The sequence below is a fragment of the Methylobacterium sp. Gmos1 genome, from assembly GCF_053764715.1.
The window spans coordinates 113,890-171,560 of record NZ_JBSNCC010000010.1 but is presented as its reverse complement, the minus strand read 5'-3'; the positions used below and the strand labels follow the sequence as shown (position 1 = coordinate 171,560).

Below are 57,671 nucleotides of genomic sequence, written 5' to 3'. Positions count from 1 at the left end.
CGCCTTCCAGGCCTCGCTCGACAACACCCTGTTCCTGGTGCTCGCCGCGATCGTCACGGTCTACATCGTGCTCGGCGTGCTCTACGAGAGCTTCGTCCACCCGATCACGATCCTCTCCACCCTGCCGTCGGCCGGCATCGGGGCGCTTGCCGGCCTGATGCTGTTTTCGCACGACCTCGACATCATCGGCATCATCGGCATCGTGCTGCTGATCGGCATCGTGAAGAAGAACGCCATCATGATGATCGACTTCGCGCTTCAGGCCGAGCGCGAGGAGGGCATGACCCCGCGCGACGCGATCTACGAGGCCTGCATTCTGCGCTTCCGCCCGATCCTGATGACGACCTTCGCGGCGCTCTTCGCCGCGATCCCGCTGATCCTCGGGACGGGAACGGGATCGGAGCTGCGCCAGCCGCTCGGCATCTCGATCGCCGGCGGGCTGATCGTGAGCCAAGTGCTCACGCTCTACACCACGCCGGTGATCTACCTCGCCTTCGACCGTCTGGGCCGGTGGTTCTCCGGACGGCGGGGCAGCGGGCTGGCGCCCGGGGAGGCGGTACCGTGAGGGTCGCGACGGCAGCGCAGATTTTCACTTCCGATCGTGTGCATCCCCTATCCCCGCGGGCGGGGAGAGGGCTGCTGACCCCTTGTCGGGTCAGCAGCGAGGCGGCAGCCGATGGTGAGGGGGTGTTTCCGGATGAGACTCTTCCGGTACCACCCCCTCACGCTCGCTCCGGCTTCGCCTCCGCTTGTCACGACCCCGACAAGGGGGTCGTGACCCTCTCCCCGCCCGCGGGGAGAGGGGAAGGCCTGCGGCGCACCCGCGGGGCCCGCCCGTGAACCTCTCCGCCCCCTTCATCCTGCGCCCGGTCGCGACCACGCTCCTCACCCTCGGCGTGCTCCTCGCCGGCCTGTTCGCCTTCGTGCGGCTGCCGGTGGCGCCGCTGCCGCAGATCGATTTCCCCACCATCCTGGTCCAGGCGCAGATGCCCGGCGCCAGCCCCGACACCATGGCGACCACCGTCGCCGCCCCCCTGGAGCGGCGCCTCGGGCAGATCGCCGACGTCGACCAGATGACGTCGACGAGCTCGGTCGGGCAGACCCGGATCGTGCTGCAATTCGGGCTCGACCGCGACATCAACGGTGCCGCCCGCGACGTGCAGGCGGCGATCAACGCCGCACGCGCCGACCTGCCGACGGCTCTGCGCACCAACCCCACCTACCGCAAGTTCAACCCGGCCGACGCGCCGATCCTGATCCTCGGCCTGACCTCGAAGACGCTGAGCCCCGGCGCGCTCTACGATTCCGCCGCGACCGTGCTCGCCCAGAAGCTGTCGCAGCTCGAAGGCATCGGCAACGTCGACATCGGCGGCTCGTCGCTGCCGGCGGTGCGGGTCGAGCTCGATCCCCACGCCCTCTTCAACTACGGCATCGGGCTCGAGGGCATCCGCGCCGCGCTGGCGAGCGCCAACGCCAACTCGCCGAAAGGCGCGATCGAGGCCGGCGAGCGGCGCTACCAGCTCTACGCCAACGACCAGGGCCGCAAGGCCGCCGACTACCAGGACATCGTGGTGGCCTACCGCAACGGCGCCGGCGTGCGGCTTCGCGACGTCGGCCAGGTGGTCGACGGCGTCGAGGACCGGCGCAACCTCGGCCTCGTCAACGGCCAGCGGGGCGTACTCCTGATCGTCTACAAGCAGCCCGGCGGCAACGTCGTCGAGACCATCGACCGCCTGAAGGAGGCGCTGCCGCAGCTCAAGGCGGCGCTCCCGGGCGACACCGAACTGATCGTCACCGGCGACCGCTCGCTCACCATCCGGGCGTCGCTGGCGGAGGCCGAGCGCACGCTCATCATCTCGGTCGGGCTCGTGATCCTGGTGGTGTTCGGCTTCCTGCGCTCGGCCCGCGCGACGCTGATCCCGGCCGTCGCGGTGCCGATCTCGCTGGTGGGCACCTTCGCGGCGATGTGGCTGTGCGACTACAGCCTCGACAACATCTCGCTGATGGCCCTCATCATCGCGGCCGGGTTCGTCGTCGACGACGCGATCGTGGTCCTGGAGAACATCCAGCGCCACATCGAGGACGGTCGCTCGCGGGTCGAGGCAGCGTTGCTCGGCGCCCGCGAGGTCGGGTTCACGGTCCTGTCGATGAGCCTGTCACTGATCGCGGTGTTCCTGCCGATCCTGCTCGCCGGCGGCATCATCGGGCGGTTCTTCCAGGAATTCGCCGTCGTCCTGTCGCTGGCGATCCTGATCTCGCTCGTGGTCTCGCTCACCACCACGCCGATGATGTGCGCCCGGTTCCTGAAACCCGAGGCGCACGGCGCGCGCCCCGGCCCCGTGGCGCGGGTGCTGGAGGGGGCGTTCGACGGGCTCCTGTCGGGCTACCGGGTCACCCTCGACTGGGCCTTGCGCCACGGCGTCATCGTGATGCTGGTGCTGCTCGCGGCGGTGGTGCTCAACGTCTACCTCTACGTCATCGTGCCGAAGGGGTTCTTTCCCCAGCAGGATACCGGCCAGATGATCGGCGGCATCCAGGCCGACCAGCGCATCTCGTTCCAGGCGATGAGCGCCAAGCTCCGGCGCGCCACCGCCATCGTCCAGGCCGATCCGGCGGTGGAGAGCGTGGTCGGCTTCACCGGCGGGCGCGGCACCAACTCGGCCAACGTCTTCGTCGGCTTGAAGCCCCTCGGCCAGCGCGACCCGATCAGCGACGTGATGACCCGCCTGCGGCCGAAGCTCGCCGCCATCCCGGGTGCCCGGCTCTACCTGTTTCCGCGCCAGGACTTCTCGATGGGCGGGCGCCAGAGCTTCTCGCAGTACCAGTACACCCTGCAGGGCGACACCAGCGAGGAACTCTACACCTGGACCCCGAAGCTGCTGGAGGCGATGCAGAAGGACCCGATCTTCACCGACGTCACCTCCGACCAGCAGCAGGGGGGCCTCGAGACGCGCCTTGTCATCGACCGGCCGACCGCCTTCCGCTACGGCCTGACCCCGGACCAGATCGACAACACCCTCTACGACGCCTTCGGCCAGCGCCAAGTCTCGACGATCTACAACCCGCTGAACCAGTACCACGTCGTGATGGAGATCGCGCCGCGCTACCTCGACAACCCCGAGACGCTGAAGATGATCTACGTCTCGACGTCCGGCGCGCGGGCCCGCGGCTCGGCCACCACCAACGCGGTCGCCGGCACGGTGGCGAGCGCCGCAACCGCCCCCACCGACGCGACGAGCGCGGCCGCCGCGGTCGCGACCGATTCGGCCCGCAACGCCGCCACCAACTCGATCGCGGCCGCCGGCCGCTCCAGCGCCTCGTCGAGCGCGGCGGTGAGCAGCAGCAAAGAGACGATGGTGCCGCTCTCGGCCTTCGCCAGCTTCGAGACCGGCTCGACCCCCGTCCAGGTCAGCCACCAGGGCCTGTTCGTCGCCACCACGCTGTCGTTCAACCTCGCGCCGGGCATGAGCCTGAGCGACGCCACCGCGGCGATCGACGGCCACATGCGCGACCTGCGGATGCCCGCCACCATCCACGGCGAGTTCGCCGGGGCCGCCAAGAGCTTCCAGTCCTCGTCCTCGCGCCAGCCGCTGCTGATCCTGGCGGCCCTGCTCGCGGTCTACGCCGTGCTCGGCATCCTGTACGAGAGCTGGGTCCACCCGCTCACGATCCTGTCGACCCTGCCGTCCGCCGGCATCGGGGCGATCCTCGCCCTGATGCTGGCGGGCGAGGAGTTCGGGGTGATCGCGCTCATCGCCGTGATCCTGCTCATCGGCATCGTGAAGAAGAACGCCATCATGATGATCGACTTCGCGCTCGACGCCGAGCGCACCCGGTCCTTGAACCCGCGGGAGTCGATCCGCGAGGCCTGCCTCTTGCGCTTCCGCCCGATCATGATGACAACCCTGGCCGCACTGCTCGGCGCGCTGCCGCTGATCCTCGACGGCGGCGAGGGCTCGGAGCTGCGCCGTCCCCTCGGCATCGCCATCGTCGGCGGCCTCATCGTGAGCCAGGTCCTGACCCTCTACACCACCCCCGTCGTCTACCTGTACCTCGACCGGTTCCGGCTCTGGGTCGGACGCCGCCGGCGCGGGGATTCCGCCACGCGGGCGCTGCCGGCCGAATGACCGCTTTCTCCGACGATCGAATGATGCTGGACGGCGACGCGCGCCCGAACCCCACCTCCATGGGTCATTGGTTTCACGCGACGGACCATGCGCATCCCCTCTCCCCGCGGGCGGGGAGAGGGTTTCGCCCCCCTCGTCGGGGGCGAAACGAGGCGGTAGCCGAAGGTGAGGGGGTGTTCCCGGATGTGGCTCCTTCGGCAATACCCCCTCACCCTCGCTCCGGCTTCGCCTCCGCTTGTCACGCCCCCGACAAGGGGGGCGTGACCCTCTCCCCGCCCGCGGGGAGAGGAGAAATCCCGCGCCGTGTCCGGCAGCGTAGAGCCGTGCCATTGCACCTCGCCGCCGCGGCCATCCTGCCCCTTCTCCTCGCCGGCTGCCTCGTCGGCCCCGACTATTCCCGCCCCACCGTCGAGGCGCCCCCGGCCTTCAAGGAGGGCGGCGCCCGGCCAATGCCGCCGCGCAACTGGCGGCCGGTGCGGCCCCTCGACGAGGCGGACCGCGGCGACTGGTGGCGGGTGTTTCGCGATCCCACCCTCGACCGGCTGATCCGCCTGATCGACGTCGACAACCAGAACCTGCGTGCCCAGGTCGCCGCCTACCGCCAGGCCCGCGCCCTGGTGCAGGAGGCCCGCGCCCAGCTCTTCCCCACGGCGCTCGGCGCCCCCTCGATCAGCCGGTCCAGCACCGGGGGCGTCGAGCGCACCACCCTGACGCTGCAAGGCTCGGCGACCTGGGAGCTCGACCTGTTCGGGCGCATCCGCCGCCTGATCGAGAGCGACGTCGCCGCCGCCCAGGCGAGTGCTGCCGATATCGCCTCGGTGCGCCTGGCGTTGCAGACGCAGCTCGCGACCGCCTACTACCAGCTGCGCTACCAGGAATCGCTCCAGAGCCTGCTGGAGCGCACCGCCCGGGCCTACCAGCGCTCCCTCGACATCACCCAGAACCAGTACAATGCCGGCGTCGCCGCCCGCTCCGACGTCATCACCGCCCAGACCCAGCTCCAGACCACCCAGGCCAACGCCATCGCGGTCGGGTTGCAGCGTGCGAACCTCGAGCACGCCATCGCGACGCTGATCGGCCGGCCGCCCTCCGAGGTGTCGCTCGCCCGCGGCAGCCTGCCGTCGCGCCCGCCCGCCGTGCCGGTGAGCCTGCCCTCCGACCTCCTGGAGCGCCGGCCCGACATCGCGCTGGCCGAGCGCACCGTGCAATCGCAGAGCGCCCAGATCGGCGTCGCCGTGGCGGCGTTCTTCCCGACCGTGACGCTGTCGGCGAGCGGCGGCATCGCGGGCGATCCGGCCCGCAACTTCTTTGCCGCCGCGAACTCGTTCTGGTCGGTGGCGGCCTCCGGCAGCCAGGTGCTGTTCGACGGCGGCGCCCGCACCGCGGCGCTGCAAGCCGTCGAGGCCGCCTACGACGCGGCCGTCGCCAATTACCGCCAGACGGTGCTGACCGCCTTCCAGCAGGTCGAGAACGGCCTTGCCGGCCAGCGCATCCTCGCCCGCCAGCAGGCGGCGCAGGAACTGGCGGTGCAGTCGTCGCGCCGGGCGGTCGAGATCGCGCTGAACGAGTACCGGGCCGGCACCCAGAACTACACCACCGTCGTCACCGCCCAGGCGCTGGAACTCAACAACGAGGTGACCGAGTTGCAGGTCCGGCTCAACCGCTTCACCAACGCGGTGTCGCTGATCGGTGCGATCGGCGGCGGCTGGGACACGCGCAGCCTGCCGAGCGGCGAGGAGCTGAAGCAGTTCCGGCCGCTGCCGATCGACAGCGGCCAGGCGCCGCGGGTGGACGAGTGAGGGGGGACGGAGCAGGGCGGTAATGCATCCTATCCCACCCTTCACCTCATCCTGAGGTGCCGGAGCGCAGCGGAGGCCTCGAAGGAGGGCTCCAGAAGTCTGTGCGATCTCTGGAGCCCTCCTTCGAGGCTCCCTACGGTCGCACCTCAGGATGAGGCGGAGGGTGAGAAGGTTCTCCCGGATCCGCACCCAGTGTCCCCCGCGACGCGGCGCCGGTTCCCGGCCGCCGGGGAATGGCCTACATCGGGTCTCCGGCTCCACGCCGCCCGACCCATGAGCCGATGACCGACCCGCTCCTCTCCGTCCAGGACCTCTCTGTCGCCTTCCGCCAGGGCGGGCGCGAGACCCGCGCCGTCGATCGCGTCTCCTTCGCCATCGCGCCGGGGGAGACCGTGGCCCTCGTCGGCGAGTCGGGCTCGGGCAAGTCGGTGACGGCGCTCTCGATCCTGCGTCTCGTCGACGGCGCGACGCCGGAGGGGCGCATCCTGTTCAAGGGCCGCGACCTGCTGACGCTCTCCGAGCCGCAGATGCGCGCGGTGCGCGGCGCCGACATCACCATGGTGTTCCAGGAGCCGATGACCTCGTTGAACCCGCTGCACCGCATCGCCGACCAGGTCGGCGAGGTGCTGCGGCTGCACAAAGGAATGAGCGGCGAGGCGGCGCGCGCCCGCACGCTCGAACTCCTGAACCTCGTCGGCATCCGCGACGCCGAGCGGCGGCTGGGCGCCTATCCGCACGAATTGTCCGGCGGGCAGCGCCAGCGGGTGATGATCGCGATGGCGCTCGCCTGCGAGCCCGACCTGCTCGTGGCCGACGAGCCGACGACGGCGCTCGACGTCACCGTCCAGGCCCAGATCCTCTCGCTGCTGGCCGACCTGAAATCGCGCCTCGGCATGGCGATGCTGTTCATCACCCACGACCTCGGCATCGTGCGCCGCGTCGCCGACCGGGTCTGCGTGATGCTGCAAGGCCGCATCGTCGAGACCGGTCCGGTGGCCGAGGTGTTCTCGAAGCCCCAGCACGACTACACGAAGCGCCTGCTCGCCGCCGAGCCGCGGGGGCGCGGCAACCCGGTCCCGGACGGCGCCCCGATCCTGGTCGAGGCCGGGCCGATCCGGGTCCACTTCCCGATCAAGTCGGGCCTGCTCCGGCGCACCACCGGCCACGTCAAGGCGGTGGACGGGGTGGCGCTCACCGTGCGCGAGGGTGAGACCGTCGGGGTGGTGGGCGAATCGGGCTCCGGCAAGACCACGCTGGGCCTCGCCATCCTGCGGCTGACCGCGTCCGAGGGACCGGTGGTCTATCTCGGCCGCCGCATCGACGGGCTGTCGGCCCGCGCCATGCGCCCGTTGCGGCGCGAGATGCAGGTGGTGTTCCAGGATCCCTACGGCTCGCTCTCGCCGCGGATGTCGGTGGCCGAGATCGTCGCCGAGGGGCTGGAGGTGCAAGGGAGCGGCCGCAGCGACGCCGAGCGCCGGCAGATCGTCGCTCGCGCCCTCGACGATGTCGGGCTCGATCCCGCCGCCATGGACCGCTACCCGCACGAATTTTCCGGCGGCCAGCGCCAGCGCATCGCCATCGCCCGGGCCATGGCTCTCGATCCGCGCTTCGTCGTCCTCGACGAGCCGACCTCGGCCCTCGACATGTCGGTCCAGGCCCAGATCGTCGAGTTGCTGCGCGAACTCCAGCGCCGTCGCGGTCTCGGCTACCTGTTCATCAGTCACGACCTCAAGGTGGTCCGCGCGCTCGCCAACCGGGTGATGGTGATGCAGGGCGGCCAGGTGGTGGAGGAGGGCGCGGCCGAGGAGATCTTCGCCGCGCCGCGCACCGAATACACCCGCGCCCTGTTCGCCGCCGCCTTCGACATGGCGGCGGCCCCCGCCGGGGCGGTGAGCGAATGAGCCGGGCGCTCCTCATCGTCCTCGATTCGGTCGGCATCGGCGGCGCCCCGGACGCGGCCGAGTTCGGCGATGCCGGCGCCGACACGCTCGGCCACATCGCCGAGGCCTGCGCCGCCGGTCGCGGGGACCGGGCGGGCCTCCGCGCCGGTCCTTTACGCCTGCCGCACCTCGCCGGCCTGGGCCTGGGCCTTGCCGCCCAAGGTGCGAGCGGCCGGTTGCCGCCCGGCCTCGGCCCCTCCGGTCCGGTCGAGGGCGCGTGGGGCCACGCGGTCGAGCGGGCGCGGGGCAAGGACACGGTGTCGGGCCACTGGGAGATCGCCGGGGTGCCGGTGGATTTCGCCTGGGGCCACTTCCCGGCGACCCGGCCGGCCTTCCCGCCGGACCTCACCCGGGCCCTGATTGCGGAGGCGGGCCTGCCGGGCATCCTCGGCGATTGCCACGCCTCCGGCACCGCGATCATCGAGGATCTGGGGGCCGAGCACGTCCGGACGGGCCGGCCGATCTGCTACACCTCCGTCGACAGCGTTTTCCAGATCGCCGCCCACGAGGAGGCGTTCGGGCTCGACCGGCTCTACGACCTCTGCACCATCGCCCGCCGGCTCTGCGATCCGTACCGGATCGGCCGGGTCATCGCCCGGCCGTTCACGGGCGACGAGGCGTCGGGCTTCACCCGCACCGCGAACCGGCGCGACTACGCCGTGCCGCCGCCCGCCGCCACGCTCCTCGACCGGCTGACCGCCGCCAGCCGGCCGGTGGTGAGCGTCGGCAAGATCGGCGACATCTTCGCCCACCGGGCGACCGGCCGCGAGATCAAGCCCGGCGGCAACGACGCCTGCCTGACCGCCGCCCTCGACGCGCTGGCCGAGCTTTCCGACGGCGGCCTCGTCTTCGCCAACCTCGTCGAGTTCGACACCGAGTACGGCCACCGCCGCGACGTGCCGGGCTACGCCGCGGCGCTGGAGCGCTTCGACGCGCGGGTGCCGGAGATCCGGGCGATCCTGCGACCCGGCGACCTCTGCCTCGTCACCGCCGACCACGGCAACGACCCGACCTGGAGCGGCACCGACCACACCCGCGAGCAGGTGCCGGTGATCGCCTTCGGGCCGGGCATCGCCTCCGGCCCCCTCGGGCCGCTCGGCTTCCCCGAGATCGGCCGGATGGTGGCGCGTCATCTCGGCGTGGCGGAAGCGGAGCGGGTCGCGTAAACCTCGCAGGCCCGTCCGTCGAGCGCCACCGGAGAGCCGCCCCTTGTCCGATGCCCTCTCGTCCCTGACGGTTCCCGGCTACGTGCCGCCGGTGCCGCCGCTCGCCGAGCGGGTCGGCTGGCTCAAGCTCCTCGGCGCGTTCCGGCGCAACACCCTGGAGGCGTTTCCTCGCGCCTGCCTCGACGCGCCGGCGGTGACGATCCCGCTGCCCGGGGGTGGGCGGATGGTGCTGCTCTCGACCCCGGCGGGCGCCCGCCAGGTGCTGCTCACCGCCACCGACGACTTCGCGCGCCTGCCCGCCGGCCGGCGGGTGATCGGCCCCATTGCCGGACGCGGCCTGGTGCTCGCCGACGGCGAGGCCTGGCGCCACCAGCGAAAGGTTCTCGCCCCCGCCTTCACGCCCCGCACCCTGCCGCTGATGCTGCGCTTCGTCGCCCGCAGCGCCGAGGAATCCTGCCGCCGGCTGGAAGCCGGCCTTGATACTCCGGCGGATCTGCGCGGCGAGATGCAGCGCGTCGCCCTCGACATCGCCACCACCTCGATGTTCTCGCTGGAGACCGGGGCGCTCGGTGCCGAGATCCGCTCCCTCGTCTCCGGCTACCTCGACCGGCTCGGCCGCCCGACCGTCGCCGATTTCCTGCTGCCGCCGGGCTGGCCGACCCCGTCGAGCCCGCGCCGGGCGCTGTTTCGCCGCCGCTGGCTCCGGCTGGTCCGGGCGGTGCTGGAGGCGCGCCGCGGGCAGGGCACGCAGGGCGCGCCGCGCGACCTGTTCGACCTGCTGATCGAGGCCCATGGCGACGCGCCGGGCGGGCTCCTCGCCGACGAGGTCGGCACCTTGATCGTCGCCGGCCACGAGACCACCGCCTCGACCCTGTTCTGGGCCTGCATGCTCCTCGCCCGCGAGCCGGCGATGCAGGACGCGCTCGCGGCGGAGGCCGCCGGGCTCGACCTCGCCGAGGCGGGCGCCGCCGCGGCGCTGCCGTCCTTGCGGCTGGCGAAGGCGGTGGCACAGGAGACCTTGCGGCTCTATCCCCCGGTCTACGTCATCGCGCGCCGTGCCGCGCGGGCGAGCGTAGTCGAGGGCGCCGAGATCCCGGCGGGCAGCATCGTGATGATCCCGACCTGGGTGCTCCACCGCAACCCGCGCTGGTGGGACCGGCCGGAGGCCTTCGATCCGGGGCGCTTCCTCGACCGCCCGGAGCCCGACCGCTTCGTCTACCTGCCCTTCGGCGCAGGACCCCGGATCTGCATCGGGGCGCAACTCGCCTTGTCCGAGGCGACCCTGGTACTGGCCCGTCTCACTCGCGAGTTCCGCCTCTCTCTCGCCGACGACCGTCCGGTCCTGCCCGTGGCGACCACCACGGTGCGGCCGGACCACGTGCCGCGCTTCCACCTCGCGCGCCGCGCCGGTTGAGCCTGCCGCCGGCGCGAAAATGCTCTATGGGGGCTTGTGCAGGCGGCCGGCCCCCGGCCCCGCGACATGAGACAGTGATACGGTGCGACCCTGGCGCAGCGGCCCGTCCGACCGGCGCGGCTACCATCACGGCAACCTCAAGGAGGCCCTGATCGAGGCCGCGCGCCGCTTCATCGCGGAGCGCGGGATCGGCGGCTTCACCCTGGTCGACGCGGCGCGCCTCGTCGGCGTCTCGCCGGCGGCGCTCTACCGCCACTTCCGCGGCCGCGAGGCGCTCTTGGAGGAGGTGGCCGAGCGCGGCTTCACCGAGCTCGCCGCCCGCCTCGCCCGGGCGCTGCGCGGCCCCGGCACGCCGCTGGAGCGCTTCACCCGCATGGGTGAGGCCTACCTGACCTTCGCCGAGGAGGAGCCGGGCTACTACGCGGCGATCTTCGAGGCCCGGCCCCCGGGCCCCGACGGATGCCCGCCCGCCCAGGCGCCGCGCGACCGCGACGCGTTCGGGCTCCTGGTAGATGCCCTGCGCAGCACGTTCCCGGACGGTTTCTCCGCAGGCGTCGATCCGCGCTTCGTCGCACTCGAGGTCTGGGCGCTGTCCCACGGTATCGCGACGCTCTCCGCCGCCGGCCGGCTGCCGACCGGCCCAGGCCTGCCGACGAAGTACGACCTGCTGCGCGCCGGCGTGCTCGCGATGGTGCACGGGGCGACGGCGCGGGCGGGGTAGGGCGACGGGGCGGTGCCCCGCCGCGCAAGCCTCAATGCCCCGAGGCCACGGCAGTCCCCGGCTTATCGTGGGTCCCGAGCGTGTCGACCAGCGTGGCCGAGGCCGCGTTCAGCCCGGCGACCTCCACCGGAACCCCGTGGTGGCGGAACTTCAGCACCACCCGGTCGAGAGCGTTGACGGCGGTGAGGTCCCAGAAATGGGCGTCCGTCAGGTCGATCACGACGCGCTCCAGATCGTCCTCGCGGAAGTCGAAGCCGGCATGGAAGGCCTCCGCCGTGGCAAAGAAGATCTGGCCGCCGACCCGGTAGGTGCGGATGCCGCCCTCGCGCGCGGATGCCACGGCGAAGAACCGGGTGACCTTGTGCGCGAAGAACAGCCCGCTCAACACCACGCCGAACAGCACGCCCTTGGCGAGGTCGTGGGTGACGAGCACGACCGCGACGGTGCTGAGCATCACGATGCTCGACGTGGTCGGGTGGGTGCGGAGCGTGCGGATCGAGCGCCACTGGAAGGTGTTGACCGACACTACGATCATCACGGCGACGAGAGCCGCCATCGGGATCTGCGCGACGTAGCGCCCGAGCACCACGATCAGGAACAGCAGGAAGGCGCCGGACCACAGGGTCGAGAGCCGGCCGCGTCCCCCCGACGAGACGTTGATCATCGACTGGCCGATCATCGCGCAGCCGGCCATGCCGCCGAACAGGCCGGCGGTGACGTTGGCCAGCCCCTGGCCGGTGCACTCTCGGTTCTTGTTCGAGGTGGTGTCGGTGTGCTCATCGATGATCGCCGCGGTCATCAGGCTCTCGAGCAGGCCCACCATGGCGATTGTCAGTGAATAGGGCAGGATGATCCGGAGGGTCTCGAAGGTAAGCGGCACCTGCGGCAGGGCAAAGATCGGCAGCTCGCTCGGCAACATCCCCATGTCGCCGACGGTGCGGATGTCGAGGCCCAGGCTCATCGACAGGGCGGTGCACAGCACGATCGCCACCAGCGCCGGGGGCACGGCCTTCGTCAGGTACGGCAGGCCGTAGATCAAGGCGATGCCGGCAGCCGTCATCGCGTAGACCACCGGCCCGCGGCCGATCAGCTCCGGCATCTGGGCGAGGAAGATCAGGATCGCGAGCGCATTGACGAAGCCGGTGACGACCGAGCGCGAGACGAAGCGCATCAGGTCGCCGAGCCTGAACGCACCGGCGGCGATCTGGATCAGACCGGTGAGGATCGTGGCGGCGAGTAGGTGGCCGAGGCCGTGATCCTTGACCAGCGACGTCATCAGCAGGGCCGTCGCGCCGGTGGCCGCGGAGATCATCGCCGGGCGCCCGCCCGCGATGGCGGTGACGACCGCGATGCAGAACGAGGCATAGAGCGCGACCTTCGGGTCGACTCCGGCGATGACCGAGAACGCGAGCGACTCGGGGATGAGGGCGAGGGCCACGACGGTTCCGGCCAGGATTTCGCGCGTGACGTCGGGCGCCCATTCGCGCCGCAGGCGGACGAGTTTCATGGATGTTGAGCTTTCGAGGCGAGGCGCGACGGCGCGCGCGAGGACAATCCACCGCGCTGGGCGGAGGGGCACGAAGGACAGGCGTGGGGAAGGGACGCGGGAGAGCGGGGCGCTACGGCGGCGTGGGCCGCGAGACCAGTCTGGCTCGATCCTGCATCATGGGTCGTGCCCTAGCACGGAGTTTTGCTGCGCCGCAACTGGAGGACGTGAAGAAAGTCTCGACCGTCAAGCGCAGCCTTTTCCGTCGAGCCAGTCAAAAAACGAGACGAGCGGGAATTCTCTCCTCTCCCCGCGGGCGGGAAGAGGGCTGCGTCTCCGTTCAGGAGAGGCAGCAAGCCCGCAGAACGAGGGTGAGGGGGTTTCTCCGGATGAGCCTTCTTCGGCACCACCCCCTCACCCTCGCGGCGAACCTGCGGTTCGCTGCTCCCTGAGCCCCTTCGGAGCTCAGGCCTCTCCCCGCCCGCGGGGAGAGGAGCATGTCCGCGCCATTCATGAAAAAAGCCCGCCCCTCGTGAGAGGGACGAGCTTTTCTCGTGACAGCCCGGCTCCCGGCCTCAGGCCGGGATCAAAGGATCGCGCCGCGCCGCATTCTCCGGCACCCCGTCCTTCGCCTTCTGCTTCGGCGGCGGTCCGAGGAAGGCCGGGACGATGAAGAACGCGGCCACCAGGGTGAAGAACAGCGACAGCGCGAGCAGCTTGCCCATGCTGGCGGTGCCCGGGTGGCTCGACAGGACCAGCGAGCCGAAGGCGGTGCCGGTGGTGAGCGCCGAGAAGAAGATCGCCCGGGTCAGGCTCGAGGCCAGCATGTCGGCGACGCCGGCCCGCCAGGCGATCACGTAGTAGATATGGAAGGCCACGCCCACCGCCAGCATCAGCGGCAGCGCGATGATGTTGGCGAAGTTGAGCGGCATGCCGATGAGGTAGAGCGCCTCCAGCGTCCACAGCGTGGCGAGCACCAGGGGCCCGAGCGCCATGGCGACGTCCCAGGGCCGCCGCAGGGCGACCGACAGGATGATGAAGATCGACAGGAGCGCCAGCAGCCCCGCCTCGATGAAGGCGCCGAGGATGGTGTGGCTCGACCGCGTGGTGGCGACCGGCGCGCCGGTGGCGTGAGGAGCGACGCTCAGGACTTCCTTCGAGAAGTGCCGCAGCACCTCGTTGTCGTTCGAGTTGCCCTTCGGCTGGACCTCGATCCGGGCCTTGCCGTCGGCGGCGATCCAGTCCTGGCGGATCTGCGCCGGCAGGTTCTCCAGGGTGATCTTTGTCGGCGCGAGCAGGCTGCGCAGGCGGGTGAGCAGCGCCTTGAGGTTCGGCACCACCGCGTTGGCGGCGGCCTCGCGTACCGACGGCTCGGCGCCGGCGAGGCGGTCGAGGGTGTCGGTGAAGCCCTGGATCGTCGCGAGCGGCCCGGAGGCGTTCGCCGCGCCGCCCTGCGCCCCTTGCGAGATGCCGCGCAGGGCCGTGACCGCGTTGCGGATCGCCGTCACCACGTCGCGGTCATTCGGCGCCGGCGCCACGCGCGGCGGGTTGAGCACCGGCCCCAGGACCTGCGCGGCATCCTCGATGGTCGCGAGTTTCTGGTCCTGGTCGGCGGGCACGAAGGTGTCGATGTCGATCACCCCGGCGACGCTCGGCAGTGCGGTCAGCCTCTTGACCATCGGGGCGATGGCGTCGCGGTTGGGCACGATCACGTCGATCGTGTTGGGGCTGGTCTTCGGGTCCTTGGTCAGGTCGAGATAGGTCGCGACCGACTCCACCTTCGCGCTGCGCAGGTGCATCGGGTTCGAATCGAACGGCAGCCAGTAGAGCAGCGGCAGGCCCGCCACGGTGACGAGGCCGGTGAGAACCAGGACCAGCTTGCGGTTGGCGAGGATCCAGTGGTCGACCGAAGCCATGCTGGCGGTGCCGACCTCCTGCTTCTCGCCCGGCGGCCGCAGCACGGCGATCAGCGCCGGCAGCATGGTGAGGGAGGCGAGATAAGCGACGATCATGCCGACGCCGGCGATCAGGCCGAGCTCGGACACGCCGCGGAAGTCGGTCGGCAGGAACGAGAAGAAGCCGGCGAGCAGCGATACCGCCGCGAGCGTCAGCGACCAGCCGACCCCGCGGGCCGCCGAGCGGATCGCCCCGACGAGATCGGCCTGCGTGAAGCGGTCGGCGCGGTAGCGCACGGCGAACTGGATGCCGAAATCGATGCCGAGGCCGACGAACAGGGCCGCGAACGCGACCGAGATCGGGTTGAGCTCGCCGACCATCAGGAGGCCGAGGGCGGCGGTGACGATCAGGCCGGCGAAGGTGGTGATGAGCACCGCCACGACGAGGCTGCCCGAGCGCAGGGCCAGCCACAGGAACAGCACGATGGCGCCGCCGGTGACCGAGTAGTTCAGCGCCGCGTCGTCGGCGAGCGTCGCGAACTCGTCGTCCGCGACCGCGACCTGGCCGGTGAGCCGCACCCGCACGCCGTTGGCCTCGGTCAGGCCGAGGTTGCGGGCGGTCTCGCGGATGAGCTGCGTCGCCTTCTCGCCGGGCTGGAGCGCGTCGTAGTCGAGCACCGGCTGGGCGATGACGAAGCGGCGCAGGTCGCTCGGCTCCGCCTTGCCGCCGGCGAGCAGCAACTGCCACGAGAGCTGGGCCGGCTCGCCCTTCAGAACCTTGTCGAAGACGTCCTTCATCTGGCCCATCGGGCCGACGAGGTCGTCGGGCTTGGCCTGGCCGGCCTTCACCCCTTGGGCCCCCATCACCATCGCCTGCATGATGCCGCGCAAGGACGGGTCGGCGGCGAGCGGCCCGAGCAGGCCCTGCTGCTGGATCAGCCGCTCGGTGGTCTGCTCCAGCTCCTTCTGGGGCATCAGCAGCAGGCCGTTCTTGTCGAAGAACGGGCCGCCGTCGGGCCGGTAGACCACCGGCAGCAGGTCCTTGCGCGACGACAGGGCCTGGGTCAGGCGGTTCGCCGCCTCCTCGGCCTGCTCCGGCGTCTGCCCGTCGATGACGGCGACGAGCAGGTTGCTGCGCTGCGGGAACGTCTTCTCGAACTGGATCTCGTCCTGGCGCCAGGGCACGTCCGGCGTGATCAGGCGCTCGACGTCGGTGTTGATCCGGAAGAGGTGCGCCGCCGTGACGGCGCTCGCGACGGTGAGCAGCAGCGCCGCCACGAGGACGAGCCAGCGCCGGTGTACGGAAAACGCCACGAGCCGTTCGATCACGATGCCAAGCCTGCCTCTAGCTCGCGGGCCGCGCGGCGGGCCCGGTGAAATCCTGATGATCGGCCCGACGGCCCCGCCGGGACGGCGAGGTGCTTGCCAGGACGCGCACCAGCCGGGACCAAGGTAGCGCGCGGGACGGCGCCGCCCATGGTCGCGGGGTGCAACGGCGTCACGGCGACGCTCGAAGAAGCGCATCCGTGGCGCGCTAGGTAATGACCCGCAGGCCCGATTGCAACGCATTGACCCGCAACGCATCCCCGATCCGGCGCGCCCGCGCCGCCCACAGGTGCCGCACGAGCTCGGCTTTACGCTGCCGCCGCGGGCGCCCTACACCTCCGGGAAGAGGGCTCTGGCCGGGAAGGGCCGAGCCCGGACCGGGATTGCGGCGAGGGGGACGGAGGAGAGGTGGCCGGAACGGGTGAGAACGGGCTCGACCTCGTGCTGGCCCAGCCGAGGGGCTTCTGCGCCGGGGTGGTGCGGGCGGTCGATATCGTCGAGCGGGTGCTCGCCCGAGGCGATGGCGCGGTCTATGTCCGCCACGAGATCGTCCATAACGGCCGCGTCGTCGCCGACCTGAAGGCCAAGGGCGCCCGCTTCGTCGAGAGCCTCGACGAGGTGCCGGATGGGGCCACCACCATCTTCTCGGCCCACGGCGTGTCGCGCGCGGTCGAGGCCGAGGCCGCGCGACGGAGGCTGCCCGTCGTCGACGCGACCTGCCCGCTCGTCGCCAAGGTCCACAGGCAAGGGCAGCTCTACGCCGCCCAAGGCCGAACGGTGGTCCTGGTGGGGCATGCCGGCCACGCCGAGGTCGAGGGCACGCTCGGGCGGATCGACGGTGCAGTCCGCCTCGTCGGCAGCGTCGCCGAGGCCGAAGCCCTCGACCTGCCCCGGGACACGCGCCTCGCCTACGTGACCCAGACGACGCTGAGCGTCGACGACACGCGGGCGATCATCGCGGTGCTGGCCCGGCGCTTCCCGGACCTCGTCGGGCCGGAGACCCGCGACATCTGCTACGCGACCCAGAACCGCCAGGTCGCCGTGCGGGCGCTCGCCGCGGTCGCCGACGTGATCCTGGTGGCCGGGGCGCGCAACTCATCGAACTGCAACCGCCTGCGCGAGATCGCCGCCGAGGCCGGCCGGCCGAGCCACCTCGTCGAGGGGGCGGAGGACGTCGACCGAATCGATCTCGGCGGCGTCCGCACGCTCGGCCTCACCGCCGGCGCCTCGACGCCGGAGGTGGTCATCGCCGAGGTGATTGCTGCGCTGCAGCGTCGCACCCCCCTGCGGATCTCCAGCCTTCCGGGCGTTACCGAGAGCGTGAGCTTCCCGCTCCCGTCGAGTTTGGGCCACAGTTAGGCGCTTCCTCGCCCAGACTGGACCCTTTCGAACCTAGCTCGCTGGAAATCCGCCACTTTTCGGGCTAATCAGCCCGCTTGGCACAGCACCCGACACGAACCACGACACAAGGAGCCTTGGTCTTGGGCATTCCTCTCCGGTACGTCGCGAAGATCGGCGGCTACATTCTCAAGCAGCACATCACCGGCCGCAAGCGCTACCCGCTGGTCATGATGATGGAGCCCCTGTTCCGGTGCAATCTCGCCTGCGCGGGTTGCGGCAAGATCGACTATCCGGACGAGATCCTCAACAAGCGCCTGCCGGTCGACGAGGCCCTCGAGTCGGTCCGCGAGTGCGGTGCACCCGTGGTCGTCATCGCCGGCGGCGAGCCGCTGCTGCACAAGGACCTGCCGCAGATCGTCGAGGGCATCATCGCCCAGAAGAAGTTCGCGATCGTCTGCACCAACGCGCTTCTCCTCGAAAAGAAGATCGCGCAGTACAAGCCGAGCCCGTACTTCACCTGGTCGATCCATCTCGATGGCGACAAGGAGATGCACGACCAGTCGGTGTGCCAGCGCGGCGTCTACGACAAGGCGGTGGCGGCGATCCAGAAGGCCAAGGAGATGGGCTTCCGGGTCACGATCAACTGCACCTTCTTCAACAACTCCTCGGCCGACAAGATCGCGGACTTCTTCGACAGCGTGACCCGGATGGGCATCGACGGCATCACCGTCTCCCCCGGCTACGCCTACGAGCGCGCCCCCGATCAGCAGCACTTCCTCAACCGCCGGGCGACCAAGGACCTGTTCCGCGGCGTGTTCCGCCTCGGCAAGGAGAAGGGCCGCGAGAAGTGGACCTTCCAGCAGTCGGGCCTGTTCCTCGACTTCCTGGCCGGCAACCAGACCTACCACTGCACGCCGTGGGGCAACCCGACCCGGACGGTCTTCGGCTGGCAGAAGCCGTGCTACCTGCTCGGCGAGGGCTACGCCAAGACCTTCAAGGAGCTGATGGAAACCACGGACTGGGATTCCTACGGCACCGGCAACTACGAGAAGTGCGCCGACTGCATGGTGCATTCGGGCTACGAGGCCTCGTCGGTGGTCGATTCGGTGAAGAAGCCGTGGAAGCCGCTGGTCTACGCCATGCGCGGCATCAAGACCGAGGGCGAGATGGCTCCCGAGATCTCCCTCGAGAACCAGCGCCCGGCCGAGTTCGTGTTCTCACGCAACGTCGCGCAGAAGCTCTCCGAGATCCGGGACGCCAAGGCCGACGCCAAGAAGCGCGCGACAGCGGCCTAGGGAGTCGAAGGCCGCCGACGAGTCGCGGGCGAGGCGAACCAGCCCGCCCAACGTGGCCGAGCGGCGCGCCAGAGCCGACAGGACGGCGAGGATATCGGGCTCGCCGTCCGGCTTGATGGCCTTGGCGATCGCCGCCGGCAGGGCGCGGTCGGCGGGGTCGCACACCACCCTGACGGCACAGAACGGCAGGCCGTGCGCCTCCGCGAAGGCGGCCGCGACGTGGGATTCCATGTCGACGGCCGCAGCGCCGGTCTCGGCGCGGAGCCCCGCCTTGGCGTGCGGCGACAGCACCGCCGCCTCCACCCCGACGACATCGGCGAGCACCACCCGCACCGGCGCGTCCGCCAGCCGGCGTGCGAGCGCCGCGACGATTTGCGGATGCGCCGGATGCCGCATCCCGCCCGCGCTCACCCCCGTCGCCACCACGACGTCGCCCGGCGCGAGCGCGGGATCGAGCCCGCCGGCGATGCCGAGGCTCATTACCGCCCGGCAGCCCGGCGCCGCACGACCCTTCAGCACGTGTCGCAGCCGCTCCGGATCGCCCCCGGCCCCCACCGTCGCCACGCCCGGCCCGGCGGCCAGCCGCGCCTCGCGGGCAAGGCCGGTGACAGCGAGCACGGGATGGGGCCCGGTCGGACCGGTCGTATCCTCGATGACGATCATGCGGGGGCTCGAAAGCTCTCGGAGTGGGGAATGCGGTAGTTCGCCATCCCTCATACCAGAGCCCGTGGGGCGGTCCTGTGGCGTTGGCGACACGGGCGGGATCGTGGGGCCGGGCGGCCTCGCAGAACGAGACCCCGTCCCTGCGGCCGCAGCGGCTGCAGGCCGTCAACGTCGATCGGGAGCCGGCAGCACCTCGGGATGATGCCGGATGCGGTCGCGCTTACGGCTTCGGCGCCTGGGCCGCCGAGGCTGCGGCCTCCGCCTTCAGCTTGGCCTCGACCTCGGCGCGGATCCGCGCCTCCATCTCGGCCTTCGCCTGCGCGTCCGCCTCGGCCTTGCGCTTCGTCTCGGCCTCGGCCCGCATCTGCGCCTCGATCCTCGCGCGCATCTCGGCCTCGACCTTGGCGGTCTCGGCGGCGGCCTTGCGGTCAGCGCCGCGCTTGGCGGCCGAGGCGGCGTAGTCTTCGGGGCTCTGGGTGAGATAGGCGCTCAGCTCGGTCTCGAACTGCCCCGTCTCCACTCCCGCCTTCGGGCAGCCCGGCACGTCCGGGCCCTTCATCTTCTCCTGCGCTAACGCCTCGATCGGCGCCATCTCCGGCCGCAGCGCGGCGATCTTCGCATCGAGGGCGGTCCGCTGCATGCCGGTGGTGCTCACGTCGCAAGCCGCGACGGTACGCTGGAGCAGAAGGCCGAACAGATACGCCTCGATCCGGTTCTGGGGCGGAACTGGCGCGGCCGGCGCCGCGGCGGGAGCGGGCGTTGCCGCCGATGCTGCGGGCGCCGCCGCGGCAGCGTCGCAGCGCTTGAGGCCGTCGAACGCGTCGGCGAAGCCCTGGATGCGGAAATCGGCCTCGCCGTCGTCGAACTTGAGGACGATCTGCTTGCCCTTCAGCAGCTTCGAGATCACGGCCTCCGGCAGCTCGGTGGTGAGCAGCTTGCCGTCGCCGGTCCAGCCCTGCTTGGCGTAGACGACCTGCTTGTCGATCGAGAGCGCCGCCTGGACGGTCTCGTCCTTGTCCCATTCCCAGTTCTGATAACCGAGGATCAGGACCAGCTTGTCGCCGTTCAAGGTGACGACGATGGCGTTCTCGGCATCCTTGTCGTCCTTGTCCTTGTACGAATAGGCCATCTGGCAGGGATGGGGGCCCTTCGCGCCGACGTTGCGCTCGACCTCCCACCCGCGGACGTTCTCGAACAGCTTGCGCTCACCGGCCCGGGCCGCGGGCGCGAGGGCGGTGCACAGGAGCGCGAGCGTGATCACCGCCGACGCGGATCGTATCGTCATGGGGGTTGGGCTCCACGGAGTCTCGTCCGCGCCATGTCACCCGGAACGGCAGGGTCGCCCGGAACGGTCGAACGCGGCGGTCAATCGTCCGACCGTCATTGGCATACGATTGATCGCGATCCCAGTCGATCGCCCCCGGCACGGTCGGTGAACGAAGTGTTCCGCCCGAGCGTCCGCAGCGTCGGGCCGCGGCCGTCGGCCGGAGACACTGGCTCTCGACAGGCCCAGGCGGCCGATCCGGCCACGGCCCGACTGCGCGTTCGCGACACCAGAGAGGCTGCCTACGCCTCCGGATCGGCCCGCGTCGAGAAGCGGTCGCGGGCGGTGAAGCGGTCGGCCGGCAGGCCGGAGGGCAGGGTGCCGCGGTAGATCTCGCGCGAGAGGAACGAGCGCTCGATCTCGATCTGCTCCTCGTCGAGGTCGACGTACCAGCAGCGGCGCCGGGGCGACCAGCGGTAGTTCCGGTCCTTGAGCCGGTCCTTGAGGGCGATCGGAGCGTCGGAGGCCCAGAGCCGCACGGTCGGCCGGCGCGCCGCCTCGAGGAGAGCGGCGAGCGCCAGGCGTCCCGAGCTGCGCAACGGCCGGGCAAGGATCGCCAGCAGCGCCTCGCAATCGTCGATCGCCCGGTGGCCGTTGTGGAAATGGCCGTGGTCGGCGAGCAGGTGGCCGAGCCGCATGCCCTCGTGGCCCTCCGTCCGCCATGGGATCTGGTGGCAGGAGCAGGCCCAGTTGCGCGAGACGAAGATCGGCCAGCGCCGCTCGCACATCTGCCGGTCGAAGCGGGCGTTGTGGGCGATGACGACCCGGGCCTCGGCGGCAAGCGCCGCCACCGCCGCGTCGTCAATGCGCTGGCCGGCCACGTCGGCATCGGTGATGCCGGTAAGGCGAACCACCGCCTCGAGGATCGGCCCGGAGGGCTGGTGGAGCTGGTTGAACCGCTCGAGCACCCGGTAGATCCGGCCGCTGGCGCCGTACTCGAACGAGATGATGCCGAGCTCGATCACCTCGTCCGTCGTCACGTCGATGCCGGTGGTCTCGGTGTCGAGGATCAGCCCGACGAAGGTCGGCTCGTCCGGCGTCTCGGCCGGGGGCACGAAGGGGCCGAGGCGGCGCAGCACCCGGTAGTCGCCGGTGCGCTCCAGGATGGCGGCGATGTCGTCGAGCGCGTCGGTCAAGCGGCGATCACCCCGGGCAAGCGGCCGCCGGCGGCGGCGCGTGTCGTTGCTGCGTGTCGTTCCTTGGAGCCGGGATAAACCCGGGTCCGCCGCCGGGCCAAGAGCCCCGCCGCCACGCTCCACCGTATTTGCATCCGGCAAACGAACCGTCGCCACGGCGGCGAGGAGGGTACCTCACGACGAAAAATCCCCGCTGCCGGGCGGCAGCGGGGAAGTCGAGGAGATCCGAGAGACGAGCGCCGGCCGGGGAGGAGAAGGCCGGCGGTGCGACGGGCCGGCTCCTGCCGCCCGACTGTGACCCCAACCTCCCGCCGCTAGCCCGGTTTCCGGGGGGAGGCGCCGGAAAGGCGTCTGGAGTAAACCTGTGGCAAGCCGCGACCGGAATCTTCCGGGGAATTCGGTAGCAAGCGCCGGGATGCGCGGGCGGGCCATGCGGGGCGAGGCTGGCGCCGGCGCCAGACCAAGGAGGCAGGCCTCATGCGCAACCCGGATTCCGACATCGCGGTGATCGGCGGGCCTCCGCCGCTCGACGACGCCGCGCGCTTTGCCGCCATCGCCCGCCGCGACCGGACCATGGACGGCCTCTTCGTCTACGCGGTGCGCAGCACCGGCGTCTATTGCCGGCCGAGCTGCGCCGCCCGGCCGGCGAGACCGGAGAATGTCAGCTTCCACGCGACCTGCGCGGCGGCGGAAGGTGCGGGCTTCCGGGCCTGCCGGCGCTGCCGCCCGAACGAGGCGAGCTTCCACGAGCGCCAGGCGGCGGCGGTGGCCCGGGCCTGCCGGATGATCGAGGCGGCGGAGGCGCCGCCGGCGCTGGCCGACCTCGCGGCGGCGGCGTCCCTGAGCCCCTACCACTTCCACCGGGTGTTCAAGCAGGTCACCGGTGTGACGCCGCGGGCCTACGGCGCGGCGCGGCGCGCGGCGCGGGCGGCGGAAGGGCTGCGGCAGGGCGAGACGGTGACGGCGGCGCTGTACGACGCCGGCTACGGCGCGGCGAGCCGGTTCTACGCCGCGGCGCCGGCCCGCCTCGGCATGACGCCCACGGCCTATCGCCGGGGCGGGGAGGGCGCGGCGATCCGCTTCGCGGTCGGCGCCTGCTCTCTCGGCCACGTGCTCGTGGCGGCGACGGAGACGGGGATCTGCGCGATCCTCCTCGGCGACGATCCCGACGCCCTGCTGCGCGACCTCCAGGACCGCTTCCCGAAGGCGGTCCTGACTGGGGGCGACGGCGCGTTCGAGGCGGTGGTGGCGCAGGTCGTCGGCCTCGTCGAGGCGCCGGGGCAAGGCACGACCCTGCCCCTCGACATCGGCGGCACCGCCTTCCAGCAGCGGGTGTGGCAGGCCCTGCGGGCGATCCCGCCGGGGCGCACCGCGAGCTACGCGGAGATCGCCCGGGCGATCGGCGCGCCCGCTTCGTCCCGGGCGGTGGCGCTCGCCTGCGGTGCCAACGCGCTCGCGGTGGCGATCCCCTGCCACCGGGTGGTGCGCCAGGACGGCAGCCTCTCGGGCTACCGCTGGGGCGTCGAGCGCAAGCGGACCCTCCTCGACCGCGAGAGGACCTAACGGAGCGTCCCTTTCCTTCCGGAACTTTCACCGAGGAGGCAGGTTGTGGGGCCGAAGGGGCGTTAGGCCTCGCGCAGCGCATCACCCGGCGCGGCGAGGCTATACACGATGGATCTCAAATAATGTCTCGTACTGCTCTTCTGGCCGTACTCGGCTTGACGCTCGCCGGCAGCCTGCCGGCTTCGGCCCAGAACCTGGTGATCTTCCCGAGCGACCGCCCGGCGGCCGAATCGACGGAAGGCTTCCGCGCCGAGGCCCTGCGCAGCGACGCCTACAACATCGAGGCGAGCCGCCTCGCGCTGCAGAAGTCGAACAACCGCGCGGTGCGCGGTTACGCCGAGCAGACGATCGTCAACCGCCAGGCGACCACCGACGCGCTCCTGCCGCGCGGCACCTCGCTCAGCCCCGCCGGCACGGTGGTGGGCGATGCCGGCACCAGCAACATCCTGACCGCGCCGCTGGCGATCGCCACCGCGCCGATCGCCGTGGTCGGCAACGTCCTCCAGGGCCGCCCGATCACCGACGTGAAGATCGTCGACACCGACCCGGCCACCCCGGGCCGTCGCGTCGCCCTCGATCCGGTGCGCCAGCAGCGCCTGGCGCGGCTCCAGGCCGCCCCGGGCGGCAAGCGCTTCGACGCGCTCTACACCGCTGACCAGGCGCGGGCGCAGGGCGACACGGTGCAGCTATACGAGACCTACTCGCGCTTCGGCGACAGCAACGCCGGCCGCACCTTCGCCAACGAGGCCACGCCCATGCTGCGCGACGACGCCGGTGCGGCCGACCGCCTCGCGGACCGTTACTCGGACGGCGATTCGCTGTTCTGACCGGCCGGGGCCGGGCGGGATCGTCCCGTCCGGCCCGGTGCACCCGTGCTGCGGGACGGCTCGGGCGATGGGCCGAGCCTTCCTTTGAGGAATACGCAACGGAATTTGCGCCGGCGACGGATCGACAGGCCGAGCCCGGCGTTCTGCTACCGATCCCTGCCGCAAAGGTCGCGGCGGGGATCGAGGGGACCATCCACCGCGCGAGCCTCCCCCTGGAGTGCCAACCCATGTCGTGCCGCCACAACGCCGTCGCCCCCCTGCCGCACATGATCGCGACGGCGCCGTCCCACCTGCGCAAGTGGCGCCGCTTCCCGCGGGCGATGCCGCCGGCGGCCAACGACAACGTGCGCCCGGGCAGCGTCGCCGAGGTCGGCCTGTGGGCCGCGGCACTCGGCGCCACCGCCACGATGGTGGCGGTGCTGCTCGTCGGGATGATGGTCTGACCAGAGCATGTTCCGACGAACCGGGTACCGGTTCGTCGACGGTATGCGGCAAGACAAGGACGAGGCAGCGACGCGATCGTGAAGCTGCCCGGCCCAGCTCAGCGGCCGGTCTTCCGCCGCCAGGCCGCAAAGTCAGTCTTGGCCTGCTCGTCGATCAACGGATAGAGGCCGATCACGCCGCGGCCGTTCTGGACTTCCTCCAGCACGAAATCCTCGAACACCGTCATCTCGGCCGCCTCCGCCGCGACCTCGTCGGCGATGTCGGCCGGGATCACGATCACGCCCTCGGCGTCGCCCACCACCACGTCGCCGGGCCAGACCGCGACGTCGCCGCAGCCGATCGGCACGTTGATGTCCAGCGCCTGGTGCAAGGTGAGGTTGGTCGGGGCGGAGGGGCGGTTATGGTAGGCCGGGAAGGGCAGGGCGCCGATCTCGGGCGAATCGCGAAAGCCGCCATCGGTGACGACACCCGCCGCGCCGCGCTTCATCAGCCGCGTCACCAGGATCGCGCCGGCGGAGGCCGCGCGCGGGTTCTTGCGGCTGTCCATCACCAGTACCGCGCCCTCGGGGCACTGGTCGACGGCGACGCGCTGCGGGTGCGCGGGATCGCGGAACACCGCGAGCGTGTTCAGGTCCTCCCGCGCCGGGATGTAGCGCAGGGTGTAGGCCTCGCCGACCATCGTCCCGGCCTGCGGGTTGAGGGGGTGAACGTCCTGGATGAACTGGTTGCGCAGGCCGCGCTTGAACAGGGCGGTGGCCAGGGTCGCGGTGCTGACGGTCTTCAGCGTCGCGCGGGTCTCGGGGCTCAGGGGCATCGGGGCTCTCCGGTCGGGGGCGCGGCCGGGGGCGATGGGAGCGGCCAGGTGCTCGCACCCAGATCCTCCCCACCCGCACCGGACGGCTTCGCCGCTCCGCGGCCACCCGGGGGCAGCCTGTTGACGGGCGTATTGAAGCACTAATGTTTTAGTGCATCAACCGGGATGGCGCGGAACGGTGCGTGTCAGAACCCTCCCCCCTCTGCGGGGGAGGGTGGCGAGCGGAGCGAGCCGGGAGAGGGGCGGCGCGACGCTGATCCAGCTGGCGCCCTTCAACACGGTCGCGACCTCTCCGGAGGCGGCGTCCCCTCTCCCGACCCCCTTTCGGGGGCCACCCTCCCCCGCAGAGGGGGGAGGGGGAAACCCACGCCATTTCTTTTCCCCGGACGGCCCTGCGCAGAAGGGGGGGGAACCTGCGCCTTACTTCTTGCGTGGGGCCGTCGGCGGGGGCGGGGCCGGCGGCTCGTCGCCGCCCTCGTCGGCCTCGCCGCCGCCGATGGTGGTCTTGAGGGCGAAGGCGACAAGCGGGCTCGCGACGTCGACCACCTCGGCCTTGGTCAGGCCGTCCTTCGGGTCGAAGCTGCCGACGAGCATCACGGTGCGGTTCTCGTTCTTGGCGAGGTCGAGCCCGTCGCCCGTGACCGCCATCGGCTTGCCGGCGATCTCGTCGGCCTTGCGGTCGTTGGTGAACAGCACCGTGACCTTGCCGTCCTTGACGACGCCGACGTAGCAGGTCTCCTCCGGCGTGCGGCACGGAAACAGCATCGCGGCGACCGGATCGGGCTGGGGCGCCTCCTTCGGCGGCGGCGGCGCCTTCGCGGGCGGGGCCTTCGGGGCCGGCTGGGCGGCGGCCGGGACCGCGGCGGTGAGCGCGAGCAGCGTGAGGGCGAGCGCAGGGCGCATCTTTCTCGTTCTCCAGGAAATGCCCTATCGGAAGGCGCGAAGTGGCGCGGCGTTCCCGGGCTTCAAGGCGCGGGACGGCTCACGCCTGCGCGAGATCGGCCGCGGCGACGAGGTCCCGCGTGTAGGCCTCGCGCGGGCGCTCCAGCACGGCCGGGGTTGGACCGCGCTCGACCTCGCGGCCGTGGCGCAGGACCAGCACCGTGTCGGCGAGCGCGCGCACCACCGCGAGGTCGTGGGAGATGAACAGGTAGGCCAGCCTATGCGCCGCCTGGAGGTCGCGCAGCAAGGCGACGATGTCGCGCTGCACCGTGCGGTCGAGGGCCGAGGTCGGCTCGTCGAGGACGACGAGGCGCGGGCGCAAGGTCAGCGCCCGGGCGATGGCGATGCGCTGGCGCTGCCCGCCCGAGAAGGCGTGCGGAAAGCGGTGGCGCCAGGCGGGATCGAGCTGCACCTCCGCGAACGCCGCCGCCGCCCGGGCGTCGCGCTCGGCGGCGGTCAGGTGCGGCTCGTGGACCCGCAGTCCCTCCGTGACGATCTCGCCGGCGGTGAGGCGGGGCGAGAGCGAGCCCATCGGGTCCTGGAACACCGGCTGGAAGCCGCGGCGCAGGGGCCGCAGCTGCGCCCGCCCGAGCGCCGTCAGGTCGCGGTCCTCGAACCGCACCAGGCCGTGGGCGGCGGGTTCGAGGCGGATCAGCGCCCGGCCGAGGCTCGACTTGCCCGAGCCCGATTCGCCGACGACGCCGAGGGTCTGGCCGGCCCGCAGGGTCAGGTCGATGCCGGCGACCGCGAGCCGCGGTGGTGCGGCCCGCAGGAAGAGCCGCCTGCCCGGATAGGCGACCGACACGCCGCGGGCCTCCAGCACCACCGGCGCCGTCTCGGGCGCCGGCTCCTTGCGGCCGGCGGGCTCGGCGGAGAGGAGGTCGCGGGTCTCGGGCGCACGGGGGCTGCGAAACAGCGCCCCGGTCGGCCCGGCCTCGACGAGGCGGCCGGCGCGCAGGACCGCGGTGCGCTCGGCGATGCGGCGCACCAGCCGCAGGTCGTGGGTGATGAACAGGAGCGCCAGCCCCAGCCGCTGCTTCAGGTCGGCGAGCAGCGCCAGGATCTGCGCCTGGACCGTGACGTCGAGGGCCGTGGTCGGCTCGTCGGCGATGAGGAGGTCGGGCTCGCAGGCGAGCGCCATCGCGATCATCACCCGCTGGCGCTCGCCGCCGGAGAGCTCGTGCGGGTAGGCCTGGAGGCGGGACCCTGCGTCGCGCAGGCCGACGAGGCCGAGGAGGTCGCGCGCCCGCGCCGCGGCCTGGCGCCGGCTCATGGAACGATGGGCGCGCAGCGGCAGGGCGATCTGGTGGCCGATCGTGAAGAGCGGGTCGAGGGCGGTCATCGGTTCCTGAAACACCAGGCCGATGCGGGCGCCGCGGATCCGGTCGAGGGCGGGGCGGGGCAGCGCCGTCAGCTCGGTCCCGTCGAAGCGCACGCTCCCCGAGACCTGTCCTTGAGCCGGCAGCAGGCCCATCACGGCGAGCGCGACCTGGCTCTTGCCCGAGCCCGATTCGCCGACGAGGGCCAGGGTCTCGCCGCGGGCGAGGTCGAGGTCGAGGCGGTCGAGCGCCGTGACGCCGGCTTCCGGATAGCGGACGGTCAGGCCGCGCAGCGACAGGAGGCTCGTGCGTCCCGGGTTCATCCTCTCCGGGTTCATGCGGCGTCCCGCGGGTCGAGGGCGTCGCGCAGGCGCTCCCCCAGCAGCGTCAGGGCGACGAGGGTGACGACCAGGAAGCCCGCCGGCACCACCAGCATCCACGGCGCGGTCTCGAGGCTGCGGGCGCCGTCGGCGATCAGCACGCCCCAGCTCGTCGCCGGCTCCTGCACGCCGAGGCCGAGGAAGGAGAGGAAGCTCTCGAGCAGGATGACGCGCGGCACCATCAGCGCCGCGAAGGCGACGACCGGCCCGAGGAGGTTCGGCACCACGTGCCGGCGCAGGATCGCCGCCGTCGAGAGGCCGAGCGCCTCCGCCGCCCGGACGTAGTCGCGCCGGCGTATGGCCTGGGCCTCCGACCGGACGATGCGGGCCATGTCGAGCCACTCGACGGCACCGACCGCGACGAAGATCAGCGCCACCGAGCGGCCGAAGAACACCACCAGCATGATGACGAAGAACACGAAGGGCAGCGAGTACAGGATGTCGACGAGGCGCATCATCGCCGCGTCGGCCCGCCCGCCGAGCGTGCCGGCGAGTGCGCCGTAGCCGACGCCGATGCCGAGCGCCACCGCGGTCGCCATCAGGCCGAGCGCCAGGGACAGGCGCCCGGCGACGAGGGTGCGGGTGAGGAGGTCGCGCCCGAGCGCGTCGGTGCCGGCAAGGAAGCGAAGGCGGCGCAGCGGCGCCTCGACGGTGAGCCGCCGCCCGTCCTCCGAGCGCGAGAGGATGCGGGCCTCCCCGAAGGTGTCGGAGCGCGAGAAGAAGGTCAGCACCCGCGGGTCCACCGGCTTGTCGGAGGCGAGCGTCAGGCGGACCGCCTCGGGGGTTGCGGTCACGTCCTCGGCCCGCACCCGCATGCGGAAGGCGAGCCGGTCGAGGGCCGGGCGCACGGAATCCGGCTTCGGGTAGAGCGCGAGCGAGGGCGGGGTGCCGGGATAGTCATAGTAGAGCCGGTCGAACGGGTGGCCGGAGAGGAACGGGCCGACGATACAGGCGAGCGCGACGAGGAACAGCACGGCCGCGCTCGCCCGCGCCAGGCGATCGCCGACGAGCCGCCTTCGGGCGCGGGCGAGGAGCGAGGCCTCGGCGAAGGCGAGGGAGTGGCTTGCCGCGGACTGGCTCACCCGAAATCCCTCAGCCGCGGGTCGATGAGGGCGCAGGCGAGATCGGACAGGAGGTTGAGCACGAGGACGAACACCGCGATCAGCACCACCGTGCCGAGCACCAGCGTGTAGTCGCGGTTGATCGCCCCGTCGACGAAGTAGCGCCCGACGCCGGGCAGGCCGAACACCGTCTCGACCACCACCGAGCCGGTGAGCAGGCCCGCGGCGGCCGGCCCGAGATAGGACACCACCGGCAGGGCCGCGCCGCGCAGGGCGTGCAGCGCCAGGATTCGCGGCGGCAGCCCTAAACCTCGCAGGGTGCGCCAGTGCGGCCGGTCGAACACCTCGACGAGGCCGGCCCGGGCGAGGCGGGCCACCACCGCGACCTGCGGCAGCGCCAGGGTGACGACCGGCAGGACGAGGTTTTTCGGGTTACCGTCGTCCCAGCCGCCAACGGGAAGCCAGCGCAAGCTCAGCCCGAAGGCGATCTGGAGGAGAGGCGCCACGACGAAACCCGGGACGGTCAGCGCGAAGGTGCCGAGCGTCGTGACCGCGTGATCGAGCCACGAGCCTCGCCTGAGTGCCGCGAGGCCGCCCAGCAGCGTGCCGAGGACGAGCGAGGCGACGAGGGCGAGGCTGCCCAGAGTCATCGAGATCGGCAGGCCGCGGGCGAACAGCTCGGCCACCGAGAGGTCGCGCACCGAGAACGAGGGCCCGAGATCGCCCCGCGCGAGCGCCGCGAGATAGCGCCCGTACTGGACCAGCAGCGGCTGGTCGAGGCCGTAGACCCGGCGCAGGTTCTCCATCGCGGCGGCCGGCAGCGGCCGCTCAAGGTCGAACGGGCCGCCGGGCGCCAGCCGCACCAGGAAGAACGACAGGGTGACGACGAGGAACAGCGTCGGCACGGCCTGGGCGAGGCGGCGCAGGACGTAAGCGATCATGCCAGCGACAGCCAGCGGGTCGGCGAGACGCCGCGCAGGTTCGGAACGAAGCCGCGCAGGCGCGGCCCGATCAGGTGCTTGTGCCGGTAATGCAGCAGCGGGATCCAGGGCAGGTCGGCGAGGAAGAGCTCTTCCGTACGGTACAGGATCCGGGCCCGGGCTTCGAGGTCGGTCTGGCGGGCGGCCTCGCGCATCAGCGCGTCGTAAGCCGGGTTGGCGTAGCGGCCGGAATTGAAGCCGTTGTTGTCGCTTTCGACCAGGAACAGGAAGTTCTGCGGGTCGGCGTAGTCGGCAAGCCAGCTCATCCGGGCGATGTCGAACGGGCCGCCGTCGCGCAAGTAAGCGAAATGGGTTTTGGCGTCGGTGGCGGCAAACGAGGTCGCGACGTTGAGCGGGCGCCACATGTCGGCGATCGCCACCATGGTGTTGCGGTTGTTGTCGGTGATGTTGTAGCGCAGCTCGACCGCGAGCGGCTTGGCGCCCGGGCCGTAGCCGGCCTCGCGTAGGAGCGCCACCGCCGCGTCCTCGCGCTCCAGCGGCGACAGGTCCCGGCCCGGCATGACGGGCGGCGGCAGCGCGTTGTCGAGCCCGGCCGGGGTCAGCGAATAGGCCGGCAGCATCGTGTCGCCCCACACCGCCTCGGCCAGGAACTCGCGGTCGAGGGAGAGCGACAGGGCACGGCGCACCCGCGCGTCGTCGAGGGGGCGCTTCCTCACGTTCACCATCAGCGCCAGCACGCCGAGGGCGGGGTTGAGCACCACCGCATCGCCGAAGCGGGATTTCAGCGACTTCACCTGGTCGGCGGGCAGGTCCTCGAGCGAATCGATCTCGCCGGCGGCGAAGCGGCGCACCGCGGCGGCGAGGTCCGGGGTCGGGATGTACTCGACCTGCGGGATCGCGACCTTGGCGGCCTCGCGGTAATGCGGGTTGCGGATCGCGGTGATGCGATCGTTCGGCGAGAAGTCCTTCAGGAGGTAGGCGCCGTTCGACACCAGGTTGCCGGGCCGGGTGAAGGCCTCGCCGAAGCGGGCGAGCGAGGGCCGGTGCACCGGCATGCTCGCCTGGTGGGTCATCAGCTCGACGAAGTAGGGCGTCGGCTGCGCGAGCCCGATCACCACCGTGCCGGGATCGGGCGCGGAGACGCCGACCGCCTCAACCGGCATCGCCCCGCGATTGACCGCTTCGGCGTTGCGGATCGGCGCCAGCACGCTGGCGTACTTCGCCCCTGTCGCCGGGTCGAGCATGCGGCGAAAGCCGTGGACGAAGTCGTCGGCGACGACCGGATCGCCGTTCGACCAGCGCCCGTCGGGGCGCAGGTGGAAGGTCCAGGTCAGGCCGTCGGCGGAGGTGGTCCAGCTCGCGGCGGCTCCCGGCACCAGGGAGCCGTCCGGGCCGTAGGTGCTCAGGCCCTCGTAGAGGTCGAGGAGGATCGTCGCCTCGGCGACCGTCGAGGTCTTGTGCGGGTCGAGGGTCTCGGGATCGGCGCCGTTGCCCCGCCGGTAGGAGGCGGGGCCGGCGGCTTGAGGAGTGGCGGCTTGGGCCGGGCGCGCCAGGCTCGCGGCGCCGAGACCCGCGAGGAGATCGCGGCGCCGCATCATCCGGCTCAGGCGCCGGTCTCGGCCTGGAGGCCGGCGGCCGCGATGCCGGCGAGCGCCGCCTTCTCGTCATTGTCCGAGGTGTCGCCCGAGATGCCGACGGCGCCGAGAAGCTTGCCGTCGCGCTTCACCAGGACGCCGCCCGGGACCGGGATCAGGCCGGCCGGGCCCGCCACATGGGTGACGGCGGCGACGAAATAGGCCTGCTCCTCGGCCCGCTTGGCGATGGCGCGCGAGCCGATGCCGAGCGCGAGCGCCCCGTTGGCCTTGCCGGCGGCGATCTCGGCCCGCTTCAGGCTGGTGCCGTCCTCGACGCCCGCCGCCTTGAGGGCGCCGCGGGCGTCGAGCACCACGACGGCCAGGGGCTTCAGCCCGAGCTCGCGGCCGGCCTTGAGGGCGGCTCTCACGATGGTCGAGGCGGCATCGAGGGTGAGGTCGGACATCGTCAAGCTCCGGGTCGTCGCGCGGGCGGGTCCCCGCCCAGGTGGAACCGGCTTACCCGGCGGGACGGACGGCGCCAAGGCGTTCGGCCGAGGACGCCGGCCGTCGCCCTCAATCGGTGAACACCACCGTCTTGCGGCCGTTGGCGATCACCCGGTCCTCCAGGACGTAGCGGACGGCGCGGGCGAGCACCCGGCGCTCGATGTCGCGGCCCTTACGCACGAGGTCCTCGGGGGTGTCGCGGTGCGAGATGCGCTCGACGTCCTGCTCGATGATCGGCCCCTCGTCGAGGTCGCCGGTGACGAGGTGCGAGGTCGCGCCGATCAGCTTCACGCCGCGCTCGTGCGCCTGGTGGTAGGGCTTGGCGCCCTTGAAGCCGGGCAGGAACGAGTGGTGGATGTTGATGCAGCGGCCCGAGAGCTTCCGGGCGAGATCGTCCGACAGGATCTGCATGTAGCGCGCGAGCACGACGAGCTCGGCCCCAGTCTCCTCGACGAGGCGCCACAGGGCTGCCTCCTGCTGCGGCTTGGTGTCGGGGGTGATCGGCAGGTGGTGGAACGGGACGCCGGCGAGGTCGGCGGCGCCGTAGATCTCGCGCGGGTAGTTCGAAACGACCGCGCAGACCTCCATCGGCAATTCGCCGATGCGCCAGCGGTAGAGCAGGTCGTTGAGGCAGTGGTCGAAGCGCGAGACGAGCAGCATCACGCGCCGCCGCTCGGCCCGGTCGCGCAGGGTCCAGTCCATGCCGAAGCGCTGCGCAACCGCCTCGAAGCCCGCCGCCAGCGCGTCCCGCCCCGGCTCGCCCTGCACCGGGTTGAACACGATGCGCATGAAGAAGCGGCCGGTCTCGACGTCGTCGAATTGCTGCGCGTCGAGGATGTTGCAGCCGGCCTCGAACAGGTAGGCCGAGACGCCGGCCACGATCCCCGGGACGTTGGTGCAGGAGAGGGAGAGGACGTAGGAGGGGGTGGTCATGGGTGCTCGGGCCGGAAACGAGGATCGGCCCACGCCCTAGGCGATCGTCTCCGGCGCGTGAAGCCCCCGGACCGTCGTGCCTCGCGAGACGCGACCCGATCTGCCGTCATCCCGGGCTGGCGAAACCGGGGGGCTTGCCGGCCCGGATGTCCAGGAAGGCGGCGCCTTCGCGACGCGGGACCAGCGCCTCCGCCCCTGCCACATCGCCGGCCGTGATGCGGGATGCGCTTTCGAAGCGGGAGCGGTGAAGATCGGAAACTCGCCGACGATCGATCTTCGTGCATTCCCCAAAGGCTCGGCAATCTCCGAGTGGCGGAGCAGTCCGAAACCGTGATAATTTTCTTCCTCGGATGACCGGAGGCGACCGTGAGAATTGGGGTCTTGGCCGACGCGCATGGAAATCTCGCGGCCCTGGACGCCGTCATGGCCGACTTGCGGAACGCCGCACTCGACATGATCGTCAACCTGGGCGACCTCGTCTCGGGTCCGTTCGACCCGGCCGGCAGTGCCGAGGCGGAGATGCGAGCCGGTTACCTGACGATCGCCGGGAATCATGAGCGCCAGATCCTGGACGGTGGCGAGGGAGCTTTCGACGTCCTGGCGAGGTCGCTTCTGTCGCACCAGCATCTGGATTGGATCCGCAGCCTGCCGACGACCGTGACATTGGCGGCAGGCGAGGTTTTCGCCTGCCACGGTAGTCCGGCTGGAGGCGATCTGGAGTACCTTCTCGAAGACGTCAGCTCCGGGCAGCCCGTGCTGGAATCGGAGGCTGCGATCCTGCCGCGGCTGCGAGGGATCGGCGACGCCCGCCTCGTGCTGTGCGGCCACACGCACACGCCGCGCATGGTCAGCGTCGGAGACGTCCTGATCGTCAATCCGGGCAGCGTGGGAATGCCCTGCTACCGGGATCGCGGTGCCGTTCCCCACGTCGTGGAGGCGGGCAGCTCGTCGGCCCGCTACGCGATCGTCGAGCGCCGGGAATCCGGATGGTCGGCCGAACTCCGCAGCATACCGTACGATTACGAACGGGCGGCGCGGCAAGCGGAAGCGTTCGGATTTCCAAGCTTCGCCTTTTCCGCGCGAACGGGTCGAGTTCCGTCTCCGCGAATCAGCACGGCGGTCCGTGACGAAGAGGCGGGATTATGACGTCCGTCACCCCTCCGCCTCCAGCTCCCCGCTGACCATCAGCCACTCCTCCTCGGCGGTCCCCAGGGCCGAGGCGGCCTCGGCCCGCATCCGGGCGAGGTCGCCGGCCTTGGCGGCGTCGGTGCGGAAGGCGGTGCCGTCGGCGAGCGCGGCGTCGATCTTGGCGATGGCGGCCGAGAGCTTCGCCATCCGCGCCTCCACCGCCTCGAGCTTGCGGCGCAAGGGCGCGAGCGCCGCCCGGCGCTCGGCGTTGGAGCGGCGCTCCACCGCCTTGGCGCCGCCGGCGGATTCCGGCGTCTTCGCGGTCTCCGTCTCAGGGCCCGCGAGCACCAGGCGGCGGTAATCGTCCATGTCGCCGTCGAAGGGCTTCACGGTGCCGTTGCGCACGAGCCAGAGCCGGTCGGCGCAGGCCTCGACCAGGAAGCGGTCGTGGCTCACCAGGATCACCGCGCCCTCGTAGTCGTTGATCGCCTCGACGAGGGCCTGGCGGCTCTCGATGTCGAGGTGGTTGGTCGGCTCGTCGAGGATGAGGAGATGCGGGCCGTTGAAGGCGGCGAGCCCCATGAGCAGCCGTGCCTTCTCGCCGCCCGACAGCTGCGAGACCGGGGTGTCGGCCTTGTGGCCGGGGAATCCGAGGCGGGCGGCGGCGGCTCGGGCCTTCGCCTCCGGCACGTCCGGCATCAGGTCGCGGACATGGGCGTAGGCGCTCTCGGCCGGGCGCAACTCGTCGAGCTGGTGCTGGGCGAAGTAGGCGACGTTCATCTTGCCCCAGCGCCGCACCTCGCCCGACAGCGGGTCGAGCCGCCCGCCGATGAGCTTGCAGAAGGTCGACTTGCCGTTGCCGTTGGCACCCAGCAGCGCCACCCGGTCGTCGGGGGCGAGGGTGAGGTTGAGGCCCGTCAGCACCGTGCGGTCGGGGTAGCCCGCCTGGACCCGCTCCATCGCGACGAGGGGCGGGGAGAGGGCGCGCTCCGGGCTCGGCAGGTGGATCACCGGCACGTCGTCCTCGATGAGCGCCGCGATCGGCTCCATCTTGGCGAGCCGCTTCATCCGCGATTGGGCCTGGCGCGCCTTGGTCGCCTTGGCCTTGAAGCGGTCGACGAAGCTCTGGAGGTGGGCGCGCTCGGCCTCCTGCTTGACGCGGGCCTTCGCCAGGAGCGTGCGCTTCTCGGCGAGCTGGCGGGCGAACGAGGTGTAGCCGCCGCGATAGAGCGTGAGCTTGCCGCGATCGAGGTGGAGGATGTGGTCGACCGAGGTGTCGAGGAGGTCGCGGTCGTGGCTGATGATCAGCGCGGTGCGGGGGTAGCGCTCGAGGTAGTCGTAGAGCCAGAGCGTGCCCTCGATGTCGAGGTAGTTGGTCGGCTCGTCGAGGAGCAGCAGGTCCGGCTCGGAGAACAGCACCGCGGCGAGCGCCACGCGCATGCGCCAGCCGCCGGAGAAGTCGGAGCACGGCCGCGCTTGCGCCTCGGCGTCGAAGCCGAGGCCGTGCAGGATCGCGGCGGCGCGGGCGGGCGCCGAGTGGGCGTCGATGTCGACGAGCCGCGTCTCGATCTCGGCCCGGCGCAGGCCGTCGGCGGTCTCGGCCTCCGCCATCAGCCGGGTGCGCTCGGTATCGGCGGCGAGCACCACCGCGTGCAGGGTCTCGGGGCCGGCCGGCGCCTCTTGCGCGACGCCGCCGATCCGGGTGCCCTTCGGCAGGCCGATCGTGCCGCCCTCCGTGGGGATCTCGCCCTGGATGATGCGGAACAGGGTGGTCTTGCCGGCGCCGTTGCGGCCGACGATCCCGACCCGCGTCCGCTCGGGCAGCGCGAAGCTGGCTTGGTCGAGGATCAGGCGGTCGCCGATCCGGTAGGTGAGGTAGTTCACGCGGAGCATGGCGGCGTTGTGGGGGCGGCGCGCAACGGAGGCAAGGGGCGGCGCGTCGCGCCGCCGGCTTCAGGCGCTGCCGCCGACCGACCGCGCCAGGATCTCCGCCGGATCGCCGCTCTCCCCGACCCCCGCGAAGGCCACGAACTGGTCGGGCCGCACCAGGACCAAGTCCGCCTCGTAGCGCGCGAGATCGTCCGAGCCCGGATCCTCGACCACGCCGAGCTGCACGCCGAGATCGGCGGCGGCCCGCGCGAAGGCGCCGGCCCGCCGCCGGCCCTCGCCGATCGCCAGGAGGGTGAAGCCGGGCCCGAGCGCGTCGTAGGTGCTGCGCCCGTCGGACAGCGTCAGGGGCGTGAGGTGACGGCCGGCCCGGGCGGCAAAGGCGTGCGTGCCGACGGCGCTCGGGGCGGCACCGGGCTCGGCCGGCACGATCGGCGAGCCGGCATAGTGCGGCGCGTAAGCGCCGACCTCGGATTTCGCGCCGCTGCCGCGGGCGCTCCAGGCAGTGGCGAAAGCCTCCGGGTCGCGGGCGGGATCGTGGGTCTCCAGGAACTCGCGGTCGTCGCGGATCGCCCGCTCGATGAAGTCGTGCGCCGTCGAGGCGAAGACCGGCCGGCGCTCGGCGGTGTAGGAATCGAGGAGGGCCGGACCGGCCCAGCCTTTCAGCGCCGCGGCGAGCTTCCAGGCGAGGTTGGCGGCGTCCTCGAAGCCGGTATTGATGCCGTAGCCGCCATAGGGCGGGTGGCTGTGGGCGGCGTCGCCCGCGATGAACAGGCGCCCGGCGCGGTAGCTGTCGGCGGTGGCAAAGCGCAGGTCCCAGAAGCCGACATGCTCGATCGCGACGTCGAACTCGGCGCCGACCGCCTCGTGCAGCAGGGCGGAAAAATCGTAGTTGTCGCGGGTGGTGCCGGGCGGGACGGGGGCGTGGAAGAACCAGGTCGTGCCGAGGTCGACCCGGCCGAAGAAGCGCCAGTAGCCCTTCAGCTCCGGGTGCAGCACGTTGTAGAACGACTTACCGGGGAAACGCTCGAGCAGCCTGTGCAGTTCGTGCGAGCGGAAGACCAGCAGCACCATCAGGCGGTCGTGGTCCTGCCGGGTCTGGGTGATCCCGGCCGCCTCGCGCACCACCGAGCGGCTGCCGTCGCAGCCGACGGCGTAGGCCCCGCGCAGCTCCCGCCGCCCCGAGCCGTCGCGGGACGCGATGCCGACCCGCACGCCCGTCTCGTCCTGCGTCACCCCCTCGGCCGACCAGCCGTACAGGGCCTTGATCTCGGGCAGCGCCGCCGCACGCCGGCGCAGCACCGCCTCGGTCGCGTATTGCGGCAGGCGCTCGTTGTCGGTGAAGTAGTAGGGCCGCACCAGCTCGCGCTGGAGCCAGTCGTAGGTGTGGCCACTCAAAAGCGTGCCGTAGGCGGTGAGCCCGCCGATGCCGTAGCCGCGCGGCACCGTCCGGGCGGCGCGGAGTTCCGGCTCGCAGCCCCAGAAATGGAAGTGCTCCATCGTGCGCTGGGTCAGGTTCTGGCCGCGGGGAATCGGCTGCGGCTCCGGGTAGCGCTCGACCAGGATCGAGCGGATGCCGCGCTGGGCGAGGTCGATGGCGAGCCCGGTCCCGACGGGACCGCCGCCCACGATGACGACGTCGGTGGAGGAGTTGGAAGCCTCGGGCATGGCGATCTCGTGCGGGGTCTGACGAAGGATTACCGGCCGGTCGCGGCGGCGGGACGGGGGGACGGCGCGGGGCGGCCGCGGGAGAGGGCGAGCGAGGCCAGCGCCGCGCAGAGCGCCGGGACGGCCGCGACCAGGAACAGGTCGCCGGTCGCCCAGTGCAGGGCGAGCAGCGCGCCGCCGACGAGCGGGCCGACGATCGACCCGACCCGGCCGATACCGAGCGCCCAGCCGATGCCGGTCGCCCGGATCGCCGTCGGGTAGGCCGCGGCGGCGAGCGCGTTCGAGGCGATCTGGCCGCCGACGATGCAGAAGCCGGCGGAAAAGATCGCGAGCGCGGCCGGCACCACCGCGTGGGCCGAGGCGCCGATCGCCGCGACCGCGCCGGCCGCCACCAGGTAGGTCAGCGCCAGCGCGCCGAAGGAGAACCGGTCGATCAGGCGCCCGAGGGTGATCGTCCCGGCGACGCCCCCGACCTGGAGCAGCGAGCCGACGACCGCCGCGACCGGGACCGAGGCGCCCAGGTCGTTCAGCACCGTCGGCAGCCAGTTCGACAGGAAGTAGAGGTCGAGCAGGCTCATGAAGAACACGACCCAGAGCAGCACCGTCGTGCGCGCCCGGCCGTCGGAGAACAGGTGCGCGACCGGCAGGCCGTGCAGCGCCGGCTCGTGCACGGTGAAGCGGGTCTCGGGCGCGAGCCCCGCCTCCGGGAAGGTCCGCCGCAGGATCGCGGCGGCCCGCGCGTCGGCGCGACCGGAGGCGGCGAGGAAGCGGACCGATTCGGGCAGCGACCGGACGAGGACCGGCACCAGCATCAGCGGCACCGCCCCGCCGATCACGAACACCGCCCGCCAGCCGAACACCGGCATCACCGCCGCGGCGATCAGGCCGCCGAGCGCCGCGCCGATCGAGAAGCCGCAGAACATCGTCATCACCATGGTGGCCCGGCGCCGGTGCGGGCTGAACTCCGAGGTCAGCGCGATGGCGTTCGGCATCGCGCCGCCCAAGCCCAGTCCGGTGAGGAAGCGCAGGGCCAGCAGGGTGGTCAGGTCCGGGGCGAAGGCGGTGGCGAGCGTGCCGAGCCCGAAGGCGGCGGTGCTGGCGACCACGATGCGCTTCCGCCCGATCCGGTCGGCGAGCGGCCCGAAAACGAGCGCGCCGAGCATCAGCCCGACGAGCCCGGCGCTGAAGACCGGCCCGAGCGCGCCGCGGGAGACCGACCAGGCCCGGACCAGCTCGGGCGCGACGTAGCCGATCGCCTGGGTGTCGAACCCGTCGGTGAACAGGACCGCGGCGCAGAGGAGGAGGAGCCGGATCTGGGCGCGGCCGACCGGCTGCCCGTCGATGAACGCCGTCACATCGATCGGGCGCGGGGCGCCCTTGAGCTGGTCCATGGTTTCCTCCGGGTCTTTTTTGAGCTCGGGCTCGACCTTGCGGGCTCGGCACCGGCCGCTCATAATAATCAGACGTCTGACGATTTGTCGACGGGGTGGTTGTCCGGCCCAGGCGCCCGGCCTATCAGGCGGGGCGCTCCCACTCCCTGGATCCGATGGCCGGCGACCCCCTGGACGACCTCTACGAGCGGCCCGGCTTCATGATCCGGCGCGCCCACCAGATCGCCGTGTCGGTGTTCCTGGCGGAGACCGACGAGCTGGGGATCACCACGACCCAGTACGGCATCCTGGTCGTGCTGCGGCATCGCCCGGGCATCGACCAGATCACGGTGGCGCGGCTTCTCGGCCTCGACCGCTCGACCACCGGCATGGTCGTCAAGACCCTGGAGGAGGGCGGCCTCGTGGCCCGCGTCGTCGATCCCGCCGACAAGCGCCGCCGCAGCCTCGAGCTGACGACGGACGGCAGCGACCTCCTCGACCGGCTCGCCGGGCCGGCCGAGCGGGCGGTGGCGCGGCTTCTGAGCCCCCTCGACGAGGCGGAGCGCCCGGTCTTCCTGGCGCTGCTGCGCAAGCTGACGGGCGCCTTCGACGCGACCTCGCGGGTGCCGCTGGCCAAGGAGCGGCCCGCCGAAGCATCCACCGATCCGATTTGACAGCCGCCCGCAGCCACGCTCAAGGGACCCGCTACGAGAGCGCGGGAGCGGCGGGACATGAACGCGAACGAGGCGCGGACGCGGACGCTCCTTCACGAGCGCCGGGCGCTGATCGGCATCGTCGGCCTCGGCTATGTCGGGCTGCCCCTGGCGCTCGCCGCACTCCGGGCCGGCTTCTCCGTGCTCGGCTTCGACGTCGATCCGGGTCGCGTCGCGGCGCTGAACCGGGGCGAGGGGGCGTTCCACCACATCCCGGGCGATGCTCTGGCTCCGGCGCTCGCGGCCGGCACCTTCGCGGCGACCGGCGACATGGCGCGGCTGAACGAGCCCGACGCCGTGCTGATCTGCGTGCCGACGCCGCTCACCCGCCACCGCGAGCCCGACCTGTCCTACGTCGAGGCCACCGCCCGGGCCATCGCTGCCGCCTTGCGGCCGGGCCAGCTCGTGGTGCTCGAATCGACCACCTATCCGGGCACCACCGCCGAGGTGATGCGGCCGATCCTGGAGGCCCGCGGCCTGCACTCGGGCACCGACTTCTTCCTCGCCTACTCGCCCGAGCGCGAGGACCCGGGCAACGGCGAGTTCGACACCGCCCGCATCCCCAAGGTGGTGGGGGCGGACGACGACGCGGCGCGGGGCCTGGCGGAGGCGCTCTACGGCGCGCTGGTGGTGCGCACGGTGCCGGTCTCCTCGGCCGCCGCCGCGGAGGCGGTGAAGCTCACGGAGAACATCTTCCGCTCGGTCAACATCGCCCTCGTGAACGAACTGAAGCTCGTCTACGACGCGATGGGCATCGACGTCTGGGAGGTGATCCAGGCGGCGGCCACCAAGCCCTTCGGCTTCATGCCATTCCAGCCCGGGCCGGGTCTGGGCGGCCACTGCATCCCGATCGATCCGTTCTACCTCGCCTGGAAGGCGCGGGAATTCGACGTGCCGGCCCGCTTCGTGGAACTGGCCGGCGAGGTCAACACGCGGATGCCCTACCACGTGGTCGAGCGCCTGGCGGCGGCGGTCGACCGCACCGGCCGCGCCTTCTCGGGCGCCAGGGTGCTGGTGCTGGGGCTCGCCTACAAGCGCAACGTCGAGGATACCCGCGAGAGCCCGGCGCTGAAGCTGATCCGGCTGATCGAGGCCCGCGGTGCGCAAGCGCTCTACCACGACCCCCTGGTGCCGGTCCTGCCGGCGACCCGCGAGCACCCGGAACTCGCCGGGCGCCGGTCGCAAGCCCTGACGCCCGAGACCCTGCGCGGGGTCGACGCGGTGCTGGTCGCCACCGACCACGACGGCGTCGACTACGCCCTGGTGGCGCGGGAAGCCCGGCTTATCGTCGACACCCGCAACGTCATGGCGCGACATGGACTAACAGGTGCGACGATCGTGAAGGCGTAAAACCCGAAAAAATCGCGGGGCGGCCGGCACATGGCCCTGGAGGAGGCGGCCCGCGCCCTGGCGAGCGCGGCCGCGCCGGGCTAAGAAGCCTGCGGGCAGCACCGCATGCGCGGGGTCGAGGGCAGCAGATGGGTCGGCTCGCAGGGTTTCCGTTCTTCAAGGACGCGGGCATCGACCTGATCTCGTATGAATCGCGCTGCATCTGGCGCCGGTTCGACGCCAACGAGATCCTGGTCGATTTCGACGACGCCTCGACCGACGTGTATCTCCTCGCCTCCGGCGAGGTGCGGATCCTCAACCGGACGCAGTCGGGCAAGGAGGTGATCCTGGGCGAGATGCGGGCCGGCGAGTTCTTCGGAGAACTCGCCGCCATCGACGGGGTCAGCCGCTCGGCCAACGTCACGGCGCTCACCCGCGGCGAGCTCTGCGTGGTGCCGGCCGCGGTCTTCCGCGAGATCGTGTTCGCCGCGCCCCCGATCGCCGACAAGCTGCTGCGGCTCCTCGCCAAGCGGGTGCGAATGCTCAACGCCCGCCTGATGGAGCACGCCGTCCTCGACCTGCGCCACCGCCTCTACGCCGAGTTGCTGCGCCTCTCCGCGCCCCGGCCCGGCACCGACGGCGAGCGCGCGGTCAGCCCGCCGCCCTACCACCACGTGCTCGCCGCCCGCATCGGCTGCCGCCGCGAGCAGGTGACGCGGGAATTCACCGTGATGGCCCAGGAAGGCCTCGTCGACCGCACCCGCGGCGCCCTGATCCTGCGCCGCCCGGACATCCTGGAGGCCCGGGTGGCGGAGGCGTTGCGGGAGGACGCCTAGCGGCGTCCTGCTGGATCCGCGCGGACGCCGCATCTCCTCGCGCCGCACGTCGACTTTTTCAAAGGGTCGGCTCCCGTCGTGCGACCGGCCGGTCGTAGCCGATACCTCAGAGGCTCGGCCCGCCGACCATCGCGGGGGCAAGGTTGGGTTATCGTACGGGCGTCGTCGCCGGGGTCCATACCGCGGTGCGATGCGCGTCACAGCCCGTCACCGGGACGAGGTCCCCCCGACGCGGTCGAGGTAGCGCCCGACGGGCTCCCGCCACAGCTCCCAATACCAGTTGACCGCGTGGCCGACCCGGTTCGGCACGTCGAAGGCCAGGAACTCGCCGGTGCCGCCGGCGGCGCGGAACGCCTCGAAGTTTCGCCGGCTGTGCGCGACGGAGTAGTAGGGGTCGTGATGGCCGTAGAGCCAGAGGGTCGAGCCCGGGAAGGCGCCGCCGCGACGGAACAGGCTCGCATTGACCTCGGCGGCACTGCCGCAGCCCTCGCCGAGCCAGCCGCCGACGAAATTCACCACGCCGCGCACGAGGTTCGGATGCCGCCCCGCGAACGCGACCGACAGGACGCCGCCGCGCGATTGGCCGGCGACCACGATCGGTCCCGCGGCGACGTCGTCCCGCCGTCGCAACGCCGCCACCGCGGCCTCGACGTCGTCGAGGGCTCGCTCCGCCCCCGCGAGGGCGACCGGCGCGTCGCAGGTGTAGCCCCGGCTCCGGTCGGGATCGAAGCCCTCGTCGTAGAGGCCGTCCGATCGGCCGCGCCCGCGCCGTTGCGGAAACGCGACCATCCATCCCCGACGCACGAGCTCGTCGGCGACGGGAAACGACCAGTAGGTCCGGGTGAAGGCGGCGGGATCGCGCCCGAGGCCGGTCGAGCCGTGGTTGAAGACGAGGAGCGGGAACGGGCCCGGCCCGGACGGGCGGAACAGCGCCACTTCGAGCCGTGTCGTGGCGCCGTTCTCCAGCGGGCCGTCGACGAAGACCGTCTGCGGCTCCGACCAGTCGAGGGAGGCCGCGTCAGCCTTCAGGTCGGCCAGGGAGGCCCGGCGCATGCGGGCGTAGTCCCGCACGGCCTCCCGATGGTAGGTCGCCCGCAGAGTGTCACCGTCGAGGATGTAGGTCGCGGGGGTCGCGCCCTCGAGCGTCAGAGTGCTGCCGGAGATGGTCGCCCTCCGGCGCTGCCACTGGCTCTCGATGCGATAATCCGGGGCGGCGGCGAGGGCGTAGACGACCTCGGCGCCCCTGCCGTCCGGATCAACGCGCTCGACGACGAGCACGTGGGGAATGAGGCCGCTCCACGTGCCGATCCAGGCCCCCACGAACGACCTGGCCGGTTGCGGAACGGACGCGGACGCTTCTGTGACCGAGACGTCGTCGGGAAGCGGCACGCCGCGGACGCGGCCGGCGCGTGCGCCCTGTCCTGCCATGCACAGTCCCAATACGGCGATGACCACGGCCAGGCGCCCGAACATGAGATCGCGGCTCCGGGGCGCAATCGTGGCCGCTGTTTCCCAACACGGAGGAGCGGCGGCATTGCATCGTAGACTTGCAGACGCGGAATCCTGACGCAAGGGACTTGTGGTACATGGCAGGGTGCGATCGTGTCTCCGGTTGGTATCCGTCGTTCCGGTGGCGACCGGCAACGCTGCGTCGATCGAAAGGAAGTGGCATGCGGCTGCTGGTGCTCGGCGGCACGCAATTTCTCGGGCGGGCGATCGCCGCGCATGCGGTCGGGCTCGGCCACGCGGTGACCTGCGCGGCACGCGGCCTCTCGGGCGCGGCCCCGCCCGGCGCCCGCTTCGTCGCGGTCGACCGCGACCGGCCGGACGGGCTGGCAGGGCTCGGGCAGGAGCGGTTCGATGCGGCCGTGGTCGTGGCGCGCCGTCCCGATCAGGTCCGGCGAGCGCTGGCGGCGCTCGACGCCCGGGTCGGGCACTGGACCTTCGTGTCGACGACGAGCGTCTATGCCGACACCGCGACGCGGGGGCAGCGGGCCGACACGGCGCCGGTCGTCGCGCCGGCGGAGGACGGCCACTACGGCGCCGCCAAGGTCGCCTGCGAGCGAGCCTTTCGCGATGCCCTGATCTGCCGCGCCGGGCTGATCGTCGGCCCGGGCGATCCGACCGGGCGGTTCGCGTACTGGATCGCACGGCTCGCTCGCGGCGGCGAGGTGCTGGCGCCGGCCGACGCGGCGGACCCGGTGCAACTCATCGACGTGCGCGACCTCGCAGGCTGGATCGTGCGGGCGATGGGCGACGGCCTCTCGGGGACGTTCGACGCGGTGGCGCCCCCTTGCACCCGCCGGGCCTTCCTCGAATGCTGCGCCGCCGCCCTAGGGGCATCGTACCGAGCCACCTGGGCCGATCCAGGCTTCCTCGACCGCCACGGCGTGGCGCGCGAATCCGGCCCGTTCTCCCTGCCGCTCCCGCTGCCGGACACGATCGGCGACGCCTCCCGCGACGTTTCGCCGGCGCTCGCGGCGGGGCTGACGGTGCGTCCGCTGGAGGAGACGGCCCGCGACACCCTGCGCTGGCTCAACACCGAAGGCGGCCCGGTCACCGGTCTGACTGCGGTCGAGGAGGCGGCGCTCCTCTCCGCCTGGCGCGTGGAGCGGGGCTAGCGCCCCTCCGGCCCGTAGGCGGCCAGGAACACCCGCACGGCCTCCGCGATCCAGTAGGTCGTCTCGGCTTCGGTCGGCGGGTCGCCGACGGAGAACAGCAGCCGGCGCATCGTGGTGGCGGCGCACAGGTCGAAGAAGTGGCGGGCGGCGAGGTCGGTATCCATCGCGCGCAATCGGCCGGTGGCGACCTGGGCGTCGAGATAGGCGCGCAGGCGCGCCCGGCCGAGCAGCGGCCCCGCTTCGTAGAAGGCCCGTCCGAAGCGCGGGAATTTCTCCGCCGCGCCGATCACCATCCGCACCGAGGCGATGTGGTCGGGCCGCACCATCGCCTCCATCAGGCTGGTGCCGAGGCGGCGAAGGACGGCAGCGACGTCGGGGTCGTCGTGGTCGAGGCGGCAGATGTTCTCGGCGAGCGTCCGCTTCTCCTCGATCGTCAGCGCCTCGAACAGGGCCTCCTTGCTCTCGAAATAGACGTAGAGCGTGCCCTTCGAGACGCCCGCCGCCTTGGCGATCGCCCCCATGCTCGCTCCGTCGAAGCCGCTGGCGAGAAACACCTCGCGGGCCCCGTCCAGGATCTGGCGGCGCTTGTCGGTGTCGGCGGAGGCGGGGCTGAGGGGGGCGTCACTCATGATCGGGGCCGTGGGAGAGGGGGTGAGCCATTGTGGGTACGGGGCCGGCGCGGTTCAACCGGCGTGCCGCAGCGCACACAGGATCGATTGACCGAACGGTTCGGTCAACGTAGTATCGCGGCCATTCGAGAGCCGTCAACCGATTCGCCCGGGTGATGGCGGCGACGGGTGGACCACGATGGCGTTCCGAGACGATTACGCGCAGGGCCGGCCCGCCGGCGAGGCGGCCGCGAAAGCCGCGCCCCAGGCGACCGCGCCGGCCATCCAGCCGCCGGCCGCCGCTCCCACCGCCAAGCGCAAGCGCCCCTTGCGCCGGTTGATCCTCGCCGCGCTCGTCCTTGGCGGTGGGACCTACGGCGCCTATGCCGGCCACGAGTGGTGGACGACCGGCCGCTTCTTCGTCTCGACCGACGACGCCTACGTCCAGGCCGACATCTCGACGCTCGCCGCCAAGGTGTCGGGCTATCTCGAGGCGGTGCCGGTGGTGAACGGCCAGGCGGTGAAGGCCGGCGACGTCATCGCGCGGATCGAGGACGGCGATTACCGCCTGGCTCTCAAGGCGGCCGAGGACAAGCTGGCGACGCAAGGCAGCGTCATCGCCCGCATCGCCCGCCAGGCCGAGGCCGCCCGCGCCCAGGTGCTCCAGGGCCAGGCCCAGATCGACGCCGCCAAGGCCGACCAGATCCGCGCCGCCGCCGATTACCAGCGCCAGCAGCAGCTCGCTCAATCCGAGTTCGCCGCCAAGTCGCGGCTGGAGCAGTCGCGCGCCGACCGCGACCGCTCGGACGCTACCGTCAAGGGCGCCGAAGCCAACCTGATCGCGCTTCAGGCCAACGTCGCGGTGCTGGAGGCGCAGACCAAGGAGGCCGAGAACCTGGCCGCCGAACTGCGCACCGCCGTCGACCGGGCGAAGCGTGACCTGTCGTTCACGGTCTTGCGAGCGCCCTTCGACGGGGTGATCGGCAACAAGGCGACGGAGGCGGGGGCCTACGTGGCGCCGGGCTCGCGCATCGCCGCCCTGGTGCCGCTCCAGAGCGCCCGGGTCGACGCCAACTTCAAGGAGACCCAGCTCGGCCGGGTCCGGGTCGGCCAGCCGGTCCACATCCGGGTCGATGCCTGGCCCGATCGCTACATCCTCGGCACCGTCGAGAGCCTGTCGCCGGCCTCCGGCTCCGTGTTCAGCCTGCTGCCGCCGGACAACGCCACCGGCAACTTCACCAAGATCGTCCAGCGCCTCCCCGTCCGGGTGCGGGTGCCGGAGGCGGTCGCCCGCGAGGGATTGCTGCGGCCGGGCCTCTCGGTGGTGGTGCGGGTCGACACCCGCGGCCTCGACGAATCGCAGCCGCCGGCGCCGATCGAGCCGCACCAGGCGGTGTCGGAGGGCGGGCCGGTCCCGTCCGTGCGCACGGCGGGGCGCTAGCTCGAGATAGGGATCGTCGAGCGCGGGATCCCCTCTCCAGGCGATGCCGGGCTTGCCCGGTATCGCTGCAAGGTGTGGGAGAGAGGTAGGGGTGAGGGTGGAGACGGTGCCGCAAGAAGGCTGAACCTTTCCGCTGCCAGCACCACGGTCTGAGCTTCAATCAGAACCGTAGCACCCTCACCCCCGACCCCTCTCCCACACGGGAGAGGGGAGGTGCGCCATAGCATCATCGGGATGAGTAAAGATGACTCGTCTACATCGAGACTCCAGGTAGGCATCCAAGACATGGCCGCGACCCCCGCGCCCGCCGACGCACCGATCGACCGACGCCGGATGGTGGCGTTCATCTGCATGGTGTTCGGGATGTTCATGGCGATCCTGGACATCCAGATCGTCTCGGCCTCGCTCGCCGAGATCCAGGCCGGCCTCTCGGCCTCGGCCGACGAGATCCCCTGGGTGCAGACGAGCTACCTCATCGCCGAGGTGATCTCGATCCCGCTGTCCGGCACCCTGTCGCGGGTGCTCTCGACGCGCTGGATGTTCGTGATCTCGGCTGGCGGCTTCACCCTGATGAGCCTGATGTGCGCCACCTCCTCGACGATCGGCGAGATGATCGTCTGGCGCGCCGCGCAAGGCTTCATCGGCGGCGGCATGATCCCGACGGTGTTCGCCTCGGCCTTCACGATCTTCCCGGCATCCAAGCGCAGCATCGTCTCGCCGATGATCGGCCTCGTGGCAACGCTCGCCCCTACCATCGGCCCGACCGTCGGCGGCTACCTCACCGACCTGTTCAACTGGCACTGGCTGTTTCTCGTCAACATCGTGCCGGGCATCTTCGTCACCGTCTCGACCTACCTGCTGGTCGATTTCGACAAGCCGAACCTCGACCTGCTCAAGCGCTTCGACTGGACCGGCCTCGGCCTGATGGCGGCGTTCCTCGGCTGCCTCGAATACGTGCTGGAGGAGGGCCCGACCCACGACTGGTTCCAGGAGGAGGCGATCTTCGCTGCCGCGATCGTGTGCGGCGTCGCCTGCATCGGGTTCTTCTGGCGCGCGCTCACCGCCGAGCAGCCGATCGTCGACCTGCGCGCCTTCTCCGACCGCAACTTCGCCGGCGGTTGCCTGTTCAGCTTCGTCATGGGCATCGGCCTCTACGGCCTGACCTACCTCTACCCGGTCTATCTCGGCCGGGTGCGCGGATACTCGGCGCTCCAGATCGGCGAGACGATGTTCGTCTCGGGGCTCTGCATGTTCGCCACCGCGCCGATCGCCGGGCGCCTCTCGGCCAAGGTCGATCCGCGGATCATGATGGCGATCGGGTTCTCAGGGTTCGCCGCCGGCACCTGGATCGTCACCGGCATCACCAAGGACTGGGATTTCTACGAGCTCTTGCTGCCGCAGGTCCTGCGCGGCTGCTCGCTGATGCTGTGCATGATCCCGATCAACAACATCGCGCTCGGCACCCTGCCGCCGGCCCGGATGAAGAACGCGTCGGGCCTCTACAACCTCACCCGCAACCTCGGCGGCGCGGTGGGGCTGGCGCTCATCAACACCGCGCTCAACGACCGCTGGGACCTGCATCTGGCGCGCCTGCACGAGCGCTTCACCTGGACCAACCCGATGGTGCTGGAGCGTCTCGACAGCATGGCCAAGGGCTTTGCGGGACTTGCCGGCAACCCGGACGCCATGGCGCTGAAGGCGATGATGAACACCGTGCGGATGCAGGGGCTGCTGATGAGCTTCTCCGACGTGTTCCTGATGCTGACGGTGCTGTTCGTGCTGATGGCCTGCGCCACGCCGATGATCCGCCGGCCGCGCCCGGGCGGGGCAGGAGCGGACGCGCATTGACGCCGCCGCAAGTCGCTGGGTGCGAGCCTGTCCCGCCGTGCTGGCCGGGCTCGGCGTAGTCCGGCACCGCGAGGGCGCAGCCCCTAACGCAGCCTCGTGGATGATTCAGGACCGCGCGGAGAGCATCCCGTCTCGTTCTGCGCCACCTGAGCGTCTGACGATGAGGACGGCCTCCGACCGGTAGCGAACCGTCCTGGCTTTTCGGCAGGCGGGATTTGCCTTGGATCAGGCGGCCAGGGCTGGTCGCCGGCCTTCGCGGGTGCGCGTGGTTCGGCCGCCGCGACAGCGAGATCGCCGATTGGTGCGAGCAGGCGACGGTAATTGTATCAATCGATCCACTCTGGCGTCCTCGGCCAGCGCACAGGAACTGTTCGGTCCACACGATGGATCGACCCTGGCTCGAGCTCCCCGTGTTGAACGAGCCGTTGATCGTCTCCGCCGGAGCCTTGTCGTAGCTGCCGCCCGATCGGCACCAATGCGCGCTCCGGCACGACGCCCGCTGTCGCATACGGCCGATCCCTCGCATCAAAAAAAACCCGGTGGCGGCGCGGCGGCACACCCGCGACGAGAAACGCCGGCTCGCGGATGCGAGCCGGCGCGAAGCCCTCATGGGGGACTCTAGATGGGACAGGCCGTCAGTCGGGCAGGGCTTGCGACCCCCTACGCCGCCTCGCGCGACAGCTTGATCGTCTCGCGCTGGATCAGGTCGCGATAGAACCCGTCGAGATGCACCAGCCGGTCCGGGGAGCCGTCCTGGATCACCTGGCCGCCGTCGAGCACCACGATCCGGTCGAAGTCCTTGAGGGTCGAGAGCCGGTGCGCGATGGCGATGGTGGTCCGGCCCTTCATCAGGTTGCCGAGCGCCTCGCGGATCGCCTCCTCAGACTCGGTGTCGAGCGCCGAGGTCGCCTCGTCGAGGAGCAGGATCGGCGAGTTCTTCAGGATGGCGCGGGCCACCGCGATGCGCTGGCGCTGGCCGCCCGAGAGCTTCACCCCGCGGTCGCCCACGATGGTGTCGAAGCCGCCCGGCAGGTCGTTGATGAAGTCGGTGCAGCGGGCGGCGGCGGCCGCTTCCCACACCTCCTCGTCGGTGGCCTCGGGGCGGCCGTAGCGGATGTTCTCGCGCAACGAGCGGTGGAACAGCGAGATGTCCTGCGGCACCACGGTGATCGCCTCGCGCAAGGACTCCTGCGTGACCCGGCCGATATCCTGGCCGTCGATCAGGATGCGGCCGTTCTGCGGGTCGTAGAAGCGCTGGAGCAGGGTGAACAGGGTCGACTTGCCGCCGCCCGAGCGGCCGACGAGGCCGACGCGCTCGCCCGGCTTGATGTCGAGGTTGAAGTCGCCGAACACCTCGCGGCCGTCGGGATAGTTGAACTTGACCTTCTCGAAGGTGATGCGGGCGCCCTCGCCGACGAGAGGCTTGGCTTCCGGATGGTCGCGCAGGTCGTGCGGCTGCAGCAGCGTGCGCAGGGCCTCCGACAGGCGGGCGGTGTGCTGGGTGACGTCGACGAGCGCCACGGCGAGGTCGCGGGTCGCCGCCAGGATGGTGATGCCGAGGGTGCAGACCAGCACGACCTGGCCGGCGGTGGCGGCGCCCGCCTGCCACATCTTGATCGCCCAGAACAGCAGGCCGAGCACCGCCACGACGGTGATGAGGGCGTGCATGATCCGCAGGCGCTCGAGGTAGAGGAGCGAGCGGCTGCGCGCCTTCATCTCGGTGCCGATGGTCTGATCGAAGCGGGCGAATTCGCGCTTGTAGGCCGAGAAGGCGCGCACGAGCGGCATGTTGCTCACGAGGTCGACCATCTCGCCGTCGACGGAGGCGGCCTTCTCGGCGAAGTCGTGGTGCAGCGGCTTGCCGGCGGCGGCGATGCGGAACATCAGCACCACCACGCCGCCGCAGATCACCAGCAGGCCGAGCGCCATCGGGACGCTGACGCTGCCGACGTACAGGATCGCGCCGAACGCCGCCGCGCAGGGCGGCATCACGTTCCACACGAACATGTTCTCGGCGGTGAAGATCGCGTTCGAGGTCGCGGTGATGCGGCTCGCCAGGGTGCCCGGCTGCCGGTCGGCGAAGTAGGACGGCGAGTGCCCGGTGAGGTGCTGGAACAGGTCGCGACGGACGTCGCCGGTGACCTTCACGAAGGTGAAGCTGGCGATCAGGCTCGCCACGCGCCACAGCATGTTGTCGGCGGCGATGAAGCAAATCAGGACCGTCAGCGCCGGCCAGATCAGGGTGTTGTTCTCGGGGCCCTTGCCGAGGGCGTCGACGACGCCCTTCAGGCCGTACTGGGTGCTGACCGAACAGGCCACGGCACCGAGCACCGCGACCAGGATTGCCGCGTGGGGCACGATGCGGCGGCGCAGGTAGCGGGCCACGAAGGCCCAGGGCCGGTTGGCGTACGCGCAGAGGTCATCCATCGTGGCGATCGATCCCGGTTCTTCGCACGCGTGCGGCCCACGGTCGGGAGAGGGACGGAATGCAAGAATCCCGCCGCGACCTCTCCGTCCTCTCCCGCAGGCCCCACCCGCTGTCGCAACGCGCAAGCGTCACCTTATGTTGCAGGCGAATGGTGCTGCCCACCGTTTAATCCGCCGATTCTGAACGGGAGTTGAGCGGCGTTGCGGTGCACACGGGTATCCGATGCGCGCCGCGGATGACTCTCAGGGATCTCTCGACCGCCGGGTCTCCGGCATGATCGCCACGATCAGCACCAGGGCGGCGAAGGCGACGCCCGAGAGGCCGAGGAAGGCGGCGTGGGAGCCGAAATGGTCGGCCATGTAGCCCGACAGGGTGGTGCTGGCCGCCGCCCCCAGGCCCATCGCGGTGCCGACGGCGCCGAGCGCCATGTTGAAGCGGCCGGTGCCGCGGGTGCAGTCGGCGACGACCAGCGGCACCATCACGCCGAGAACCGCGGCCGAGATGCCGTCGAACACCTGAACCGCCACCAGCAATTCGGGCGCGTCGGTATAGGCGAAGAGCAGGCCGCGGATCGGCAGGGCGGCAAAGCCCAGGATGAGGAGCGGGCGGCGGCCATAGGCCTGGGCGGCGCGGCCGACGGCGGGCGCGATCAGCGCCATCACCAGCTGCGGGGCCATGATGCAGGCGGCGATCAGGATCGTGGCGGTCTGACTCGTGCGGACCGTGAGCACGCTGCCGACGAGCGGCAGCATCGCCGCGTTGGCGACGAAGAACAGGGTGATGCAGGCGGCAAAGCACAGGAGCGCCCGGTTGGTGACGACGAGCTTCAGGCTCTCCCAGCCGCTCGGCGCCCTGCCGCCCTCGGGATTCTGCGGGCGCACGAGATCGATCTCGCTCGCGCGCACGAACCACAGGGCGGCGAGCGTCGGCAGCGCCAGGGCCGCGGTGACGTAGAACACCGCCTCGCTCGAGAGATAATAGCCGCAGGCGCCCATGCCGGCGGCCGCGAGCGCGTTGCCGATCGAGGAGAAGCGGGCGTTGCGCCCGAGGCGTTCGCCGAGGCCCGCATGCCCCACGAGGCCGAGGCTGATCGCCGCGATGGCCGGCGTCAGCGTGCAGCTCGCGATCGAGTGCGCCGCCATCGACAGCGCCACGATCAGGAAGGTCGGGAACAGCGCGAGGCCGGCGGCGGAGACGCCGATCACCGCCACCGACAGGGCGGCGACGAAGCGCTTGGACGTCACCCAGTCGACGAAGGCGCCGCCCGGCACCTGTCCGAACAGGCTGAACAGGCCGCCGATGGTGAGAACGAGCCCGATATCGGACTGCGTCCAGCTCTGCGAGGTGAAGTAGACCGCCACGAACGGGCCGAAGCCGGTCTGGAGGTTGGCGACGAAGAACGTGAACGCGTCGAGCCCGCGGCTGCTGGTGAGCGAGGGCGCCGGCTTCTCGCGCCGCCGGCCCAGGGACGCGCCGGCCCGGTCCCGCTCGCGGGCCGGATCGGGCCGAGGGTCCGGCCGCGTCTCGGTGCGGGGGACCTCCCGGTCGCGGTGGGCGAGGGGGCGGCGATGGGCCGGGCGCGGTCGCGTCATTTGTCCGGCGGGTTGCGCGCCGCGGCCTCGTCGGGGGCCGGGGGCGTGGCGGGCGCGGCGGCATTGGGCGCCGGCGTGCCGGGGCCGGGCGCCGGCGGGGTGGCGGCCGAGACCGGGGCCGGCACGGGTCCGGCGGGGCCCAGCACCACGATCGGGTCGCCGGGCTTGTACTCGGGCGAGACGCGCACCTGGTTGCGGTTGAGCTGAAGCACCGCGCGGCCGGGCTTGTTGTCGGCCGAGAAGTGCAGGGCACGCCAATCGACCGCGATCTTGCGCGAGCCGACGCCGAGGAAGCCGCCGAAATCGATGATCGCGGCCCGCGGCCGGCCGTCCTTGTCGACGATGATGTCGATGATCCGCCCCATATCCTCGCCGGCGGCGCTGCGCACCGGCTTGCCGAGGACGCCGTCGTAATCCTGGGTGTCGAGGACCGTGGCCGGCGTGCCGGGCGGGATCGCCGGGGCCTGCGCGGCAGGTGCCGGCGCGGGAGCCGGGCTCGCCGGGGCCTGATTCACGGGCGGCTGGCTCGCGGGAGCCTGCGCGGCGGGCGGCGGCGTCGCGGGCGCGGGTACGGCCGGAGCGGGAGCGGCGGGAGTCGGTGCGGGCGCCGCCGGGGTGGAGGCCGCCGGGGGTTTTGGAGCGTCCGCGGGCGCCGAGCCCTGCTGCGCCTGCACCGCCGTCACGGCCGAGAGTGCAGCGGCGGCCGCCAGAATCGTCCGCAGGGTTCCTGACAAGCGGGCCTCTCGCTGGGTCATACGGAGCGTCCAACCGGAAACCGCGGCCGGCGGTTCCGACGGTGAGCGGTCGGGATGGGGGAGGAACGCGGCGAAGTTGTGGGGGCGGGGCGGCAGGGGCAGCCGGGCGGGCGCGTCACCGCCGCGGTCGAGCCGTCGAGCAGACATCGTGGGCCTCCGGGGCGGGCGCGGCGGCCCGCCCGAGCATCGGTCGTCGGGTTGTCGCGGCGGGGCCTTCGTGCCGGACGCACATCCGGCCCCGCGCCGCGGAAGACGCACACTGCGGCGCAAGCCGCGAGGTGTCCAGGCGAAGGCCCGGCCTCCCGGCGCTTTCTCGGGGGAGTGTGTGGTTCTGCCCTGCCGGCGGCTGGCAGGGCCGCCTTGGCGAGGCTATTTGGCGACGCTACATCGCGGGCGTTCCTCCTCGAGACCCCGCCCGAGAAGCCCGCCCGATGTCCGCCTCCCCCCTACGCCTCGGCGTCAACGTCGATCACGTCGCCACCCTGCGCAACGCCCGCGGCGGCACGATGCCGGACCCGGTGCGCGCGGCGCAGGCGGCGATCGCGGCCGGGGCCGACGGCATCACCGCCCACCTGCGCGAGGACCGGCGCCACATCCGCGACGCCGACGTCGAGCGGCTGCGGCGCGAGATCGACCGGCCGCTGAACTTCGAGATCGCGGCGACCGAGGAGATGCTCGGCATCGCCCTGCGCCTCAAGCCCCACGCCGCCTGCCTCGTGCCGGAGAAGCGCGAGGAGCGCACCACCGAGGGCGGGCTCGACATCATCGGCGGCCGCGAGCACCTGGCGCCGGCCATCACGCGCCTCAACGAGGCGGGGATCCGGGTCTCGCTGTTCGTCGAGCCGGAGGTGCACGTGATGGAGGCCGCCCGCGCGCTTCGCGCGCCGGTGGTCGAGCTGCACACCGGCACCTATTGCGAGGCGGTGATCGCGGGCGACCGCGACAAGGTTCGGGCCGAGCTGGCGCGGCTTTCCCGGGCCGCCGAGCACGGGTACGCCCTCGGGCTCGAGATCCATGCCGGCCATGGACTCACCACCGACAGCGTCGGGCCGGTGGCGGCCCTGGCGCCGATCCGCGAGCTGAATATCGGCCACGCCCTGATGGCCGAGGCGATCTTCGACGGGCTGTCCTCCGCGATCCGGGCGATGCGCGCGGCGATGGAGGCCGGCCGCACGGGAGTCGCCGCATGATCGTCGGCATCGGCTCCGACCTGTGCGACATCCGCCGGATCGAGCGCTCGCTCGAGCGCTTCGGCGACCGCTTCACCCACCGGGTGTTCACCGAGGGCGAGCGTGCCCGCAGCGACCGCCGCGCTGCCCGGGCTCCCTCTTACGCGCGGCGCTTCGCCGCCAAGGAGGCCTGCTCGAAGGCGCTTGGCACCGGGATGAGCCACGGGGTGTTCTGGCGCGACATGGAGGTGGTGAACCTGCCCGGCGGCCGGCCGACCCTGCGCCTCACCAACGGCGCCGCCGCGCGCCTTGCCACCCTGATCCCGGCGGGCCACCGCCCGGTGGTCCACGTCACGCTGACCGACGATCCCCCGCTCGCCCAGGCCTTCGTCATCATCGAGGCGCTGCCGGAAGAACGACCTGCGGAGGGGTGATTCGGTCTCCGCAGCCGCCGCGCGTTGCGGGCGGGCAAGCGTTGGTCTAGACCCCCCGCACCGCGCATAAAGCCGGCCGCGTGCCCTCGGCGGGTGCCCAGGCGATAGCTGCACGGACCGCCGGAGAGAAAGAGCATGGATCGCGCACGCACGGACCAGGACCTGAAACGCGGCAAGGATGCCGGCCTCTGGGACTCGATCAAGGAGACCGTCAAGGTCGGCGTCCAGGCGCTGCTGATCGCCGTCGTGGTCCGCACCCTGCTGTTCCAGCCGTTCAACATCCCGTCCGGCTCGCTGATCCCGACCCTCCTGATCGGAGACTACCTCTTCGTCTCGAAGTACTCGCTCGGCTACTCCAAGTACTCGCTTCCGTTGAGCGAGTACCTGCCGTTCGAGGCCAAGGGCCGGATCTGGGGCGCGTCGCCCAAGCAGGGCGATATCGTGGTGTTCAAGCTGCCGAAGGACAACGCCACCGACTACATCAAGCGGGTGATCGGGCTGCCGGGCGACCGGATCCAGGTGATCGAGGGCGTGCTCAACATCAACGGCCGGCCGGTGAAGCGCGAGCGCATCGCCGACTACTCGACCACCGACGCCTTTGGCCAGCCGACCCTGGTGCCGCAATACCGCGAGACCCTGCCCAGCGGCGTCACCCACGAGATCATCGAGCGCGACGGCGACCGCGGCCTGTGGGACAACACCCAGGTCTACACCGTGCCGCCGAACCACTTCTTCATGATGGGCGACAACCGCGACAACTCCACGGACTCGCGCGACCTCGGCAATGTCGGCTACGTGCCGTACGAGAACCTGATCGGCCGGGCCGAGGTGATCTTCTTCTCGATCGACGAGGGCGCCGCCGCCTGGCAGATCTGGAACTGGCCGTGGACGGTGCGCTGGAACCGGCTGTTCAAGCCGATCCACTGACGGGAGCGTGACGAGCTTGAGCGAGCCCGACGCCGCCACGCCGCAGGCCGAGCCGCCTGCCCCCGCCCCGGGCGAGGCCCCGCCGCGGCGCAAGCGCGGGATGCGGCGCCGGCCCGACTTGTCGGTGCTGGAGGAGCGCATCGGCCACCACTTCGCCGACCGCGACCTCCTGGTGCGGGCGCTCACCCATGTCAGCGCCACCAACGGCCGCGGCAGCTACCAGCGCCTGGAATTTTTGGGCGACCGGGTGCTCGGGCTGGCCGTCGCCGACGGCCTCTACAACGCCCTGCCGGGTGCCGACGAGGGCGACCTGTCGCGGCGCCTGTCGAGCCTGGTGCGGCGCGAGAGCTGCGCCATGGTGGCCAATGCCTGGGAGGTGGGGCCCCACCTCAACCTCGGCGGCGGCGAGGTCCATGGCGGCGGGCGCCGCAACTCGGCGATCCTCGCCGACGTCTGCGAGGCGATCCTCGGCGCGGTCTTCCTCGATGCCGGGTACGCTGCTGCCAAGGCGGTGATCGACCGCGCCTTCGAGGCCGACCGGCAGACGGAGGGCACCCGCAGCCGCGACCCGAAATCCGCGTTGCAGGAATGGGCGCAGGCGCAGGGCTGGCCGACGCCGGTCTACGAGGTGGTGGAGCGGGCCGGGCCCGACCACGCGCCGCAATTTCGTATCGAGGCCCGGGTCACCGGCGTCGCGCCCGGCATCGGCATCGGCGGCTCGAAGCGCCTGGCCGAGCAGACCGCCGCGCGCGCGCTGCTGGTGCGCGAGGGGCTGTGGACCGGGGACGAGCCCGGGGAGCAGGCAGAATGACGGACGACACCACCCCAGACATCGACGGCACCGGCCCCGAAGAGGCCGGCCCGCCGCAGGACACCCGGGCCGGCTTCGTCGCCCTGATCGGCGTGCCGAATGCCGGCAAGTCGACGCTCCTCAACAGCCTCGTCGGCACCAAGGTGTCGATCGTTTCGCGCAAGGTGCAAACCACCCGGGCGCTGGTGCGCGGCATCGCCATGGAGGGCGCGGCGCAGATCGTGCTCGTCGACACCCCCGGCATCTTCGCGCCCAAGCGCCGCCTCGACCGGGCGATGGTGACCTCGGCCTGGAGCGGCGCCGCCGATGCCGACGCGGTCTGCCTCCTGATCGACGCCCGCAAGGGCGTGGACGAGGAGGTCGACGCGATCCTCTCCCGGATGCCGGAGCTGAAGCGCCCGAAATACCTGGTGCTCAACAAGATCGACCTGATCGCGCGCGAAAAGCTGCTGGCGCTCGCCGCCGCGCTCGACGAGCGGGTCAGGTTCGAGCGCATCTTCATGATCTCGGCGCTCACCGGCGACGGGGTCGACGACCTGCGCCGCGAACTCGCGACCCGGATGCCGCCGAGCCCCTGGCTCTACCCCGAGGACCAGGTCTCCGACGCGCCGCTGCGGATGCTCGCCGCCGAGATCACCCGCGAAAAGATCTACGACCGGCTGCACGAGGAGCTGCCCTATTCCTCGACCGTCGAGACCGACCAGTGGCAGGTCCGGCCCGACGGCTCGGTGCGAATCGAGCAGACGATCTTCGTCGAGCGCGAGAGCCAGCGGAAGATCGTGCTCGGCAAGGGCGGGCAGACCATCAAGGCGATCGGCCAGGCCGCCCGCATCGACATCGCCGAGGCGGCGGAGGCGAAGGTCCACCTGTTCCTGTTCGTGAAGGTGCGCGAGAACTGGGCCGACGACCCGGAGCGCTACCGCGAGATGGGCCTGGAATTCCCGCGCGGCTGATCCCTGTGACCGATTCGATTTCCCCCCGTCCGGGCGTCTACGGACACCCGCCCGCCGACCTCGTCGAGGTGGCGGACGACGCCGTGCAGCTCTCGCCGCTGGTGCCCGGCGGCACGCCGCTCGAGGATCTGGCGCCGGGCTCGCTCCCCGGCCTGACCGTGCTGGCGCCACCCGGCACCCTGGAGCGCCGCCACGTGCTGGCCTTGGGGCTCCGGGCG

46 protein-coding genes (2 of these 46 only partly in view) are annotated in these 57,671 nt (G+C 71.6%); 25 read left to right on the top strand and 21 right to left on the bottom strand.

Annotated features, from left to right (window positions below; genetic code table 11):
• From ACS5PV_RS19805 to ACS5PV_RS19775, 7 genes are all read left to right on the top strand, one after another.
• Positions 1-565 carry the 3' portion of an MdtB/MuxB family multidrug efflux RND transporter permease subunit gene (locus tag ACS5PV_RS19805; RefSeq protein WP_455397052.1) on the top strand. It extends 2,555 nt beyond the left edge of the window, so the window shows 565 of its 3,120 coding nt (coding positions 2,556-3,120); its start codon lies off the left edge, out of view; its stop codon occupies positions 563-565.
• Between the two features lie 271 nt (positions 566-836).
• Positions 837-4,127 (top strand): efflux RND transporter permease subunit, encoded by a 3,291-nt coding sequence (locus tag ACS5PV_RS19800; RefSeq protein ID WP_455397051.1) that lies wholly within the window; start codon positions 837-839, stop codon positions 4,125-4,127.
• A 323-nt stretch (positions 4,128-4,450) separates the two neighbouring features.
• Positions 4,451-5,926 carry an efflux transporter outer membrane subunit gene (locus tag ACS5PV_RS19795; protein ID WP_455397050.1) on the top strand — a complete coding sequence of 492 codons (1,476 nt, stop codon included), beginning with the start codon at positions 4,451-4,453 and terminating at the stop codon, positions 5,924-5,926.
• A 281-nt stretch (positions 5,927-6,207) separates the two neighbouring features.
• Complete coding sequence (locus tag ACS5PV_RS19790; protein WP_455397049.1) at positions 6,208-7,827, top strand: ABC transporter ATP-binding protein; 1,620 nt, start codon at positions 6,208-6,210, stop codon at positions 7,825-7,827.
• Positions 7,824-9,032, top strand: a complete 1,209-nt coding sequence (locus tag ACS5PV_RS19785) for a phosphopentomutase (RefSeq protein ID WP_455397048.1) — start codon at positions 7,824-7,826, stop codon at positions 9,030-9,032. Before ACS5PV_RS19790 ends, ACS5PV_RS19785 begins: the two co-directional genes overlap by 4 nt.
• 43 nt (positions 9,033-9,075) lie before the next feature.
• On the top strand, positions 9,076-10,446 hold the full coding sequence (locus ACS5PV_RS19780; RefSeq protein WP_455397047.1) for a cytochrome P450: 1,371 nt from the start codon (positions 9,076-9,078) through the stop codon (positions 10,444-10,446).
• Between the two features lie 82 nt (positions 10,447-10,528).
• Positions 10,529-11,167 (top strand): TetR/AcrR family transcriptional regulator, encoded by a 639-nt coding sequence (locus tag ACS5PV_RS19775; protein WP_455397046.1) that lies wholly within the window; start codon positions 10,529-10,531, stop codon positions 11,165-11,167.
• A gap of 31 nt (positions 11,168-11,198) precedes the next feature.
• On the opposite strand, the gene ACS5PV_RS19770 is transcribed toward ACS5PV_RS19775, so the two are convergent.
• Positions 11,199-12,674: a SulP family inorganic anion transporter gene (locus tag ACS5PV_RS19770; protein ID WP_455397045.1), complete on the bottom strand. Its 1,476-nt coding sequence runs from the start codon at positions 12,672-12,674 to the stop codon at positions 11,199-11,201.
• Positions 12,675-13,228: 554 nt separating this feature from the next.
• Positions 13,229-15,877 carry an MMPL family transporter gene (locus ACS5PV_RS19765; protein ID WP_455397044.1) on the bottom strand — a complete coding sequence of 883 codons (2,649 nt, stop codon included), beginning with the start codon at positions 15,875-15,877 and terminating at the stop codon, positions 13,229-13,231.
• 405 nt (positions 15,878-16,282) lie between these two features.
• Here ACS5PV_RS19765 and ispH point away from each other — a divergent pair, with 405 nt between their 5' ends.
• A complete protein-coding gene (gene ispH / locus ACS5PV_RS19760) occupies positions 16,283-17,233 on the top strand; it encodes a 4-hydroxy-3-methylbut-2-enyl diphosphate reductase (RefSeq protein ID WP_455397043.1) in 951 nt (316 codons plus the stop codon).
• Between the two features lie 122 nt (positions 17,234-17,355).
• Complete coding sequence (gene hpnH / locus ACS5PV_RS19755; protein WP_455397042.1) at positions 17,356-18,510, top strand: adenosyl-hopene transferase HpnH; 1,155 nt, start codon at positions 17,356-17,358, stop codon at positions 18,508-18,510.
• On the opposite strand, the gene ACS5PV_RS19750 is transcribed toward hpnH, so the two are convergent.
• The 3 genes from ACS5PV_RS19750 to ACS5PV_RS19740 all read right to left on the bottom strand — a co-directional run bounded on the left by ACS5PV_RS19750 (position 18,433) and on the right by ACS5PV_RS19740 (position 21,633).
• Entirely contained in the window at positions 18,433-19,173 is a 741-nt protein-coding gene (locus tag ACS5PV_RS19750) for a phosphorylase (RefSeq protein ID WP_455397041.1), read from the bottom strand. The two genes, hpnH and ACS5PV_RS19750, sit on opposite strands and share 78 nt — an antisense overlap.
• A gap of 220 nt (positions 19,174-19,393) precedes the next feature.
• Complete coding sequence (locus tag ACS5PV_RS19745) at positions 19,394-20,458, bottom strand: hypothetical protein (RefSeq protein ID WP_455397040.1); 1,065 nt, start codon at positions 20,456-20,458, stop codon at positions 19,394-19,396.
• 281 nt (positions 20,459-20,739) lie between these two features.
• Positions 20,740-21,633 (bottom strand): 3'-5' exonuclease, encoded by an 894-nt coding sequence (locus ACS5PV_RS19740; protein WP_455397039.1) that lies wholly within the window; start codon positions 21,631-21,633, stop codon positions 20,740-20,742.
• Positions 21,634-22,110: 477 nt separating this feature from the next.
• On the opposite strand from ACS5PV_RS19740, the gene ada reads away from it, so the two are divergent.
• The 3 genes from ada (at position 22,111) to ACS5PV_RS19725 (ending at position 24,466) form a co-directional block, all read left to right on the top strand.
• Positions 22,111-23,196 (top strand): bifunctional DNA-binding transcriptional regulator/O6-methylguanine-DNA methyltransferase Ada, encoded by a 1,086-nt coding sequence (ada, locus tag ACS5PV_RS19735; protein ID WP_455397038.1) that lies wholly within the window; start codon positions 22,111-22,113, stop codon positions 23,194-23,196.
• A gap of 122 nt (positions 23,197-23,318) precedes the next feature.
• Positions 23,319-24,023, top strand: coding sequence for a DUF4142 domain-containing protein (locus tag ACS5PV_RS19730; protein WP_455397037.1), 705 nt, complete (start codon positions 23,319-23,321; stop codon positions 24,021-24,023).
• A 227-nt stretch (positions 24,024-24,250) separates the two neighbouring features.
• A complete protein-coding gene (locus ACS5PV_RS19725; protein WP_455397036.1) occupies positions 24,251-24,466 on the top strand; it encodes a hypothetical protein in 216 nt (71 codons plus the stop codon).
• 98 nt (positions 24,467-24,564) lie between these two features.
• Here ACS5PV_RS19725 and ACS5PV_RS19720 read toward each other — a convergent pair whose 3' ends face one another.
• From ACS5PV_RS19720 to purU, 8 genes are all read right to left on the bottom strand, one after another.
• Positions 24,565-25,281: a ribonuclease activity regulator RraA gene (locus ACS5PV_RS19720; RefSeq protein ID WP_455397035.1), complete on the bottom strand. Its 717-nt coding sequence runs from the start codon at positions 25,279-25,281 to the stop codon at positions 24,565-24,567.
• A 420-nt stretch (positions 25,282-25,701) separates the two neighbouring features.
• Positions 25,702-26,184 carry a hypothetical protein gene (locus ACS5PV_RS19715; RefSeq protein WP_455397034.1) on the bottom strand — a complete coding sequence of 161 codons (483 nt, stop codon included), beginning with the start codon at positions 26,182-26,184 and terminating at the stop codon, positions 25,702-25,704.
• Between the two features lie 79 nt (positions 26,185-26,263).
• Complete coding sequence (locus ACS5PV_RS19710) at positions 26,264-27,865, bottom strand: ABC transporter ATP-binding protein (protein ID WP_455397033.1); 1,602 nt, start codon at positions 27,863-27,865, stop codon at positions 26,264-26,266.
• Positions 27,866-27,876: 11 nt separating this feature from the next.
• Positions 27,877-29,004, bottom strand: a complete 1,128-nt coding sequence (locus tag ACS5PV_RS19705) for an ABC transporter permease (RefSeq protein ID WP_455397032.1) — start codon at positions 29,002-29,004, stop codon at positions 27,877-27,879.
• Positions 29,001-29,924, bottom strand: coding sequence for an ABC transporter permease (locus tag ACS5PV_RS19700; protein WP_455397031.1), 924 nt, complete (start codon positions 29,922-29,924; stop codon positions 29,001-29,003). Before ACS5PV_RS19700 ends, ACS5PV_RS19705 begins: the two co-directional genes overlap by 4 nt.
• Positions 29,921-31,519 carry a peptide ABC transporter substrate-binding protein gene (locus ACS5PV_RS19695; RefSeq protein WP_455397030.1) on the bottom strand — a complete coding sequence of 533 codons (1,599 nt, stop codon included), beginning with the start codon at positions 31,517-31,519 and terminating at the stop codon, positions 29,921-29,923. The genes ACS5PV_RS19700 and ACS5PV_RS19695 overlap by 4 nt, the downstream gene beginning before the upstream one ends.
• A gap of 8 nt (positions 31,520-31,527) precedes the next feature.
• The gene (locus ACS5PV_RS19690) at positions 31,528-31,962 is read right to left on the bottom strand and encodes a GlcG/HbpS family heme-binding protein (protein WP_455397029.1); all 435 of its coding nucleotides are present in this window, start codon (positions 31,960-31,962) and stop codon (positions 31,528-31,530) included.
• A 109-nt stretch (positions 31,963-32,071) separates the two neighbouring features.
• Entirely contained in the window at positions 32,072-32,935 is an 864-nt protein-coding gene (purU, locus tag ACS5PV_RS19685) for a formyltetrahydrofolate deformylase (protein WP_455397028.1), read from the bottom strand.
• Positions 32,936-33,316: 381 nt separating this feature from the next.
• On the opposite strand from purU, the gene ACS5PV_RS19680 reads away from it, so the two are divergent.
• Positions 33,317-34,081 (top strand): metallophosphoesterase family protein, encoded by a 765-nt coding sequence (locus tag ACS5PV_RS19680; protein ID WP_455397027.1) that lies wholly within the window; start codon positions 33,317-33,319, stop codon positions 34,079-34,081.
• 6 nt (positions 34,082-34,087) lie between these two features.
• On the opposite strand, the gene ACS5PV_RS19675 is transcribed toward ACS5PV_RS19680, so the two are convergent.
• Genes ACS5PV_RS19675 through ACS5PV_RS19665 form a run of 3 tightly spaced genes read right to left on the bottom strand, consistent with a single transcriptional unit; the run spans position 34,088 to position 39,009 of the window.
• Positions 34,088-35,956, bottom strand: coding sequence for an ABC-F family ATP-binding cassette domain-containing protein (locus ACS5PV_RS19675; protein ID WP_455397026.1), 1,869 nt, complete (start codon positions 35,954-35,956; stop codon positions 34,088-34,090).
• Positions 35,957-36,016: 60 nt separating this feature from the next.
• Entirely contained in the window at positions 36,017-37,618 is a 1,602-nt protein-coding gene (locus ACS5PV_RS19670; RefSeq protein WP_455397025.1) for an FAD-dependent monooxygenase, read from the bottom strand.
• 29 nt (positions 37,619-37,647) lie between these two features.
• A complete protein-coding gene (locus tag ACS5PV_RS19665; protein WP_455397024.1) occupies positions 37,648-39,009 on the bottom strand; it encodes an MFS transporter in 1,362 nt (453 codons plus the stop codon).
• Between the two features lie 155 nt (positions 39,010-39,164).
• Here ACS5PV_RS19665 and ACS5PV_RS19660 point away from each other — a divergent pair, with 155 nt between their 5' ends.
• From ACS5PV_RS19660 to ACS5PV_RS19650, 3 genes are all read left to right on the top strand, one after another.
• Positions 39,165-39,662, top strand: coding sequence for a MarR family winged helix-turn-helix transcriptional regulator (locus ACS5PV_RS19660; RefSeq protein WP_455397023.1), 498 nt, complete (start codon positions 39,165-39,167; stop codon positions 39,660-39,662).
• A gap of 57 nt (positions 39,663-39,719) precedes the next feature.
• Positions 39,720-41,051 carry a nucleotide sugar dehydrogenase gene (locus ACS5PV_RS19655; protein WP_455397022.1) on the top strand — a complete coding sequence of 444 codons (1,332 nt, stop codon included), beginning with the start codon at positions 39,720-39,722 and terminating at the stop codon, positions 41,049-41,051.
• Positions 41,052-41,179: 128 nt separating this feature from the next.
• Positions 41,180-41,866, top strand: coding sequence for a Crp/Fnr family transcriptional regulator (locus tag ACS5PV_RS19650; RefSeq protein ID WP_109972232.1), 687 nt, complete (start codon positions 41,180-41,182; stop codon positions 41,864-41,866).
• A gap of 207 nt (positions 41,867-42,073) precedes the next feature.
• On the opposite strand, the gene ACS5PV_RS19645 is transcribed toward ACS5PV_RS19650, so the two are convergent.
• A complete protein-coding gene (locus ACS5PV_RS19645) occupies positions 42,074-43,186 on the bottom strand; it encodes an alpha/beta hydrolase family protein (protein ID WP_455397021.1) in 1,113 nt (370 codons plus the stop codon).
• A gap of 350 nt (positions 43,187-43,536) precedes the next feature.
• Between ACS5PV_RS19645 and ACS5PV_RS19640 the strand changes: the two genes are divergently transcribed.
• A complete protein-coding gene (locus ACS5PV_RS19640) occupies positions 43,537-44,487 on the top strand; it encodes an NAD-dependent epimerase/dehydratase family protein (protein ID WP_455397020.1) in 951 nt (316 codons plus the stop codon).
• Here the strand turns inward: ACS5PV_RS19640 and ACS5PV_RS19635 are convergent.
• Positions 44,484-45,116, bottom strand: a complete 633-nt coding sequence (locus ACS5PV_RS19635; protein ID WP_455397019.1) for a TetR/AcrR family transcriptional regulator — start codon at positions 45,114-45,116, stop codon at positions 44,484-44,486. The two genes, ACS5PV_RS19640 and ACS5PV_RS19635, sit on opposite strands and share 4 nt — an antisense overlap.
• A gap of 178 nt (positions 45,117-45,294) precedes the next feature.
• Here ACS5PV_RS19635 and ACS5PV_RS19630 point away from each other — a divergent pair, with 178 nt between their 5' ends.
• Positions 45,295-46,536, top strand: coding sequence for an HlyD family secretion protein (locus tag ACS5PV_RS19630; protein ID WP_455397018.1), 1,242 nt, complete (start codon positions 45,295-45,297; stop codon positions 46,534-46,536).
• Between the two features lie 285 nt (positions 46,537-46,821).
• The gene (locus ACS5PV_RS19625) at positions 46,822-48,384 is read left to right on the top strand and encodes a DHA2 family efflux MFS transporter permease subunit (RefSeq protein ID WP_455397017.1); all 1,563 of its coding nucleotides are present in this window, start codon (positions 46,822-46,824) and stop codon (positions 48,382-48,384) included.
• Positions 48,385-49,044: 660 nt separating this feature from the next.
• On the opposite strand, the gene ACS5PV_RS19620 is transcribed toward ACS5PV_RS19625, so the two are convergent.
• The 3 genes from ACS5PV_RS19620 to ACS5PV_RS19610 all read right to left on the bottom strand — a co-directional run bounded on the left by ACS5PV_RS19620 (position 49,045) and on the right by ACS5PV_RS19610 (position 52,919).
• On the bottom strand, positions 49,045-50,811 hold the full coding sequence (locus ACS5PV_RS19620) for an ABC transporter ATP-binding protein (protein WP_455397016.1): 1,767 nt from the start codon (positions 50,809-50,811) through the stop codon (positions 49,045-49,047).
• Between the two features lie 243 nt (positions 50,812-51,054).
• Complete coding sequence (locus tag ACS5PV_RS19615) at positions 51,055-52,404, bottom strand: MFS transporter (protein ID WP_455397015.1); 1,350 nt, start codon at positions 52,402-52,404, stop codon at positions 51,055-51,057.
• On the bottom strand, positions 52,401-52,919 hold the full coding sequence (locus ACS5PV_RS19610; RefSeq protein ID WP_455397014.1) for a PRC-barrel domain-containing protein: 519 nt from the start codon (positions 52,917-52,919) through the stop codon (positions 52,401-52,403). Before ACS5PV_RS19610 ends, ACS5PV_RS19615 begins: the two co-directional genes overlap by 4 nt.
• Before the next feature lie 671 nt (positions 52,920-53,590).
• On the opposite strand from ACS5PV_RS19610, the gene ACS5PV_RS19605 reads away from it, so the two are divergent.
• The 6 genes from ACS5PV_RS19605 to ACS5PV_RS19580 all read left to right on the top strand — a co-directional run.
• A complete protein-coding gene (locus ACS5PV_RS19605) occupies positions 53,591-54,349 on the top strand; it encodes a pyridoxine 5'-phosphate synthase (RefSeq protein ID WP_455397013.1) in 759 nt (252 codons plus the stop codon).
• Positions 54,346-54,762 (top strand): holo-ACP synthase, encoded by a 417-nt coding sequence (gene acpS, locus ACS5PV_RS19600; RefSeq protein WP_455397012.1) that lies wholly within the window; start codon positions 54,346-54,348, stop codon positions 54,760-54,762. The genes ACS5PV_RS19605 and acpS overlap by 4 nt, the downstream gene beginning before the upstream one ends.
• Before the next feature lie 135 nt (positions 54,763-54,897).
• Positions 54,898-55,689, top strand: a complete 792-nt coding sequence (gene lepB, locus ACS5PV_RS19595; RefSeq protein WP_099952005.1) for a signal peptidase I — start codon at positions 54,898-54,900, stop codon at positions 55,687-55,689.
• Positions 55,690-55,789: 100 nt separating this feature from the next.
• Positions 55,790-56,500, top strand: coding sequence for a ribonuclease III (rnc, locus tag ACS5PV_RS19590; protein ID WP_455397098.1), 711 nt, complete (start codon positions 55,790-55,792; stop codon positions 56,498-56,500).
• Positions 56,497-57,453 (top strand): GTPase Era, encoded by a 957-nt coding sequence (era, locus tag ACS5PV_RS19585; protein WP_455397011.1) that lies wholly within the window; start codon positions 56,497-56,499, stop codon positions 57,451-57,453. Before rnc ends, era begins: the two co-directional genes overlap by 4 nt.
• Positions 57,453-57,671 carry the 5' portion of a class I SAM-dependent methyltransferase gene (locus tag ACS5PV_RS19580; RefSeq protein WP_455397097.1) on the top strand. Its footprint extends 711 nt past the window's final position, so the window shows 219 of its 930 coding nt (coding positions 1-219); it begins with the start codon at positions 57,453-57,455; the stop codon falls past the right edge of the window. The genes era and ACS5PV_RS19580 overlap by 1 nt, the downstream gene beginning before the upstream one ends.

Excerpts from the sequence above, each read along its gene's own strand:
- ACS5PV_RS19790 (WP_455397049.1), top strand. The coding sequence starts at position 6,208 with ATGACCGACCCGCTCCTCTCCGTCCAGGACCTCTCTGTCGCCTTCCGC.
- ACS5PV_RS19625 (WP_455397017.1), top strand. The coding sequence starts at position 46,822 with ATGGCCGCGACCCCCGCGCCCGCCGACGCACCGATCGACCGACGCCGG.
- ACS5PV_RS19725 (WP_455397036.1), top strand. The coding sequence starts at position 24,251 with ATGTCGTGCCGCCACAACGCCGTCGCCCCCCTGCCGCACATGATCGCG.
- ACS5PV_RS19750 (WP_455397041.1), bottom strand. The coding sequence starts at position 19,173 with ATGATCGTCATCGAGGATACGACCGGTCCGACCGGGCCCCATCCCGTG.
- ACS5PV_RS19670 (WP_455397025.1), bottom strand. The coding sequence starts at position 37,618 with ATGCCCGAGGCTTCCAACTCCTCCACCGACGTCGTCATCGTGGGCGGC.
- ACS5PV_RS19665 (WP_455397024.1), bottom strand. The coding sequence starts at position 39,009 with ATGGACCAGCTCAAGGGCGCCCCGCGCCCGATCGATGTGACGGCGTTC.
- ACS5PV_RS19715 (WP_455397034.1), bottom strand. The coding sequence starts at position 26,184 with ATGCGCCCTGCGCTCGCCCTCACGCTGCTCGCGCTCACCGCCGCGGTC.
- ACS5PV_RS19710 (WP_455397033.1), bottom strand. The coding sequence starts at position 27,865 with ATGAACCCGGGACGCACGAGCCTCCTGTCGCTGCGCGGCCTGACCGTC.
- ada (WP_455397038.1), top strand. The coding sequence starts at position 22,111 with ATGCGCAACCCGGATTCCGACATCGCGGTGATCGGCGGGCCTCCGCCG.
- ACS5PV_RS19615 (WP_455397015.1), bottom strand. The coding sequence starts at position 52,404 with ATGACGCGACCGCGCCCGGCCCATCGCCGCCCCCTCGCCCACCGCGAC.
- ACS5PV_RS19720 (WP_455397035.1), bottom strand. The coding sequence starts at position 25,281 with ATGCCCCTGAGCCCCGAGACCCGCGCGACGCTGAAGACCGTCAGCACC.
- ACS5PV_RS19770 (WP_455397045.1), bottom strand. The coding sequence starts at position 12,674 with ATGAAACTCGTCCGCCTGCGGCGCGAATGGGCGCCCGACGTCACGCGC.
- ACS5PV_RS19655 (WP_455397022.1), top strand. The coding sequence starts at position 39,720 with ATGAACGCGAACGAGGCGCGGACGCGGACGCTCCTTCACGAGCGCCGG.
- ACS5PV_RS19660 (WP_455397023.1), top strand. The coding sequence starts at position 39,165 with ATGGCCGGCGACCCCCTGGACGACCTCTACGAGCGGCCCGGCTTCATG.
- ACS5PV_RS19745 (WP_455397040.1), bottom strand. The coding sequence starts at position 20,458 with ATGACGATACGATCCGCGTCGGCGGTGATCACGCTCGCGCTCCTGTGC.
- ACS5PV_RS19650 (WP_109972232.1), top strand. The coding sequence starts at position 41,180 with ATGGGTCGGCTCGCAGGGTTTCCGTTCTTCAAGGACGCGGGCATCGAC.
- era (WP_455397011.1), top strand. The coding sequence starts at position 56,497 with ATGACGGACGACACCACCCCAGACATCGACGGCACCGGCCCCGAAGAG.
- ACS5PV_RS19690 (WP_455397029.1), bottom strand. The coding sequence starts at position 31,962 with ATGTCCGACCTCACCCTCGATGCCGCCTCGACCATCGTGAGAGCCGCC.
- ACS5PV_RS19730 (WP_455397037.1), top strand. The coding sequence starts at position 23,319 with ATGTCTCGTACTGCTCTTCTGGCCGTACTCGGCTTGACGCTCGCCGGC.
- ACS5PV_RS19605 (WP_455397013.1), top strand. The coding sequence starts at position 53,591 with ATGTCCGCCTCCCCCCTACGCCTCGGCGTCAACGTCGATCACGTCGCC.
- ACS5PV_RS19695 (WP_455397030.1), bottom strand. The coding sequence starts at position 31,519 with ATGCGGCGCCGCGATCTCCTCGCGGGTCTCGGCGCCGCGAGCCTGGCG.
- ACS5PV_RS19785 (WP_455397048.1), top strand. The coding sequence starts at position 7,824 with ATGAGCCGGGCGCTCCTCATCGTCCTCGATTCGGTCGGCATCGGCGGC.
- ACS5PV_RS19640 (WP_455397020.1), top strand. The coding sequence starts at position 43,537 with ATGCGGCTGCTGGTGCTCGGCGGCACGCAATTTCTCGGGCGGGCGATC.
- ACS5PV_RS19635 (WP_455397019.1), bottom strand. The coding sequence starts at position 45,116 with ATGAGTGACGCCCCCCTCAGCCCCGCCTCCGCCGACACCGACAAGCGC.
- rnc (WP_455397098.1), top strand. The coding sequence starts at position 55,790 with ATGCGGCGCCGGCCCGACTTGTCGGTGCTGGAGGAGCGCATCGGCCAC.
- ACS5PV_RS19675 (WP_455397026.1), bottom strand. The coding sequence starts at position 35,956 with ATGCTCCGCGTGAACTACCTCACCTACCGGATCGGCGACCGCCTGATC.
- ACS5PV_RS19700 (WP_455397031.1), bottom strand. The coding sequence starts at position 29,924 with ATGATCGCTTACGTCCTGCGCCGCCTCGCCCAGGCCGTGCCGACGCTG.
- ACS5PV_RS19630 (WP_455397018.1), top strand. The coding sequence starts at position 45,295 with ATGGCGTTCCGAGACGATTACGCGCAGGGCCGGCCCGCCGGCGAGGCG.
- lepB (WP_099952005.1), top strand. The coding sequence starts at position 54,898 with ATGGATCGCGCACGCACGGACCAGGACCTGAAACGCGGCAAGGATGCC.
- purU (WP_455397028.1), bottom strand. The coding sequence starts at position 32,935 with ATGACCACCCCCTCCTACGTCCTCTCCCTCTCCTGCACCAACGTCCCG.
- acpS (WP_455397012.1), top strand. The coding sequence starts at position 54,346 with ATGATCGTCGGCATCGGCTCCGACCTGTGCGACATCCGCCGGATCGAG.
- ACS5PV_RS19620 (WP_455397016.1), bottom strand. The coding sequence starts at position 50,811 with ATGGATGACCTCTGCGCGTACGCCAACCGGCCCTGGGCCTTCGTGGCC.